Source organism: [Clostridium] celerecrescens 18A, assembly GCF_002797975.1.
Lineage (GTDB): Bacteria > Bacillota > Clostridia > Lachnospirales > Lachnospiraceae > Lacrimispora > Lacrimispora celerecrescens.
The window spans coordinates 2,710,561-2,768,231 of record NZ_PGET01000001.1; the positions used below are offsets into that span (position 1 = coordinate 2,710,561).

Consider the following 57,671-nt stretch of genomic DNA (forward strand, 5'->3'; position numbering starts at 1 on the left):
ACCGTTACATTACCCGTCAGGCCCTGCATTCCTTCCGGTTGGATTTCCTTCACCCAATCAAAAAGGAGCCTCTTTCTTTTGAGGCGCCACTTCCTGATGACATGAAGTTTCTTGGGATCACATCCACCGAAGGCCTTTGGGATAATGATTTTTAAGAATCCCCCCGGCCAGCTTGGCAAACCCGATGGAATATCCGTCGGTATTAACAAGCACCCAGCCTTTTTTATTGTCAAGTGAAAGGGAAGTCTCTCCTGCCAGAGTCTCTCCCTTTAAATACTTTATAATTTCCTCTCCGTCAGCCGGCAGGTCGATGAAGCGGTTTACTTCTTCCTTTTTAAGGAAAAGAGCAAAGCCATGAGAAGGCTCAAACCGGTTCTTTTTCACAGTTCCCAGGTGAAGCCCCGGACGAATGATTTTCATGCCTTTAAAATCAACCATTTCCGGTGGGATCAGATACAGCTGGTCCCCAAAGAGAATATATTCCTTTCGATGAAGCAATGGGGCAGAGTTTACCAGAAGGTCTTTTAAAAACATTTCAACTTCTTTTATCACGGATTTGTCGCTGCAGTACTCCGGCATGGTCTGCCTTTTTTCAGAAGTCTCATCTTCCCGCTTTTTTAATACGGCCAGGTAATGGCCTTCCCCTTCTGACTTATCAGGCCAGATGCGGAAGGTCTTTTCTAATTCTGCCATACCGGATTCGCTCCATGACCGACGGCCCGGATAAAGCCCGGGATGTGTTCCTGCATCTGCGATGGAAAAGCCGGTATGAGTAAAAAGAAAACGTTCAATGACCTGTTCATTTTCCTCCGGAGAAAAGGTGCAGGTGGAATAAACGATGGTTCCCCCGGGCTTTAACATGACCGCTGCATTGGAAAGGATCTCTTCCTGACGGTCCGCGCAGGCTCTTACATGCCCGGGCGTCCATTCCAGTCTGGCTGCCTCATCCTTGCGGAACATCCCTTCTCCGGAACAGGGTGCATCCACCACAATCCTGTCAAAAAAGCCGGGAAACCGAAGAGACAGGCTCCCGGAATCTTCGTTTGATACAACCGCGTTTCCGATTCCCAGACGTTCTACGTTTTGGGAAAGAATTCTTGCCCTGGCAGGATGGATCTCGTTGCTTAGAAGGAAGCCTTTTCCCTGCATCCGCCCTGCAATATGAGTGGTTTTTCCTCCTGGCGCTGCGCATAGGTCAAGGATCTTTTCCCCTGGCTTTGGATCTAACAGTTCCACAACGGCCATGGCGCTTGGCTCCTGGATATAATATAGACCTGCCTCATGGTATGGATGCTTTCCCGGCCGCTCGGCTGCCTGGTAGTAATACCCTTCTGCTGCCCATGGAATCTTTTCCAGATGAAATGGGCTGATCTCAATAAATTTCTCTCTGGAAATCTTTAAGGGATTTACCCTTAAGCCCTGTACCCGTTCCTTATCATAGCTTTCAATAAAAGAATCATACTCCGCTCCTAAAAGCTGTTTCATTTTTTCCCTGAACTCATCCGGTAATTGAATCATTATTTTTCCTCTGAAATTAAATTTTATATAAAAATAACACTTGTCTATTATTATTTTCCGAAGTAAGTGCCAAACTAGGAAGAGACGAATGACCGGAGGTGCCTTATGTCCCTATTAACCATTACTGCTTACTTCATTATACCCATATATACTATTCTGTTTGCCTGGGGAACCAACTGGTTCACATTAAATTTTTCCGTATTAGGAAATTTATCCTCCAGAAAAAATCTGTTTCTCCTATGGGGTATTATCATAGGAACGTACTTTTATTACATTTTAAAGCGGATCATAAGCGGACTTCCCAGAAACAGAAAAGAAACCGTAATGAGCATCACTGCTCTTTTGCTTCTGGTTCTGGCAGTCATCACGCCTTATCTGCCGGATTCACAGCCTCTTCATGCGGTCTTCCATGTTATTTTATCCTTTTTAGCATCAATTTCTCTTCTTATCTGCCTGTATATGATCGTCTGGAAGCTTTACTGCATGAATCAGGAGGTTTACCGGCCCTATTGGCATTGCTTACTGGTGATTACGGTATTGTCCGCCTTTTTATTTTTCCTGACTGGAATCGTAAGCACAGTGCTGGAAATATTTTTCATCCTGTCCTGTACCTATCTGCTTCAACGGCTTTACCGCAGAGTCCAGGCCCCAAAAAACAGATGGAGATACGATCGTCTGTGATAAAATATGATAAAAAAGGAAAGTGCCCGGAAGAAAGAAATTTTCTTACGGGCACTTCCATTTTTCCTGGTGCCATGCCAGCGTTGTTAAAAATAACTGAATGAATTATAAAACAAAAACCCCTGCTTTGTCAATAAAAAACATCCTCTGCCATGAAGCCGGTGATGGTTAAGGCCGGATCACCAGACGGGCTCCTGCCATTTTTTCTGCTATTTCATACATATTGGTTACTGAGCCAACCTTCAGCTTGTCTGATAATTCATAATAATTTAAGCAGGTTCCGCAGGTAAGGATTTCCACTCCCTGTGCCTCTAAGTTCTTTAAATCCTCCAGGGACTGGGAGCCTTCCACGGATAACCTGGCTCCTCCATTGTAGAGCAGGACCGTTTCAGGAAGATCTTCCAGCTGGGTAAGGGCATAAACAAATCCCTTCATCAGAATGCGCCCAAGCTCTTCATTGCCTCCTCCCATCTGATCCGATGAAAGAACCGCAACAAGACCTTTTTTTCTGGCATCTGGAATACATTCTTCCTCTTTTACTGATTCTTCTGTTTCATCGGATTCTCTGTCTACATGGAACAGGATTTCAAATTCCCCTTCCGCTTTTTTCTCTGAAACCGGAGAAACACCCTCATAATTCCCCAGCTTTATTACATTCTGAACTGCAATTTCATTGTCTACAAGAACTTTTAATAACCCCTTTTCCATACCCTTTAATGCCTCTTTTGCCTTAATAACCGGCTGTGGGCATGTAAGGCCTCTGGCATCAACGATTTTCTCCATATTACCGTTCTCCTTTGCTTCTATTTTCTCTTTCCAGTTCTTCCATCACAATAATCATGGACCTTAAAAGCCGTCTGTTATTTTTTGACAGCATTGCCGCCATCTGCACCATCTCAATGATTTCATAATCATCCTGGCCCGATTCCCCGCGCTTTGCATCTTCCTCCAACAGGGAAAAGAAATCCGACATTTTAAGTCCAAACGCCCTGCAGATCCTGCCGAGTTTCGGCAGGCTGATATTAGCTCTTCTACCAAATAAACTGGACAATGTAGACTGAGCGATCCCGCTTTCTTTTGATAACCTGTACATAGACCACTCTTTGCTTCTGTTGATTTCCTCGATTTTCTTAAGTACCGCCTCGTTGTCCATACAGCTATCCCTCACTTCCATAGATACAATTATAGTAGTATATAGTATGCAGCTTTGATAGATTGCAATACTCGCTTTATATGCTTCTATTATTTGTAGTGTCTATGATCTGCAAGGTTTCAAAATCACAATTCCTTATAAAATCACAATTCCTTATAAATCTTAAAACCGGGACCAGTCCTATGGACCGCCCCGGCTTTTCCTCTGTTTATTCTTCGTCTTCGCCTACAAGCTCATCATATTCCGCTTCGTCCAGTAATTCGTCAAAGGCTTCCGCAACGATCTCATATTCATCGTCATCTTCAATATTTTCAAGATTTGGCTGCCCATCCTCCTTCTCAGAATAACGGTACAGATAAACTTCTCCTTCTTCCTCTTCTGGGCCATTCATAGGAAGCAGCGCTATATAATCTCTTTCGCCTGCTGTGAAAATGGTAAGTACTACACATTCCAGCTCTGATCCGTCATCCAGTGTCAGTGTAACTGTCATTTCCTCCTGCGGTTCCATATCATCCCGCTCTAAATTAGGATCCTGTGCCATTCTGATACCTCTCTTTTTTCTTAATCTAGTTGTACGGCGCATCTGTCGCCTGCTTCCACTCTATCAAACTATCCGGCAAAAATCAAGGGATTTTACCGTTAATATTCAATTCCCTGCCTTGCTGAAATACCTCTGTCGTATGGATGCTTCACCTTTCTTATTTCCGACACATAATCCGCCATTTCCACAAGCTTTTCTGAGGGTTCTCTTCCTGTGAGAACCACTTCAAGTCCCTCCGGACGTGCAGAAAGAAATTCCAAAACCCGCGTTTCCTCTACAAGGCCAAAATTACATACAGCCATGATTTCATCAAGGACCAGCAGATCAAAATTTTCCTTAACCGCCTTCTTTAAGGTCATTTCCAATAGCTGGTAATAATAAATTCCTGCTTCCTTTTTCTGTTCAGGGGACATTCTAGAAAAAAAGCCAAAGCTTCGCTCACAGGGTGTTACCGTAATACGGTCAAGCCCGCATAATGCTTTAACTTCACCGGAATGATCGGTTTTTAGGAAACGGGTAATGAGCACCCGTTTCCCGCTGCCGCAGGCACGCACAGCCAGTCCTATGGCAGCCGTTGTTTTTCCCTTCCCATCCCCGCAGTATATGTGTACACAAGATTTCATATCTCTATCTCCTTTCCTTAATATTGCCCATTTTTTCAGGGCATAGAGGTATACCCGCAGGGTGTTTCCTTAATATTGCCCATTTTTTCAGGGCATAGAGGTATACCCGCAGGGTGTTTCCTTTTTTGCTGCCCCGGTCATTCCCGTTCCAGATATTCCCGGACAAAACGGGAAACTTCCTGCTTTTTACTGTATCTTTCCCGCACATAATTGACGTGAAGCCGTTCCTTAGACCTTGTCATGGCAACGTAAAACATCCGCCGCTCCTCTTCCAAATCAGCGGGGAGCACCGCCTTCTGGTGAGGCGTCACGCCTTCGTTGGCGTCCAGAATGTAGACGATCCGGTATTCCAGGCCCTTGGAGCTATGCATGGTCATAAGGGCAACTCCCTGGGAATTTCCTTCCCTTAACTGAGCCTGAGTTTTTAATTCCTCTCCATATTCCTTCATATGTCGGAACCATTCCTCTGCAGTGGGATAACCGGCTGCACTCTCCTGAAGCTGATCCAAAACCTCCAAAAGCTCCTCCGGCTTCATCCTCCGGTACTGGGCGTATTCCCGAATGTAATCGTCATATCCCACCGCTTTCCGGATATAGTTTACAGAAGCCACCGGCGCCATATTCCTTATCATCTTTAAGTCGTATTCCAGCTGTTCGACCCGTTCCACCATCCAGCTCCTGTCCTGATAAAAGGATTTTACCGATTCCCAGTTTACCGGATTATTTTCCACCGCATCCCGGCTGATATAGCGATTCGGCCGGTTGACGATCTGGAGCACATTGGTCCTGGACAGATCACCGGACGCTGCCTGGATATAGGAAATTATATTTTTTGCAATCCAATGATCGTATAGGTTGGGGACGGAATCCTTCATGGAGAAGGGGATGTTATATTCCATGAACTTTTCGATTAAGAGTCTGGGGCCCAGATTCGTCCGGTAAAGGACTGCAATCTCCTGCCAGGCAAATCCGGCTTTTGCATAAGCCATGATTTCCTGAACAATCTCTAAGGTTTCCTCCTGTGGATCCTGCCATACTCTTGTAACAACCGGCTTTCCATGTCCTTTTTTTGTTATGATCTTTTTGGGGAAACGCATCTCATTATGAGCGATCAGCTTTCCGGCAGACTCCACGATTTCTCTGGTACTTCGGAAATTGATATTTAAAAGAACCTTTTTTGCTCCTAGGTAATCCTTTTCAAAGCCCAGCATAATTTCCGGTTTTGCTCCCCGGAAACGATAGATAGACTGGTCATCATCCCCTACAATAAACAGGTTGTTTTCCGGCGCGGCCAGCATCCGGACAATTTCATATTGCACCCGGTTAATATCCTGAAACTCATCCACCAGAATATACTGGTACTTTTTCTGCCATGCCTCCAGGATGTCCTTCCTCTGGACAAATAATTCATAGCACATCACCATCATATCGTCAAAATCAATGAGATTGGCCTTACGAAGCCGGTCCTCATATGTGAGATAAAGCTGTTTGAATATTTCCTCAGAGCAGTTTTTGGAATAATAATGATCCAAGTCAATCATCTCGCCTTTTACAGAGCTGATTTCCGACAGGATAGAAGTCACAAATTCCGCCTCATCCTCCACCTCTACCTGGTTCTTATCCATAGCTTCCTTTATGTACTGGATCTTCTGCTCCTCCCTTACAATGCTTCGGGCATCGTACCGGTAGGCAAACTTTAAGATCCGGAAAAATATGGCATGAAAGGTTCCAAAGCTGATTGCAGACGGCCTGCCGTCCACAAGGCTTTCAAAACGTTCCTTCATCTCCCTGGCAGCTGCTTTGGTAAAGGTGATGACCAGGATATTTGACGGATCCACACCGTATGTCTCAATTAAATGGCATATCCGGTGGGTGATGGTAAAGGTCTTTCCTGAACCTGGCCCTGCAAGGACCAGCATGGGACCTTTGTGGTGAAGGATTGCCTCCTTCTGGGCTCCCTCATATGTGACCTGTTCCTTCATGTTTTCCTCCGTTTTAGGAATCATGCCTAAAGCAGGATTCCAGTCATCATTTTAGCGGGTAGTAAGTCAAAACAAAAGCAGAGGCCCGGTCACATCCGGAGCCTCTGCTTCTGCAATTATCATTTAACACGCTCCATTGCTTAAAAGCTGGATTCCCTTTCTTATTCTCATAAGGGTCTCCTCTTTTCCAAGGACCTCCATAATCTCGGTAGCGCCTGCGGGAGTCATCTGCTTTCCTGAAACTGCGGTGCGGATGGGCCACATAACAAAACCGGTTTTATACCCTTTTTCGGAAACATACTTTGAAAGCGTTTCATACAGCGCATCATTGCTGTAATCCTCCTGAGCTTCCAGAATTGGAAGCACATCCTGCAATAAGTCAAGGGAGGTTTCGCTGCCTGTCTTCATCTTCTTATTGGTATACATGGCCGTATCGTATTCCGGTAAAGTCTCAAAGAAATCAATATGTTCTGCAATATCCGGAAAAACTTCAATTCTTGTTTTAACCATGGCTGCGATTTTCTTTAAGTCTAAATCCTTCTTAACAACTGCCTTCAGATAAGGCTCTGCCAGCTGATAGAACCGCTCAAAGTCCATGGATTTCATATATTCACTGTTCATCCACCGCAGCTTGGTCATATCAAAAACTGCCGGGGATTTGCTGATATTACGGAAGTCAAATTCCTTTATCAGATCATCCAGGGAGAAAATCTCCTGATTGCCTACCGGGGACCAGCCCAGAAGAGCAACGTAATTCACAACAGCTTCAGATATGAAGCCCTGCATGATCAGATCCTCATAAGAGGAATGACCGCTTCTTTTACTCAGCTTCTTGTGCTCCTCGTTGGTAATCAGCGGACAGTGCACATATACCGGAACGTCCCAGCCAAAAGCGGCATAAAGACGGTTATACTTTGGGGAAGAGGACAAATATTCGTTTCCTCTCACTACATGGGTAATTCCCATGAGATGATCATCTACTACGTTTGCAAAATTATATGTCGGATATCCGTCGGATTTGATTAGTACCATATCATCTAACTCCGAGTTGTCCACGGAAATGTCTCCGTATATCTCATCATGGAAGGAAGTCGTTCCATCCGTAGGATTGTTCTGGCGGATGACATAAGGCATTCCCGCAGCCAGATTGGCTTCAACCTCTTCTTTGGAAAGATGGAGGCAGTGCTTATCATAAGTCATGATCTCCTGGCCATCCACGGTCTTTTTAAGGGAATCAAGCCTCACCTGAGTACAGAAGCAGTAATAAGCTTCCCCTTTTTCCACAAGCTTTTTCGCATATTCTAAATAAATACCGGAGGCCTGGCGCTCACTCTGTACATAGGGGCCTACGCCGCCATCCTTATCCGGACCTTCGTCATGGATAAGCCCGGTCTCTCTTAAGGTTCTATAAATGATCTCGACAGCACCTTCCACATAACGTTCCTGATCTGTATCTTCAATGCGGAGAAGGAAATCGCCGCCCTCATGTTTAGCAATCAGATAAGCATACAATGCAGTTCTTAAATTTCCTACGTGCATACGGCCCGTAGGACTCGGTGCGTATCTTGTTCTTATTTTACTCATTGTGAACACACTCCTATATCTTCTTTCTCGTTTGGGCCGGTTAAAGGGAGTCACGCCAAAGCCACGTAGTCCATTATATAACGAACCACTGGAAAAAACAATGATTTCGCGTAATTTTCCAAAGCAATTATAATCCCAGAAGCTTGCAGGCCAGCCGGAAATATATGATCAGGCTGACCGCATCCACGATTGTGGTAATGAGGGGAGCCGCCATAATTGCCGGATCCATATGAAACACCTTGGCTGCGATGGGAAGAATTCCGCCGATGGTCTTTGCCACAATAACTGTGATCAAAAGGCTGAGCATCACAGTCAGACAAAGCATCTGCTGCCCGGGATAAAGGAGGATCAGGCGGATATAATTCACAACCCCCAGGATAAGTCCCACAAGGATAGCTACCTTAAACTCTTTTAAAAATACCCGGAAAAAATCTTTTGTTTCAATCTCTCCCACTGCCATTCCTCTTATTATCATGGTACTGCTCTGGCTTCCTGCATTGCCGCCTGTATCCGTAAGCATGGGAATAAAGGTCACGAGCAGAGGAATCACTGCAAAGGCCGATTCATATCTTGCCAGGATCCCGCCGGTCACCATGCTGCTGATCATCAGTACAAGAAGCCACATGATCCTGTTTTTCGCCAGCTGGAACACGCTGGTTTTTAAATATGGTTTTTCACTGGGAATCATGGCGGCCATCTTTTCAAAGTCCTCCGTGGCTTCCTGCTCCATAACATCCACAACATCATCGACGGTAACGATTCCCACCAGGCGGTCTTCATGATCCACTACAGGAAGGCTTAAAAGACCGTATTTCCGAAAGCTGTCCGCCACGGCCTCCTGGTCTTCTGTCGTGACCGCCTTTATGACATGGGTATCCATGATATCACCGATGGCGACCTCATAGGGATTCATCAAAAGATCCTTGACCGTTACCACACCCTCCAGTCTTCTCGTGGCATCCATCACATAGCAGGTGTAAATAGTTTCTTTATCCACTCCATGCGCTCTGATATAGTCAAAGGCCTGCGCCACGGTCATGGTCTTTTTAAGCCCCACATATTCAGCCGTCATAATGCTTCCTGCGCTGTTTTCCGGATAGTTTAAAAACTGGTTGATCAGCTTTCTGGTATCAGGAGTCGCATTTCGCAGAACCCTTTTTACCACGCTGGCCGGCAGCTCCTCCAGCATGTCCACCGCATCATCCACAAATAGGTCTTCTACAATTGTTCCCAATTCGTGATCAGTCATGCTGTTTATAATGTGTTCCTGCTTCTCCACCTCCAGGCATGCGAACACATCACTTGCCATCCCCTTGGGAAGCATCCGGAACACCACCACTGTCTTTTCTGAATCCAATGCTTCAATGAAAGCTGCAATATCTACTTCATTGTATTCCATCAGCACATCCTTCAGTTTTCTGAACTGACGGCTGTCAGCCAGCTCCATCAGTTCTTCCACATTGTAATTCTCCTGCATCTCACTCTTCCTCCATATGAACCTGTTTTTTCCGTCGCGGCTATATGGAAGCAAAACAAATACTGCCATGCAGGCAGTTTCCTGCAACGCAAAATAGCCAGAATTACAGGGCTGCCTGTAATTCATGGCTATCATAAACGCAAAGAATTGTACTCTTTTAACGGCAGTGAATCCAGAGCAGACCCGAAGTACAGGATTCTGCCCTCACTGCCATACGCCTATGATCATTGTCTGCTTCCATCGTCTGACTCCGACCTTCCACTCTGGTTCACTTCCTTTCCTGAATGACTTTCTTAATTAAGGATAACAGCTGCCATGATAAAAAGCAAGCCCTATCCTGTACTTCTCTCTTATTCCATACCCGGCCCTACTGCCTGTGCACCGGAATCAGGGCCTCCCGGACCAAAGCCGGGAGCATAATCCTCGTCTGAATCCATATCCCCCGGAAATACCGGCGGAATCGTTTCCTTCGGCTTGGTGACTCCCGGACCGATCTCCTGGGGCTTCCCGGAAGAATCCTCCTGCTTTGGTAAGTATGCAGCGTGATTTGCCGCCTCATCAAGCTGAGCCTTTAACCCATCATAAGATTCAGTTCCAGCCAGCTGGTCCAAAAGACTGTAGGCAGCACTTATGGTTTCATCCGTTGAGCTGTCCCTGTGACTCAGGGCAGATAATTCCCCGATCAGGGACTGAAGGGCAGAAACTGTCTGCTCCACCGCCTGCCTGGCTTCCTGGGAAGCCTCTAATTCTCTCTGGGCCTGGGCCTCCTGCTTTTTACGCTCTTCCTCTTCCTTCCATTTACTTCCATTGGCTTTGGCTGCTGATTCTGCAACAGAAGAAAACAGATCCTTCCTTCCTGTTTCAGCGTCAGTTTTTTCTCCTGTGGAATCCACATTCCTAAGGGAAACGGTTGCCGGCATATCCCAATCCAGAACCGGAAGTCCATCGTTTATCCTGGACATAAATTCCTGCCAAATCTTTCCCGAATAGGTTTTACCGTAAACTCCGGGCATGGCCTTTGGAGTGTCATATCCTACCCACACAGCTGTTGTGTAATGCTTTGTATACCCGCAAAACCAGGTGTCCTTATTGCTGTTGGTGGTTCCGGTCTTTCCCGCGGCCGGAACTCCAAGCCCCAGGCCATTACCTGTTCCGTAAGGCTTATCCAGCGTCCCCTTTAATACATCGGTGATCATGTAAGCGGTATCTTCCGTAAATATCCTTTCATCCGCCTGGTTTCCATTGTATATCTCGCCGTCATACTGACTTTCTAAGCTGACGATGCATGTTTTATTGCTGTACAGCCCTTGGTTCGCCAAAACGGAGTATCCCCTTGCCATATCCACCACTCTGGCACCTTCCGTAAAGCCTCCGATGCTCATGCTGCTGTTTCCGTTATCCAGATAGCTTATTCCTGCAAAATGCATCTTTCCCAGATAGCTTATGCCTTTGTCAACGCCGATGTCTCCCAGCACCTGCCAGGCCACCGTATTAAGACTTCGGTTCAATGCCTCTCTCACGGAAATATTGCCAAAATATTTTCCTCCGCTGTTTTTAGGCCCTTTATCAAACAGATGGTCATTTACCAGTCTGGAGGGATAATAATATCCGGTTTCAAAGGCAGGAGCATAATCGATCAGAGGTTTTATGGTAGACCCTGGCTGGCGCTTGCTTAAGAATCCCCGGTTGTACTCATCCTCCGTACCCCGGCCACCCACAATGGCCACCACATATCCGGTCTGGTTGTCAATGCATACCGCTGCCCCCTGTAAGGCTAATTTTCCATTCTCCTGCAGATCCGTAAAACCTTTCAGCCGGTTGTCAATAATCTCCTGCAAGGAGTTTTGGATAGGTGTCTCTAAGCTGGTATGTATTTCAAAGCCTCCGTTCCGGATCATATCGCTCTTTGCCTGATAAAGTTCCTGGTACTGTTCTCTGTAAGAATCAAAAGAGGCCTGGTTATTAAAAACATACTGGAATACAAAATCATCGTTCTTCATTAATTCCAAAGCAGCGCAGTGTATGGCATAGCTTGTCAGATAATTTTCCTTTGTTCCCGGCTCATAGATCTTAGCAACGGTCAATGGCTGAGCCTTGGCGTTTTCCTTTTCCTCTTCCGTAATAAACTTACAGAGAGCCATATTATCAATGATCTGGTTCCTCTTCCACGTTGCGTTTTCCGGATGGGCCACCGGATCATACCTTGACGGATTATTGCTGATTCCCGCTAAGGTAGCCGCCTCCCACACGGTTAAATCCTTTGCTTCTTTATCGAAATAATAGCGGCTGGCCTCAGATACGCCGTAACACCGGTTGGCAAAGAAATTGGTGTTGCAGTAAAACTCCAGGATGTCCGACTTGGAATACTTATCCTCCATACGGGGCGCTGCAAAAAATTCGGTCAGCTTTCTCTGGATCGTCTTCTCCTGGGTCAGATAGGTATTCTTAATCACCTGCTGGGTAATGGTGCTTCCTCCCTGGGTGGCTTTCCCTTTATTTTTTAAGTATACGACACCTGCACGCATTAACCCCTTGTAGTCGATTCCATGATGCTTATAAAATCTTCTGTCTTCCTGGGCTACATAGGCATTCTGAAGGTTCTTGCTGATCCCTGAAATCGGGACATATTCATAGTGACCGGAATTGATGGTTCCGATCAAAGTTCCGGCGGAATCATAGATTCTCGTATCCGTTGGCTGGGAAAAATCAGTCTTGACCGTCTTGCTTATAATGGCATCCGCTTTTTCTTTGCAGGCCATAATCTCATTCTGATATTTTAAGAATACAATGCCGCCGGCAAGGCATCCCAAAACCATAACTCCCAGAAATACGAAAAGAATGACTTTAATGGGCCGAAAGAATATGGACCAGTGACTTTTGCGTTTCTTTTTATGTTTCGCCATATTATTGTGCCTCCTTTTCATCAATATCTGTATGCTGTTTGCAAGCTTAATGCTGAAAGATGTCTTTCTTTCAACCTCTGTATATGACAAAAACGGGAAGCCTCTTTATTAAGACTTCCCGTTTGTTTTCAGAGCTGATGACGGGACTCGGACCCGTGACCTCCTCACTACCAATGAGGTGCGCTACCACCTGTGCCACATCAGCATCTTTTTTCGTTCATCGCTGAACCTCGTATATCATAGCATGGAGAAATCTGTTTGTCAACGCTTATTTTAATTTTTTACTAAAATACATAAATTATCAAAAAGCTAAAATAATTACCATAAAATCCATTCTTATATCAGGATCCAAAAACCAGGAAGAGAGCAGGAAACGGGCTCACTGTTTCCTATTCTCTTCCCCTATTTTTTATAGTATGCCATCAAAGCTTTCCCGAAGGGTATCACACGAATTTTGCAACTGTTTCATCTCTTCATCCGTTAATGACAGGGAAATAATTCTCTGAATCCCGTTTTTATTGATGATACAGGGAACTCCTGCGTATACCTCAGATTGCCCGTATTCTCCCCTCAGCATAGCAGATACCGTAAAAACGCTGTTTTCATCCCCCAGGATCGCCCTGGTGATTCTGGTGAGTGCCATGCCGATTCCATAATAGGTGGCCTGCTTGGCCTCAATGATCCGGTAAGCTGCTCCCCGGACCTCATCTTCGATCCGTTCCAGCTCACTCTTGCATACCATGCCCTCCTCTTCGCAAAGGGATAGGATGGGCTTTGTGGCGATCATGGCCTGGCTCCAGGGCACAAACTCACTGTCTCCGTGCTCTCCCATGACATAGGCATGGACATTTCTTGGATCCACCCGCAAGGAATCCCCTAACAGATACCGGAGCCTGGCCGTATCCAGAGTCGTGCCGCTTCCAAGCACCCGCTTGGGATTAAAGCCTGACAACGAATAGGTAATTCTCGTCATAATATCCACAGGATTGGTAGCCACAAGGAAAACCCCGTTAAAGCCTGATTCCGTTACCGGCTGCACAATGGACTGGAATACGGCCGCATTGCGCTTTAGCAAATCAAGCCTTGTCTCCCCGGATTTCTGGGCTACTCCTGCGCAGATCACAACAATGTCCGCATCCGAGCAGTCTTTGTATTCTCCTGCATAAATCTTCATATGGGATGCGGAAAAAGCAAGTCCATGGTTTAAGTCCATCGCCTCGCCCTCCGCTCTTTTCCGGTTGATGTCAATCAAAACAAGTTCATCGCAAACTCCCTGGTTCAAAAGGGAATAGGCATAACTCATTCCCACCATGCCTGTACCGACTAATACAATCTTTCTTTTATCTGTTCTCATGATCCTGCTACTCTCCTCTCATTGTTAAGGATAGTGTATCTGCCTGAAATGTAAACTATGCACTCTTACAGTCCCCGATCGATTTTTTTTGCCATCAATTCGCTGTTTCCGCTGTAAATGATGGCGTTTTCCCTGGTGATCTTTCCTTCCTTATATAAATTTAAAATACTGGAATCCATGGAAATCATACCTTCTCCCTGGCCGGTGGCGATCACAGAATCAATCTGATGGGTTTTGGATTCGCGGATCATATTCCGGATGGCATTATTAAAGAACATGATTTCAAATGCCGGATAGACACTTCCATCCACAGCAGGGATCAGCTGCTGGGAGACCACGGCCTGAACTACCATGGAAAGCTGCATCCGGATCTGCTGCTGCTGGTTTGGCGGGAAGTTATCAATGATGCGGTCAATGGTATTGGCCGCTCCCACCGTATGAAGGGTTGAAATCACCAGATGACCGGTTTCCGCAGCTGTCATGGCGATCCGTATGGTTTCATAATCCCTCATCTCACCTACAAGGATCACATCGGGAGCCTGGCGCAGAGCTGCACGAAGGCCGGTCACATAGCTGTCCGTGTCTGTGGTTACCTCCCTCTGAGTCACCACGCTCTTCTTATGGCGGTGCAGATATTCAAGCGGATCTTCCAGAGTGATCACATGGGAGTTGCGGGTATTATTGATCTTGTCAATGATACAGGCCAGGGTGGTAGTCTTACCGCTTCCCGCCGGCCCTGTGACCAGGACAAATCCCTTGGTCATCCTGGCAACATCCATTACAACCTCAGGAATATGAAGCGTTCTGTAATCAGGCAGTTCAAAGGTCACCACCCGGATCACCGCTGCAAGGGAACCCCTCTGACGGAATATGCTGGAGCGAAACCTGGAAACCCCGGGAAGGGCAAAGGAAAAATCATCATCCCCATGCTCCCGCACCTTCTCCATGGTTCTGTCTCCCGCTAACTCATATAATTCGGTGATCAATACCTCCATTTGAGCCGAAGATAGCTTTTCTTCATTCTGATTTATGATCCTGCTTCCTATTTTATATGAAAACGGCATGCCTGGTACCAGAAAAATATCCGATGCTTTCTGCGCCACAGCAGCACTTAACAAATCTATTACTTTCATCTCCCAGTCTCCTGTTTCTTAAGTCTCCCCGCCTGTCCACACCGGCATGGAATGATCAATTTCATAATCCTCTGTCTGAATTACCTTCCACTTTGATATCTGGATAGCTTCTTCCCCTTCCCGGGGGAAAACCAGTTCTATAGAAAGGGCCTGGGACCGTTCCATAGGGATATATACAGTCACGGTTCCCTTATCCGGCTCATAGGCATCACCAAACTCCCGGGACAAAAGCTGTTTCCGTTCCTGGGGATCCTGGCTCTTTTCCCATACTTTCGCTGCCTTATTTAAAACCATCTGATAAAATGCCTCTCCTTCTCCGTCAGCCCGGTAGTACTCTGTCACAGCAGAAGCATTGCGTTCTGCCAGATTCAGCTCACTTTTGGCGGTACTAAGAGAAAGCATCCCAAAAGTTATCAGGCACATGACAATAAATATGAGTATAAGGGAAGGACTGCCTATATTGGCCTTGTATCCATTCTCCTGCTTTGCCATGGTTCCACCTCCGTCATTGTTGCGTCTCATGTCTGGTCACCGTAAGGGTATAAACTTGTTTCCCATTTTTGCTTACGGTCACTTCCGCATGTCCCGGCCCGGCAATGTCTGCCCTTACATCATAAACAGCCTTCTCTTTTTCACAAGAATTGCCGGACTTATCAAAGCCCATAGCATAGCCGTCAAGGCCGTCCTCCTGCCCATAAGACCGAAACCTAATTTCAAGGCCCTCCGGGCCCTCCGCTTTCCAGACCTCTGCTACGCTTTGTGCGATCAGCACGCCCTGATTTAAATCCGCTGCCTCCCGGCTTATAAGATCCGCTTTTACAAATGTTTTAATGCAGATCCCTGCACAAAGGATAAAGAAAAAAACAACGGCGATCATCTCCATCATAAATACGCCTGAGGGGTGTTTTCTATTCATCATCTGCCCCTCCGCTTCTTAGGGAAAGCCAGAGGCTGTCTCCGCCTTCCATCTCCGTTTTTATATGCAAAAGCCTGCCAGCCATTTCCATGGAAACCGGGCTGCATTCCAGAATCTCATTCCCGTCTCCTACTCCCAGGCCGCTTTCTTCGTCTGTAAACAGCTCCCACAGCCTGCCATCCTGATAATAAATGAGGGTCACATAAACAGATTCCTGTATCTCCTGTTGCAGCTTAAGGACAGGGATTCCTGCCATCTCTGTCAAAGTAACCCTGCCGGCTTCATCCCCCTGTCTCACTTTGTTGGCTATGTAGCTTAAGGCTACATCCTTTTGGTAGGTATTCTCTGCTCTGACATTAATATTCTCATAGACTTTGCCTCCGATAAGCACCGAGAATAAAGCGCAGAGCACAAATACTAGAAACAGCAGTATGGTAAACAGAGCATTGGCCATCTGGCCTCTATGGTATTCTTTTCCGCTCACTGGCCCACCTCCCGGTTATCATTCATGGGGATTGACCGTAATATCCGGCATGAAGTTTGAAGCAAAGCCGCTGTAAAACACATCATACCGGTTTCTGTCAATCTGTATTCCATAATTTTCTTCCAGATATTCCACGTTTGGCGGATATCTTCCCTCAATGGCATAGCACTGCACCGAAGCCCTGCGTATGGCATCCCGAAGGGTATCAGCTCCCTTTGCATCGGTTTTCCTCGAGAACATGAGAACCCCTGAAACAAAAAGGACAACTGCACAAGCAAAGGCCAGAAAATAGAACAACTGACCTATGACCTCTCTGGGAGATTGTTTCCATTTCATCATCAAGACGCCCCCTATCCAATCGCCGATAAGACACTGACAAGAGGAAGCATGACAGATAAAAGCACCAGTCCCACTGCAACGGCAAGCACTGCCACCACCGTAGGTTCAAACCGGCTGACCATATGTTCCATGGCAGTATCCGCTTCGTCTTCATAGCTTTTGGAGATTTCCTCCATGACCCGGTCCAGCTGTCCGCTTCTGGTTCCTACTTTTATCATCTGCGCATAGAAGCCATTAAACAGCCCGGTATTCTTCATTGCGGAATAATAATCGGTTCCGGCCTCAAGCTCTTTCGCACACTGTCTGATCTTTTCTTCCACTTTCTGATTCTCAACCAGCTGCTCTGCCAGCTCCATCCCCTTTTCCAGTTCCAATCCACTGTGAAGAGTCAGTGCCAGGACCGCAGTAAAACGCCGGTTGGATATTGCAAGAGCCATGCGGCTCCTTTTTTTTAACCACTGGATCAGCCGTTCCGCGACCAGTAGTTTTTTTCCTTTCCTGCCAAGAAGCCATACCAGGGCGGCTGCAAGGGCCAGAAGAATCCCAAGAGCCAGGGCAGCTGCACAGAATACGCTTCCAAGCCTTGTTGCAGCAAGAGAAACCGGCGACATCTCTGCCCCCAGCTGTTGGTATACATGTTCAAATATGGGCATAACCCTGGTGAATAAAACCAGAAGAACCACCAGAAGCATGAAAATCATGATGATAGGATAAGTAACTGCATTCCTGATGTTTTTCATAAGGATATGCTCTTTTTCATAATATCCGGCCAAGGACTCCATGATCTGGTCTAAGGTCCCTGTCTCCTCCCCCAGCTTTGCCATCCGGATCACATAGGCTGGATAAAGGCCTGTATTCTCCAGTACTTTTGAGAAAGGATCCCCTAGCTCAGCCTCTTCTGCCATTTGCTTAAGAATTTGTTTCTCTTCCTCCCATACAGAATCCTCCGCCATAACAGACAATCCCTCGTCAAGAGGGATTGCAGCATGGAGAAGAATTGATATTTGAAGGCAGAAAGCGGAAAGTTCCCTTGCGGAATATCGCTTTTTCGCTTTCATTTTCATCTGTCGTTTCTCCTTTAAATGAAGTTCTTTAGTATGTATATTTCGCCTTATAATTGGAGCTGTTTGTGATATATTGCTGTATGGACGGATCACTGCCGCCGGAGGATGCAAACGTCGGGTCCATAAGCTTCCAGTCATATCCGTCAAAATAGATGATATTATCCACCCAGCCCTGACCTTCTATATAAACATTGACCCAGGCATGATACAGGCTGCCTGTATAACCCACCACTAGCTTTGTGGGGATATTCTGGGAACGCAGCATGGCAGTCATAACTGCTGCATAGTCAAAACAGATTCCCTTTTTCTGAGACAGCACCTGATCCACATCAGGCAGATAGCCGGACTGAACAGAGCTTGCCAGCGCCGTATCATAGGTAAAATTCTTTACTACAAAATTATAAACATTGGTCACTACGCCAATGGCATCAGGTGCAGGAGCTGCAAGCTCCTCACCCTTTTTCACCACCGCACTTCCGGTGGAAAAATTCACATATTGATTGGGGTAAAGGAACGGCTCAAACTGGTCATTAAGTGTTACATTGATATCGCTGCTGGATTTTATGGCGTACTGGTTCCCCTGTACCTGCTCTAAGATCCGGAGCGTATATTTTCCGTTTCCTTCTGTCAGAGGAAATACCTCATAGGCAGATCTGGCATTCAGATCATAGGAATAGGTCTCTCCTCCGCTTTTTAATACCTGGACTTTTATCTTGGATGAATTACCGCTATACTGGACCATCACATAGCCATGACTGGCGTTGGATGCATCAACCAGCACAGTACCGTTTCCATAGGTAACCGTTCCCGGAGCCTGAGGGATTTTCACCTTGCTCCCGGAAGGCTTTGAATAAAGAGGAACCGCTTCATCCCCAATGTTTACTACGGTCTTCCACTCAATGCTTTCTTCTGTGCTGCTGTCCGCCGCAGCAATATTACCGGCTGAAATAAATCCGCTGAAAGTAAACAGGATCGCAGCACAGGCGGCCGCCATAGCCGTACCATTCTTTTTTATGATCATCACCCCCCCCATTTATTATCCCAAACGCTGTCTTACGATCTCATAAGCAAGCACGCCTGCTGCTACAGAAGCATTGAGAGAATCAATATCCCCCTTCATAGGTATGGAGGCCACCATGTCGCATGTTTCTTTGACCAATTTTCCCACACCGCTTCCTTCACTGCCGATTACAAGGCCGATCGGTCCCTTTAAATCAAGCCGGTACATCAATTCTCCATCCATATCGGCACAGACAAACCACATCCCCTTTTTCTTTAAGTCTTCCATGGTAGCTGTGAGATTGGTAACCTTAGCCACAGGCGTATAATTAAGCGCTCCTGCCGAAGTTTTTGCAACCGTTGCTGTAAGACCAACGGCCCGGCGCTTGGGTATGATAACCCCATGGGCCCCTGCTAAATTTGCCGTACGGATGATCGCCCCCAGATTGTGAGGGTCTTCAATCCCATCTAACAGAAAGAGGAAGGGAGGTTCTCCCTTTTCTTCCGCTGCCTTTAGTATATCTTCCACCTCTGCGTATTCATAAGCCGCAGCATGAGCAATAACACCCTGGTGATGTCCTTCCTCGGACATCTGGTCCAGGCGCTCTCTTTCTACAAAATTAATGATGGTATCTTTCTTTTTCGCTTCCCTGATAATGGACTGGATGGGGCCATCCTGGACTCCTTTTTGTACATACAGCTTATCAATGGTTTTTCCGGAGCGGAATGCTTCTAATACCGCATTCCTTCCCTCTATGGTAAATTCCTCTATCATTCCAGTTCTCCTATTCGTTCAAGTCCTCTGCTTACCAGGGTGACCAGACGGTTTAAATTTCCATTTAAATACAGATAACCGCACAGGGCCTCAAATCCGGTTGCAGTCCTGTAATCAGCAACAGTTGCGTGCTTTGCAGTTGTCACAGCCTTGGCATTGCGTCCCCGTTTGTATGTTGCCACCTCTTCCGGAGTTAAGTCCTCATCTTCAAGAAGCCGGCGGATGATCTCTGCCTGCGCTCCTGCGTTCACCAGCCTTGCACTCTTCTTATGCATATTATTCACCTGAGTGCTTCCATGGTTCATCACCTTAGTACGTACGATCAGTTCATAAACTGCATCTCCGATATATGCCAATGCCAGCGGGGAATAGGTTTTCACATCTACTTCTTTTAGTTTTAACGTATCCTTAAAAAAGTCAGAAAACGCTGCCAATGATGTTATATTCTCTTCCATTTCACACCTTCCCTGGTGTCCTCCAGAACAATTCCCTTTTCTAAAAGCTTTCCGCGAATCTCATCGGCAAGGGCAAAATTCTTGTCTTTTCTGGCCTGCTGCCTGCCTGCGATCATGGCTTCGATTTCGTCATCCAGGATCTCTTCTTCCTTTTCCGTAATGAGTCCAAGAACATCGCACAGTCTTACAATGGTTTCCTTTAAATAAGTCACATATTCCTTCGAGCTGTTTTCATCTGTGTTGGAATTGCTTAATTTTACCAGTTCAAATATAGCAGAAATGGCATCTGCCGTATTAAAGTCATCATCCATGGCTGCCTCATATTTGGAAACCAGTTCCTGTACGGCATTTTTATCCTCATGATCAAGAAGTTTTTCTGTCTTTGCAGAAGCTTCCAGATCCTTTAATTTACCAACTGCAGTTAAAATTCTCTCCAATCCGTTCTTTGATGACTCCATCAATTCGGCGCTGAAATTAATAGGACTTCTGTAATGGGCACTCAGCATGAAAAAGCGCAGCACCTGTAAATCGTATTTATCACTGATTTCCCTGACAGTGAAAAAATTGCCCAGAGACTTGGACATCTTTTTATTTTCAATATTTAAGAATCCATTGTGCATCCAGTATTTCGCAAATTCTTTCCCATTCGCTGCCTCACTCTGAGCGATCTCGTTCTCATGATGAGGGAAGATCAAGTCTTCTCCGCCTGCATGGATATCGATCTGATCTCCAAGATATTTCCTGGACATTACGGAGCACTCAATATGCCAGCCAGGCCGCCCTTCGCACCATGGGGATTCCCAGAAAGGTTCTCCTTCCTTTTTCGGCTTCCAGAGCACGAAATCGGTGGGATCCTCTTTTCCGTCTTCACCGGTCACCTTGATCTCACGGAAACCGGACTGCAGATCATCCAGATTCTTATGGGACAGCTTTCCATATTCCTCAAAGGAACTGGTACGGAAATAAACCGTTCCGTCTTTTGCCGCATAGGCATGACCGGAGGCAACAAGCTTTTGGATCATCTCCAGCATACCGCATATTTCCTCTGTCGCCAGCGGGCTTCTGGTTGCCGGCTTTACATTCAGCCCTTCCATATCCTTTTTGCATTCCTCAATATAACGCTTGGAAATGGTGTCTGCATCCACGCCCTCTTCAATTGCTTTTTTAATGATCTTATCATCTATATCGGTAAAGTTTGAAACAAAGTTAACCTCATAGCCCTTATATTCAAAATATCTCCGGACCGTATCAAATACGATGATGGGTCTTGCATTTCCAATGTGAATGTAATTGTAAACGGTTGGCCCGCACACATACATCCGAACCTTTCCAGGCTCCAGGGATACGAATTCTTCCTTTTGTCTGGATAATGTATTATAAATTTTCATAATCTCTTCCTTTCCTCTTTATTGCTTACGCCTTTTGGGCATATAGGTATATCTGCAGGGTGTTTCTTCCCGCAATCCTTTTCTTATCTCCCGCAGCCTCCGCAGCAGCCCTTACAATCAGCAGACATGATCCTGTCGTCATAACAGTAATCGTCCATGGAAGTTAACAGAGCTATGGCCTGTGAGGATATCCCCTCTCCCATTCCGGTAAAGCCAAGTCCTTCCTCTGTAGTAGCTTTTACATTAACCTTTCCTTCGGTAAGCTTCAAAGCTTCCCCAATGTTTTGTGCCATGGAGCGCCGATAAGGAAGTAGCTTTGGATTTTGTGCAATGACAGTGGCGTCAATGTTCTCGATCACATATCCCTGCTCCTCCAAAAGTGCGCCTACGTGCTTTAAAAGTTCAATGCTGGATACTCCTTTATACTTAGGATCCGTATCCGGGAAATGTTCTCCGATATCTCCCAGCGCTGCCGCACCTAAAAGAGCATCTATCACTGCATGGACCAGCACATCTGCATCAGAATGGCCCAAAAGTCCCTTTTCATAAGGAATCTTTACGCCGCCCAGGATCAAATCTCTTCCTTCTGCTAATTTATGCACATCATATCCCTGTCCAATCCTCATAATTCTCCCTTTCCTCTTTCTTGCCCAAGCTTTTTGGGCATAATGGTATACCCGCAGGGTGTTTCCTCTTTCTTGCCCAAGCTTTTTGGGCATAATAGTATACCCGCAGGGTGTTTCTTCTATAATATATACATTTCTATACAATCATACGCAATTTCTTGCCAATACATTGAAGCTGCACATCGTTTTGGCAAAAACAGCTTTCTCCATCTACATGAACTGCCATTGGATGATCCATATGGATCATAACTTCCTCACAGGTATAAAACCTGATGCCCCTGTGTAAGGACTTTCTTCCCATAAGGGAACGTATCAGTACAGGGACCAGTTTCCTTTTATTCCGGCTGTTCATAACACAAACCGATAACTGCCCGTCTTCAAAATTAGCATCCGGTGCAAATTTAAATCCTCCGCCCTCGTAAGGGTGGATATGGACGGATATAAAGTAAGTGTGGCTAAACTCAATCTTCTGGACTCCGTTAAGAAGAATATACCCTTTTGAAGGCTTAGCAAGAATCAGCTGCTTAATTCCAACGAGAATGTAGATTAGCTTCCCAATAAAAAGCTTACGGAACAGTCCCTTTGACTTTGAATAGAGGATGTTATGACAAACGGCCGCATCCATTCCAATCCCCGCACTGACCATAAAGCGGCGGTGGGATATTTCCCCATCGCCATAGGACAAAACTCCGTAATCCATGAGCTTATAATATTTTGGATGCAATATTTTCTTCAGGCAACGGACCGGATTCTTAGGAAGTTTTAAGCTTCTTGCCAGATCATTACCGGATCCGGCCGGAATATACCCAAACGTAACAGAACCGCAGAAGGAAAGCCCATCAAGGATTTCATTTACAGTTCCGTCTCCGCCTACTCCTATGATAACGCTTGATTCCCTGCAGCCTTCTGTCAGTTCCCTGGCAAATCTCTTGGCATCCCCAGGCTTCTCCGTAAGAAACGCCTGATATTCCACATGTCCGGCTTTTAACACTCTTTCTAATTTTTTCCAAACGTTTCTTCCCCGTCCGCAGCGTGAGTTCGGGTTTACAATAAAATAGTACATGGAATCCCTCCACCTTTTACTATTTGTAAGTATACCATAAAACAGAAAAAATGAATATAAGAAAATAAAAAAGGAATCCGCACCTGTCGAAATATAAAAAACCCTGTAATTTTTCAATCACAGGGTTCTAACAGTAGCGGAAGGGAGATTCGAACTCTCGACACCACGGGTATGAACCGTGTGCTCTGGCCAACTGAGCTATTCCGCCATATTCAATTAACTGGATAAGCGTTTCCACTTATCAATGGGACCTACAGGGCTCGAACCTGTGACCCTCTGCTTGTAAGGCAGATGCTCTCCCAGCTGAGCTAAGATCCCAGTACTTTCCTTGGTCAGGAGCACATTATTTCCTCTTGTTCCCGACTGCTTCATTAGTATAATATTAATTGTATTAATTGTCAACACTTTTTTGTCAATTTTTTTCATTTTTTCCTATCTCTTTAAGAAACCTCGATTTTACAGGAGTTTCTGCCATTTTAATATCCTGATGAATCGAGGGAATATGACTGTTTGTTCCTTTGATCGGTAAAACGAAGGGTGAAAGTTGTCAATTCTCAGTCTTTGTTTCCATGAAGGATGTCAAACATCTCTTTATAATAGGATTTATAAATACTTCCTTTTCTCCATATGAATGTAAAGTCATGAGTCAGCTGAAAATCTTCCAATTCAATTCTTTTTAAAATTCCCCTGTCTAATTCCTCCTTAACTGCAGCTTCATAAAGAAAAGTGATTCCCTGCCCTTTTGCCACCATTTTCTTCATAGCACCAATGTTGCTGATTTCCATTAAACTCGGAAAATCGTGGAGCAATAAATTCTTTCCTTCCAGGTAACGCTCAAAGACATACCTGGTTCCGGAGCCAGGTTCCCGGATAAATAGCCTTTCCTCAAGAAGATCCTCCACTTTTACGATCTTCCGGCAAAACTTATATTCCGGCGCGCAGACAGCAGCAAAGGGCTCCGAATTAAAAACCAGAAAATCATATTCTTTCTTCTGGAAAAAGCCCTCCACCAAAGCGAATTCAATCTCCCCGTCATTCAATTTCCTAAGCAGCTCCCTGGTATCCCCAACTACCATCTGAACCGCTGTCCCTGGATAAACATGGAGAAATCTCGTCAGCGCTTCCGGCATCACGTACTCTCCTATGGTCATGGTAGCGCCAAACACCAGCCTACCGCCTTTACCTGATTGCTGTACCATGATCTTCTTTAAATGAACTTCATCATCCTTCATGGTAATGGCTGCAGATAAAAAGACTTTTCCCGCCTCCGTCAGATTCACCTTTTTTCCATTGTATTCAAACAATCTGACCCCATATTTGTTCTCTAAGTAATGGATATGATGGGATACCGCAGGCTGGGTGATATGAAGTTCACTGGCAGCCTTTGTAAAATTCATATAACGGCAAACCGCAAGAAAAGTATCAATCCGAAAATCCAGCATAAGTTATCTTCTCCTTTCGATTGCTTTATTAACCATAACACATTTTTATGATTTAATAAATATAAATAATTTTATTTTATTGTTATTTTCAAATATAATAAAACCAAATCAAAAAGGAGGATCTTACTCATGAAAAAATACGCCTCAGGCGTTCTACTCTGCCTTATTATATCTGCTCCCGCATGGTTTTTAGGAAAAATCTTTCCAGTCATCGGCGGCCCTGTGTTTGCTATCCTAATCGGCATGGCAATGGCCCCCTTTATAAAAGGAAAGGATTTTTTACGGCCGGGAGTAGCTTATACTTCTAAAAAAGTCCTGCAATACGCTGTGATTCTCCTGGGTTTCTCCATGAACCTGGCCACAGTTCTTCAAAAGGGAAAGGAAGCCCTTCCCATCATCCTTGCAACCATCTCCACTTCTCTGGTGATTGCATTTTTACTTTCCCGGGCACTCAAGCTTCCCGGCAAAACTTCCATATTAATTGGCGTGGGCTCATCCATCTGCGGAGGCTCCGCCATTGCCGCAACTGCTCCTGTTATTGATGCCGATGACGATGAGATCGCTCAGTCCATTTCCGTTATCTTTTTTTTCAACATCATTGCCGCCCTGCTCTTTCCGGCATTAGGCTCCGCTTTAGGGCTTTCTAATGAAGGCTTTGGCCTGTTTGCAGGAACCGCCATTAATGATACCTCTTCCGTAACGGCCGCCGCATCAGCCTGGGATGGCATGCACGGCAGCAACACCCTGGAAGCAGCCACCATAGTAAAGCTGACCAGAACTCTGGCCATCATTCCCATTACACTGTTTTTAGCATGTTACAAGACTGGAAAAGAAAAGAAGGCTTCCGAACGCTCCATCTCCATCCAGAAAGTGTTTCCGTCCTTTGTGCTCTTTTTCCTGTTTGCTTCTATCATTACTACAGTTTTTCCTATACCTGCAGGCGTTACCGGTTCATTAAAAGACTTAAGCAAGCTTTTTATTATTATGGCTATGGGAGCCATCGGGACTAATACGGACCTGGTCAAGCTGATACGAACAGGGAAAAAACCTCTTTTATTAGGTTTTTGCTGCTGGCTTGGAATTTCTGCGGTAAGTCTGGTCCTTCAAGTGGTCCTTGGAATCTGGTAAAGCCAAGATCACTTTTAATGGAAATAAAACGGCCAGTAAACATGGATCCCTTGGATCTCGTTTTCCTGGCCGTCTTCATTTAGTCTTCTTTTTTCAAATACACGGTCTTATTATTGTTTTTATTCTCCCGGACCTCTAGTTGTCCAATGCTGTTGACAAATTTCGAGAAGGTGGAATACCCGTAATCCTTTACCTTGAAATCAGCAAACTTCCGGTGTATGCCATTTCCCAAAGCTGCCAGCTCCATACCGTTCTTTCCGCTTCCCTTTACCAGTCCCACTGCAAAATCATCCAGTTCCTGCTTTTTGGTGCGGTTATCCTTCATCCGAACAGTTACCACATTATTGGATTTTCTAAGCTCAAAGCCGCCCATTTCCTCCAAAAATTTGGACAGGGAACTGTAGCCGTAGTTTCTTACATCAAAATCAGAGTATTTTTTCACAAGGCGGTTGCCGATCTCTCCCAGACCCGTTGCCTTATTTTTATCTTCATTTTCTAAAAGAATCGAAGTGATATCCTGTTCGATCACCTCTTTTCCTATGGCGCCTCCTCCAGTACCATCCTCTTCCTGATCAAGGAGGACCTCAAGATTGGTGAAAACCGTGCAGGCCGCCCGGAAAGATTTAGGAGTCTTATCCTCTCCCATTCCGATGACTTCCTTGCCGGACTCCCGAAGTCTGCTGGCTAAGCGGGTGAAATCGCTGTCACTGGATACGATGCAGAATCCATCTACATTATCCGTGTAGAGCAAGTCCATGGCATCAATAATAAGGGCTGAATCGGTTGCATTCTTTCCTACGGTATTGGAGAATTGCTGGATTGGGGTGATCGAATTCTCCAAAAGCTCCATTTTCCATTTTCCCATCTGGGAGCTCGTCCAATCCCCGTAGATCCTTTTGTAGGTAATAACACCGTAGCGGGTCATTTCATCCAGAATACTTGTAATATACTTTGCGGAGATATTATCCGAATCAATCAATACTGCAAATTTCTTGTCACTCAACACTCTGCTCTCCCGTCTTTTTAATTTTCTTTTTTTCTGTCAATTCGATTCTGCTTTTCCATTATATTTCATTTTTCCAATTATTACAATATCATTACAGTGGTTAAAATGGGAGAATTTTTGTAACGTATTTTATTTTGTTTCAACCATAATAAGAAAGAAAGCTCAATGAATCAATGAAACACCTTTGCCTAGAAATAATGGGCAGGAAAGCAGAAAGGAGTGTTAGTATGAATTCATGTGAATGCGGCACAACAAAAGCCAATCTCGCTACGCCAACAAAAACAGTTCAACTGGGTATTGCTACGATTCCCATGCAGCCCTGGGAACAACCTTATGATCCTCAGACAGCATTAAAACATGGAACTATTTTTCCATCCCTCAATCTTCCTTTTTATGTAACGGGAGGTGAACAGTAATGGCAGATCAAAAAGCTCTTTTAAAGCAGATCACAGAAGTAAGCTTTACTGTTAATGATTTAACATTGTATCTGGATACTCATCCAGTGGATGAAAATGCATTAACAGCCTTTAAACAGGCCATGGAACAAAGAAAACAGCTTTTAAAAACCTATGCGGAAAACTTTGAACCTCTTACCATAAACTGTGTCTGCCCTGATACCAACAACAAAACAGAAACTAATACAAAATATGCGGGTCAAAAGCATTTTACCTGGGTAGACGGCCCATTGCCTTGGGAAGGAGGTAACTTATAATGTGGAATTATGAAAAAAGATTGCAGTTCCCTGTAAACATCAAAGAAACATGCCCGAAAACAGCATCTCTCATCATCAGCCAGTTTGGCGGACCTGATGGAGAGTTGGCAGCTTCCATGCGTTATCTTTCCCAAAGATATTCCATGCCATGTAAGGAGGTCGGAGGGCTTTTAACAGATATTGGTACGGAAGAGCTTGGGCATCTGGAGATGATCTGCTCTATCATTTATCAGCTGACGAAAAATCTGACTGTAGAACAGGCTAAGACTGCAGGGTTTGATGCTTACTATATTGACCATACAACAGCCCTCTGGCCCACCGCTGCGGCCGGAGTACCTTTTAATGCCTGTGAATTTCAGTCCAAGGGAGATGCTATAACCGACTTGATCGAAGACCTGGCAGCCGAGCAAAAAGCAAGGACAACCTATGACAACCTTATCAGGATCATACCGAATCCTGATGTAAGAGAACCGTTAAAATTCCTTCGGGAAAGGGAAGTCGTGCATTTCCAGCGGTTTGGTGAAGCTCTTGAAAATATTAAATCCACATTAAATCCTAAAAACTTTTATTATTATAACCCGGAATTTGACAAACAATTTGTTAAATCCTCAATGCAATAAGAAAAAAATGCTGGAACAGGCGTTCTTCCTGTCCCAGCATTTTTTATTTATTTTTAATTTCAGCGATATCAATCAGAGTCAGTTCTTTGGCTTTATTCTCCATACTGGTCACTAAGGCCGCTGCCGTATCTAAGGAAGTTAAAACTGTTACACCGGTCTCAATGGCATTTCTTCGGATTACAAATCCGTCCCTGCTTCTGTCCGCTCCCTGAGTCGGCGTATCAATGACCAGATCGATCTCATGGCCCAGGATTAAGTCCAGAAGGTTTGGTGATTCCTGCTCCAGCTTGCGAACCATAAGAGCTTTTATCCCATGACTGTTAAGCACTCTGGCCGTTCCTGATGTGGAAAATATCTTATATCCCTGCGCCTGGAACCTTCTGGCAATGTCAATGATCTCTTCCTTATCGGAATCCTTCACGGTTATGATCATGTTTTTATGCCTTGGAAGCTTGATTCCTGCTCCTGCAAACGCCTTGTAAAGAGCCTCATTAAAGGTCTTTGCAATCCCTAAACACTCTCCGGTGGATTTCATCTCCGGTCCAAGGCTTACATCGGCACCCCGAATCTTTTCAAAGGAGAATACCGGCATTTTTACGGCGATATAATCTGCTTCCGGCGAAAGCCCGGGTTCATATCCCAGTTCCCTGATGGAATGCCCGCAGATGACCTGGGTCGCCAAGGGGACAATGGGAATTCCGGTCACCTTGCTGATATAAGGCACGGTACGGGAAGACCGGGGATTTACCTCAATGACATATACCTCCTCCCCGCTTACAATGAACTGAATGTTGATCATTCCCTTAACGTGCAGGGCTTTAGAAAGCCTTCTTGTATATTCCACCAGCTTTTCCTTTACTGTTTCACTTATGCTCTGAGCCGGATATATGGAAATGCTGTCGCCGGAGTGCACGCCGGCTCTTTCTATATGCTCCATGATTCCAGGAATGAGAATATTCTCACCGTCGCAAACCGCATCCACTTCGATTTCCTTGCCTGGGATATATTTATCTACCAGAATAGGGTGATCCTGTGCGATCTGGTTGATGATCCCGATAAATTCATCAATATCCTGGTCAGAGATGGCAATCTGCATACCCTGGCCGCCCAGCACATAGGAAGGCCTTACCAACACCGGATATCCAAGCTCTCCTGCTGCCCTCTTGGCTTCTTCCGCCGTGAATACCGTCTGGCCCGCAGGTCTTGGAATCCCGCAATCCTCCAAAATCTTATCAAACAGCTCCCGGTCCTCTGCTGCATCCACATCCTCTGCAGATGTTCCCAGAATGGGGATTCCCATTTTAATCAGGGCCTCCGTCAGCTTAATGGCTGTCTGGCCGCCGAACTGGACCACCGCTCCGTCAGGCTTTTCCATGTCAACGATGCTCTCCACATCCTCCGGAGTAAGGGGTTCAAAATACAGCTTATCTGCAATATCAAAATCAGTGCTCACGGTCTCCGGATTATTATTGACTATGATCGTCTCATAGCCTTCCCTTCGGAAGCTCCATGTGCAGTGAACCGAACAGAAGTCAAACTCAATTCCCTGGCCGATGCGGATGGGACCGGAGCCAAGAACCAGCACCTTCTTTTTTCCTGTTGTTTTTACCGCCTCATTCTCACTTCCAAAGCAGGAGTAATAGTAAGGAGTTTCAGCTGCAAATTCAGCGGCGCAGGTATCCACCATCTTAAACGCGGCTGTAATGCCGTTATCTTTTCTCATACGGCGGATTTCTTCCAAAGGAGTCCCTGCCAGTCTGGAAATGACTGAATCCGGAAACTCAATCCGCTTTGCTTCCTTTAGCAGCTCCAGAGTAAGAGGCCCATTCTTAAGGGCTTCTTCCATTTCCACAAGAATTGCCAGCTTATCAATGAACCACACATCAACTTTTGTAATATCATGGATCTGCTCATAGGAAAAGCCTCTTCTTAACGCTTCGGCAATGACCCAGATCCTACGGTCATCCACAAGGTAAAGAGTCTCCGTCAGTTCTTCATCTGTAAGCCCAGTAAAATCATAGGACATCAGGCTGTCCACATGCTGTTCCAGTGAACGGATCGCCTTCATAAGGCCGCCCTCAAAGTTGGTGCAAATGCTCATGACCTCACCGGTTGCCTTCATCTGGGTTCCCAGGTTCCTCTTGGCGCTTAAGAATTTATCAAAAGGAAGGCGGGGCATCTTAACCACACAGTAATCCAACATCGGCTCAAAGCTGGCGTAGGTTTTCTTTGTCACCGCATTCTGTATCTCATCCAGGGTATAACCCATTGCGATCTTGGCCGCAACTTTTGCAATGGGATAACCGGTTGCCTTGGAGGCCAGAGCCGAGGAACGGCTGACCCTGGGATTTACCTCGATCACGCAATACTCAAAGCTTTCCGGGTGAAGGGCATACTGCACGTTGCAGCCTCCTGTGATTCCCAGCTCGCTGATGATCTTTAAGGCAGAGGTGCGTAACATCTGGTATTCCTTATCCCCCAGGGTCTGGGAAGGGGCCACCACAATGCTGTCTCCTGTATGAACGCCCACCGGATCGATGTTTTCCATATTACATACGGTGATCACATTGCCGGCACCGTCACGCATCACCTCGTATTCGATCTCCTTCCAGCCTGCGATGCAGCGTTCCACAAGAACCTGTCCCACGCGGGATAATCGGAGTCCATTCTCTAAAATCTCCCGGCACTGCTCTGGATTATCAGCAATTCCTCCTCCGGAGCCTCCCAGGGTATAGGCAGGACGAAGCACTACAGGATATCCGATCCTTTCAGCCACCTTAAGGCCGTCCTCCACATGTTCTACGATATCAGATGGCGCCACCGGTTCGCCGATTTTTTCCATGGTCTCTTTAAACAGCTCCCGGTCCTCCGCCTTCTTAATGGTAAGAGCCGTAGTTCCGATCAGACGCACCTTATGTTCTTTTAAAAAACCCTTATCTTCCAGCTCCATGGCAAGGTTTAAGCCGGCCTGTCCACCAAGAGTGGGAAGGACGCTGTCCGGCTTTTCTTTTAAGATGAGCTGTTCCACCACCTCTACGGTCAGGGGCTCAATGTAAACTTTATCCGCAATATCCTTATCCGTCATGATGGTTGCCGGGTTAGAGTTTAGCAGGACTACTTCGACCCCTTCTTCTTTCAGGGAACGGCAGGCCTGGGTTCCGGCATAATCAAACTCAGCTGCCTGGCCGATGATAATAGGCCCGGAGCCAAGAACGAGCACTTTTTTAATATCCTGATTCTTCGGCATTATTTTCCCACCTCCATCATTTTAATAAACCGGTCGAATAAGTAGCTGGAATCCTGGGGACCCGGACAGGCCTCCGGGTGGTACTGCACGGTAAATATGTTTTTGTTCGTATATTTCAGTCCCTCATTGGTCCCGTCATTAACATTGACAAAGGCAGGAACTGCCACTGATGGATCAATGGTATCCACATCGACTACATAGCCGTGATTCTGAGAGGAGATATACACCCGTCCGGTTTCTAAATCCTTTACTGGATGATTGCCGCCCCTGTGGCCGTATTTCAGCTTATGGGTATCCGCACCTGTGGCAAGGGCCATAAGCTGATGTCCCAGGCAGATGGCAAAAATCGGCACATTGGATTCGTATAATTTCTTAATTTCTTCAATAATCTCCACACATTCCTTAGGATCCCCAGGCCCGTTGGACAACATGATTCCGTCAGGGCGGCCGGAAAGGATCTCTTCTGCTTTCGCCGCTGCAGGGTAAACGATTACCTCACAACCTCTCTCCTGTAGGGAGCGGGCAATATTTTTCTTAGCTCCAAGGTCCAGAAGGGCTACCTTTTTCCCTTCGCCGGGAAGAACATATTTCTCCCTGCAGGTAGCTTTCTCCACCACACCAGTCACAGAATATGTTTTCATACGCAAAATGACTTCGTCAAGATCAAAACTTTCATTCGTAGTGATCATGCCGTTCATGGTTCCTTTTTCTCTTAGAATTTTTGTAAGGGCTCTCGTATCGATACCACTGATACCTGGAATGTTGTGTTCATTTAAGAAATGCTGAAGGGTATCCCCGCTTCTAAAGTTGCTGGGAATTCTAGATAATTCTCTGACAATGTAGCCATCCGGCCAAGGTTTTAATGATTCCATGTCTTCATGACAAATACCATAATTACCAATCAGGGGATAAGTCATAACAACCGCCTGCCCCGCATAGGAGGGGTCGGTTAGGACTTCTAAATAACCTGTCATGGAAGTATTGAATACGATCTCACTGATTACTTCCCGGGTTGAACCGATGCTCGATCCTGTAAACACAGTACCGTCTTCCAGTATTAAAAAAGCTTTCATACGCAAAGTCCTGTCCTTTCTTAATGCTATGGTTGTTGAGCCTTTCTGAATGTTACCGTTCAATCATCCATTCCTCATTTGGCGTGCAGAATATATTCCAGAAGGCAAATATGTATGCCGCCAAATGTGCAAGTCTGAACAGTAATGCCCAAATTGAATAGATTATACATGATACCGCGACATTTTTCAACTGTTTTCTTCTTATAAATTTTTCTTATATTTTCTTATAAATACTGCATATTTAATTATTCTTGCTTAAAACCTTGCATAATAATACAAAGTACATGGTTAATCTTTCAAAAGTATACTTTCAGGACAATCCGCACAGACTAAGGCTGAGGTGATAAATCATGATTGATAACAGCGAACTGCCCATTGGCTTTACCATGGAGTTAGCGCAGCACTCGGATATTCTGACCCGGTTTGCCGGTCTTTCGGAAAAAGAGAGAGACAGGATCGTAGACGGAGCCAGAAACGTTGATAGCCGGGATGAAATGCGAAACTATGTGGAGTCCATGTTTCAAGAAACAAAATCATCCTTTTTCTAAAAGCTTCCCGCAGGATTAAAATTTATCTTAACCTGCGGGTGCTTTTGTAATTATTCCTTTTACCCCTTAATATATTTAATAATAATCAATTCATTAAGGGGCATTCTATGAAAAAATACATAACAGCCGTAGCCCAGGAAACCAATGCTAACGGCGACCAGGAAGCCACATATACCGGTATTCTTCAGGTAAACGTAGTTTCCCAGGAAAACAACTTTCCCGTCCGGGATGCGGAGGTTTCCATCGCCTACAAAGGAGATCCTGAAAGTACAGTGGAACAGCTTACCACCAATTCTTCCGGCCAGACGGAACAGGTCAGCCTGGCGGCTCCTCCCCTTGACTTAAGCTTATCTCCCGGCCTTGCCCAACCTTACTCGGAATACGTCGTTAATATCCGGGCCCAGGGATTTGAGCCCGTCGCCATCTCCGGCACGGAAATCCTTCCGGACACCACAGCCATACAACCGGTACGCATGATTCCGATCCAGGATGCAGTATCTCCGGACGTTCCTATTGTTATTCCGGACCACACCTTATATGGAGAATATCCCCCGAAAATTGCGGAATCTGAAGTAAAAACAGTGGCAGAGACCGGAGAAATCGTTTTAAGCCGTGTGGTAATCCCCCAGACAATCGTAGTCCACGACGGAGTCCCCACCGATCCGACGGCTACCAATTATTACGTCCCATACCTTGACTATATTAAAAACGTGGCTTCCAGCGAAATCTATGCAACCTGGCCCCGGTCTACGATTACCGCCAATGTCCTTGCTATCATGAGCTTTACTTTAAACCGGGTATATACGGAATGGTATAGGAACCAGGGGTATGATTTCACCATTACATCTTCCACAGCCTTTGACCATAAATGGATCCATGGACGAAATATTTATGAAAGCATTTCACAGGTCGTTGACGAAATCTTTAACAATTACTTATCCCGCCCCGGCATCAGGCAGCCCATACTTACTCAGTACTGTGACGGCAACAGAGTCCAATGCCCTAACTGGATGACTCAGTGGGGGAGTTTAAGGCTTGGAGAACAAGGCTACACCGCTATTGAAATATTGCGGCACTATTATGGAAGCAATATGTATATCAACACCGCCGAACAGGTATCCGGAATCCCCTCCTCCTTCCCTGGTTACAACTTAACCATCGGCGCCAGCGGAGATAAGGTCCGCCAGGTCCAGGAGCAGCTTGATACAATCGCTTCCGTCTATACTGCGATCCCACGTATCACGGCCGACGGAATCTATGGCCAGGCAACCGCAAACGCCGTCCGGCAGTTCCAGTCCATCTTCGGGCTTCCGGTAACCGGTATCATCGACTTTGCAACATGGTACAGAATCTCTCACATTTATGTAGGAATTACCCGAATTGCAGAATACTCTTAAAAACCAGGTCATAGAGCCCTAAGATATATCCGCACTTTTATCAGGCAAGCATATAAAAAAGGAGGAAGCCATTCCTCCTTTTTCTATTCTCTCTATCCTTCGCCCCCCAGCATCTCAGCTGCCACATATCCCAGTAACGCAAGAGCGATTCCTCCAAGCAGCTCATACAGCTTCACCATTTCCCACGGCATATCCCATAAGATAACAAATGGAGAGGAAAACACCAGGCCTATGATAACCCGGTACATCTGACGTTTATGGCGGGTAAGAAGACGTTCCACCACTTTTGCAAATAGAAAAACACCTATCAAAAGACCTGCTGCGTAAGGTGCAAGCACTCTTCCATTGAACAAAAGGCTTTGGACATCAAAGGATGAGAGAGCTCTTATGCAGGCATTGTTTGTTTGCAGTATAGGTTCATAAAAACCCAGCATCATCATAATCATGGAGCCGCTCACTCCCGGAACCACCATGGTGGCCGCAGCAACCAGGCCCACCAGAAACAGCGTAAATACCCAGAACTTTTCGGAAGAAAGATAAGCCGCACCGGAAGCCATATTCATTCCCTCCCCGCTGCTGCTGGAGGTAATGGTTGATTCAGCGATAAAGGTAATGAGAATGACCACGCCGCAGGTAAGGGCAGCCGTTACTATCCCTTTCCTTATGTCTGCCCGGTCTTTTGAAAATGATTTTTGAAACAAGGTAGGGAGCCCGCCCCCAATCAATCCCAAAAATGCCATTTTGGTCTGGAGCGGATATGTATGGAAAAGATATTCAAATGCCAGAGACAGAAAAACAATGCCGGCCATCGCTCCCACCCCATAGGGAAGGAGAATCCGCAGACTTTTTAAAGGCTCCCGAAACAGCTGCGTTACCGCATGAATGATCTTATCATACACTCCCATGGTAATTGCTAACATTCCCCCGCTGATTCCGGGAAGTATGTTCGCCACACCAATGATAACACCTTTTAGAAGTTCACTGATATACTCCAAGCAATTCCTCCTGAATTTATAGATATGGTATATCCTATGCCTTTTTAACCGCTTCTAATACATTTTTCCCCTGGTTCCGGCCATTACCTGACAATACATGAAACGGATGACAAAAAGCCGCAAGGGCATTGCCTGCTCCCTGCGGCCAGATTTCAAAACACAGCCGGTCTTTTTACCATGAACGTATTATATCCGTTCCGCCTGAGCGTATGCTCCATGCGCACCGCATTATCAATATTGCGGAATGCCCCCACACGAACCTTATAAAGTCCATCTTCATAAACAACAAATGCCGGGAACCCCTGAGCCTTTAAAGTATTAACCTGATCTTCGGCCAAAGTGTGAACCCGGAATGCGCCTGTCTGCACCTGATAATATTCGGGGCATGTCGCTGCCTGTTCGTATACAGAATTCAGAGTGCCTTCTGCAATCCCCTGGGCAATCATCTGAAAATTCTGATCAAACAGACTATTATCCTCTTCGTTGTCAATAAATCCTGCTTCCACCAGAACCGATGGCAGTTTTGTCCGTCTGAGTACTACCAGCCCCGGACGTTCCACCGTGCCTAAGTTGGTAAATCCCGTCTTATTTAAGGCTTCACCTATGTTTCTTGCCAGCTTGCCCGACACCCCTTTATCTTCAAATACAAGAACCTCTATTCCGGAACCGGTACCTGGAACCGGCATGGCATTTCGGTGAATGGAAACGAGAAAATCAGCTTCCGCATCGTTGGCCATCACAGCCTTTTCAAGGGGCGTATTGTAGGTATCGTCAGTTCTCGTATACCTGACATCCATTCCGTTGTCTGCAAGAATTCTTCCCACAGCCATCGCAAGCCTTAAGTTATCATCTTTTTCCTGCCGTCCGTCAAAGGTCGCACCTGGATCTGTGCCGCCGTGACCGGCATCTATTACTACGATCATTCTCTCAGCCAAAAGAAAAACTCCCTTCACATACTTCTATTATATAAAGTATGTAGGGGCAGCCTTCTCGGTACCATTTTTTTGTACCACATTTATTCTTTTTCTCCTATTTCCGCCATTACATCCATGTCTCTTGGCCCTACCGGAGTGGAAAATACAATCTGTGTGCTGGTCTTTCCATATTTTTGAAGCTGTCCGATAAAAATATCCAGCTCCATGGTGCTTGGAAAGGCCACCTTGACCAGCATGGAGTATTCACCTGTGACGCAGTTGCACTCCAGCACATTGGGAATGGACTCCATATCTCCATAAAACCGGATTTTATCCGCCGAAGTAACATCAAGACTTATAAATGCGGTGATATGATATCCCAGCTTCCTTGAATCCACCGCCGCATGATATCCGGTGATGATTTTATCCCGTTCCAGCTTTTCAATTCTGGCAGAAACTGCAGGAGAAGACAGAAAGGCAATTTCCGCTATATTTTTTAAGGATGCCCTGGCATTGTTTTGCAGGGTCTTCACTATTTTTTTATCGATATCGTCCATTACTTCCTCCCAAAAATAAGAAAAGCGCCAGTGCCACCAGGGCACTGAACGCTATTGTTCTTCATAAATTCATCATAACTAATCATCAAAAACTTGTCAATGTTTATTTTTTAAGGATGGCATTTCTTTCATCCGGCCAATGGCTTCTATGGTATTCTCATAGGTTCCAAATGCGGTCAGACGGAAATATCCTTCGCCGCTTGGCCCGAACCCGCTTCCAGGAGTTCCCACCACACCGGCTTCCTCAAGAAGTCTGTCAAAAAATTCCCAGGAGGTCACTCCCGCCGGTACCTTTAACCAGATGTAAGGCGCATTGACACCGCCGTAAACTTCACACCCGGCTTCCTTTAATCCTGAGTAAATGGCTTTCGCATTTCTCATGTAATAAGCCACCTGTTCCTTTAACTGGGCTTTTCCCTCAGCCGAATAAACCGCTGCCCCTGCCTTCTGAACGATGTAAGGGGCTCCGTTAAATTTGGTTCCATGGCGCCTGGCCCACAGGGAATGAAGGGAAACCCCTCCCCTTTCCAGAGCCTTGGGAATGACGGTAAATCCCAGACGAACCCCGGTAAAGCCTGCATTTTTGGAAAAAGAACGAAATTCAATGGCACAGGTCTTCGCGCCTTCAATCTCATAGATGGAATGGGGGACATCATCCTGGGCGATATAGGCTTCATAAGCTGCATCATAAAGGATCACCGCACCATTTTCATTGGCGTAATCCACCCAGACCTTTAACTGGTCCCTTGTCAGAGTCGTACCGGTCGGATTGCCCGGAACGCATAAGTAAATGAGATCCGGTGTCTCTTTTGGCAGTTCAGGTACAAAATGGTTCTCAGCCGTACAGGGCATATAAATCACATTGCTCCATTTACCAGCCTCAGCCTCATATTCTCCTGTTCTTCCTGCCATTGCATTAGAATCCAAATAAACCGGATAAACCGGGTCACAAACTGCGATTCTGCAGCTTTCATCAAAGATCTCCTGGATATTTCCACAATCACTCTTGGCCCCGTCCGAGATAAAGATCTCATCAGAGGATATCTCACAGCCTCTTACGGTGTAATCTTCCTCTGCAATGGTTTCCCTTAAAAAACCATAGCCCAGATCCGGAGCATAACCGTGAAAGGTCTCCTTATGTCCCATCTCATCCACTGCTTCATGAAGAGCATTTATAATAGCAGGCGCAATGGGCTGGGTCACATCTCCGATCCCCAGCCGGATGATCTTCTTATCGGGATTCGCCTTGGTAAAGGCATTTACCTTTTTTGCAATGGTGGAAAATAGGTAGCTTCCCGGTAATTTTAAGTAATTTTCATTGATTTTTACCATTGGTTCCTCCAGTTATCCTAAAGATTTGTTATGTCAAACTCTCCCTCAAATACTTCTACCGCCGGACCGGTCATGAACACATGGCCGCTTCCGTCCCTATCCCAGTGGATGGTCAGATTGCCTCCTTTTAATTCCACCTCAACCGTATGGGAAGTGCGGCCGCTTAAAGCAGAAGCAACCGCGCTGGCAGCGGCTCCCGTTCCGCAGGCATAAGTTTCCCCGCTGCCTCTCTCCCATACCCGCATCCGAATGTAATCACGGCTCACCACCTCAATAAATTCGGAATTCGTGCGTTCCGGAAAACGCTCATGGTTTTCAAAGACAGGCCCCATGGCCAAAAGATCCAGACCGTCAATGTCAGACATATAGTAAACGGCATGGGGATTGCCCATGGAAATGCCGATAAACTCGTAGTCCTTTCCTTCCATGCGAATCAGCTCCGGCACCTGGCTGGTGATCTCCGGTACTCCCAAGTCTACCGTAATCTGAACAGCCCTGCCATGTTCTGTTTTAACCTTTAAGTGTTTGATCCCTGCCCCGGTTTCCACATCGAATTCCGTCTTTTCCACCAGATGATGATCGTAAACATATTTCCCAACACAACGGATTCCATTGCCGCACATCTGGCTTTCCGAACCGTCGGAGTTAAACATCCGCATACGGCAGTCCGCCGTTTCTGACGGGCAAATGAGAATCAGCCCATCCGATCCGATCCCAAAATGGCGGTCGCTGACTTTTCTTGCAAGCTCCGCCGGATCTTCCACGGATTCTTCAAAACAATTAATATAAACGTAATCGTTTCCAATTCCCTGCATTTTTGTAAATTTCATCTTTCTCTCCCATAGCTATCGATTGATCAGGCTCACGATCATCTGGGCGGTTTCCACCATATTGGTTCCGCTGTCCATGCTGCATTTCTGGATGTAACGGTGTGCATCAGTTTCGGACATATGGTTTCGTTCCATCAAAAGCTCCTTTGCCTGCCTGATTATTTCTTTTTCTTCCATGCTACGCTCTTTGGGCTGGCTTTTTAATTTCTTCCGCCTTCTGGTAAGGGATTCTACCATCATTTCCAGAGTGCCTACTAAGTCCTGTACCTTTAAGGGCTGACCCAGGCAGACCACGCCCTCAGGCACTCTGCCACTCCACTGGCTCGGCGACACAAGAAGGAGCATCCCCATGCCTCCCGGAAGGCATTCATATATCTCATGAAATACCATATCAGCAAACCTGCAGCCGCATACTACGATTCCGCTGCCCAGCTCATCAGCACTGTTTACCGCCTGGGCGCCGGAGGTGCAGACCGCCGCCACCGCAAAGCCATTTCTCACAAGAATATTTTTAATATTTTTTGCATCCTCTTCTCTGGAAAATGCCACTATCACATTGGTCAAACACTCTCACCTCCAGATAACCGTATCAGAAAACAGGAATCATCAGTACTTATACAGGTATTCTTCCACTTCCCAATCCGTCACCTGTACCCGGAATAAGTGCCATTCAGTTTCCTTGGCTTCCAGGTATTTGGTGTAGATATGTTCGCCCAGCACTTCTTTCATAAAATCGTCTTTCCGGAAGGCCTCGATGGCCTCTCCAAGGGTCTCCGGCAGATGTTCAATGCCTTTTTCCAGAATTTCCTCTGGATGCATGGTAAATATATTACGGTCAACGCTCTGCGGCGGAGTCATATCTTTTTCGATCCCGTCAAGACCGGCAGCCAGACAGGCGGCCAGAGCCAGATAGGGGTTAACGGCAGTATCCGGGCAGCGAAGCTCAATCCTGGTGCCCGCCCCTCTGGAAGAAGGGATTCGGATCAGGGGACTCCTGTTTGCCTTTGCCGACCATGCAATATAAACCGGAGCATCGTATCCGGGAACCAGACGCTTGTAGGAGTTGACCAGGGGATTGGTGAGTATGGTCATACCCTTCATATGATAAAGGATTCCGGCTATAAACTGGTAAGCAGCCCTGCTTAAGCCCAGCTCATCTGTCTCATCCTCAAACATATTTCTGCCATTTAAATCAGACAGGGACATATTGATGTGCATTCCAGAGCCATTGACCCCTGCTTTGGGCTTTGGCATAAAGGTTGCGTGAAGTCCGTGGCGCTTGGCTATGGTCTTTACCGCCATCTTAAAGGTCATAATATTATCCGCAGTCACCATTCCCTCTGCATATTGAAAATCAATTTCATGCTGTCCCGGTGCAATTTCATGATGGGATGCTTCGATCATGAACCCCATCTCCTCCAACGTCAGCACCATATCCCGGCGGACATTCTCAGCTAAGTCAATGGGAGCTACGTCAAAGTAGCTTGCGGTTTCATGGGTATCTGTTGTGGGGCGTCCCTCTTCATCCATATGAAAAAGGAAGAATTCACATTCCGGACCTGCATGAAATTCATATCCCATGTCCCTGGCTTTTTTTAATACCTTTTTCAGCACAAATCTGGGATCTCCTTCAAAGGGCGTCCTGTCCGGACAATACACATCGCACATCAGTCGGGCAACCTTCCCCTGCTGGGGACGCCATGGAAGAATCTCAAAGGTATCAAGATCCGGATAAAGATACATGTCGGATTCTTCCATTCTTACAAAGCCTTCAATGGAAGAGCCATCGAACATGCAGCGGTTCTCCAAAGCCTTCCCAAGCATGCTTCTGGTAATTGCAACGTTCTTCAGCATACCGAAAATATCAGTGAACTGAAGCCGGATAAATTCCACATCTTCTTCCTCTACAATCCGGAATATATCTTCTTTGCTGTACTTGTTCATAATGCTTTCTCCCTTCTAAAAACCATAAGAAACCGTTTTCCTGTAATGGAAAAAGGGTAGGCAAATACAGTCTCACATCAATGGACCATCTTTGCACCACCCCGTCATATGTGTAAAATATAACAGCTAGAAAAAAATTTGTCAATATTTTTTATTGATTACTTTTATATGCTAAAGCCCGGATGGCATTTAATATGGCAAGCACCGAGACGCCTACGTCTCCAAATACGGCTGCCCACATAGACGCTATTCCGGCCGCCGATAATATCAGAATGAGTACTTTCACTCCAATGGCGAAAATAATATTCTGCCTTACAATTCCTGCGGTTTTTCTTGAAATCGCAATGGCGTCTATAAGCTTTGACGGTTCATCCGTCATAATCACCACATCTGCAGCTTCCACTGCCGCGTCAGAGCCGATTCCACCCATGGCGATCCCAACATCTGCACGGGCAAGGACCGGAGCGTCATTGATGCCGTCACCTACAAAGGCCAGGTTATGTCCTTCCGGTTTTCCCCGCAGCAATTCCTCTACCTTTCCTACCTTATCACCGGGAAGCAGTCCGCCGTGAACCTCATCAAGTCCCAGCTTTTCCCCAACTGCCTGACCAACTTCCGGCTTATCTCCAGTCAGCATTACCAGCTTCCTGACTCCGGCTGCTTTTAATCCTTTTAAGGCTATGGGCACATCTTTCCGGATGGTGTCAGATATGGTAATGGAACCAAGATAGCGCCCTCCATCTGCCACATAAAGGGACGTCCCTGTCACAGGCCCCTGGTCAGTGATCTCAATTCCCTTCTGCTCCATAAGCCTTGCATTGCCGATATAAAGCTCCTTTATTCTTTCTCCGTCTTTAAGCTCTGCCTTAATGCCATATCCTGCAATCTCTTCCACACAGCCGATTAATGCCTCATCTACAGACTTTCCGTAAGCCTCCTTTACTGATAAAGCGATGGGGTGGTTGGAATGAAACTCCCCATAAGCCGCCAGCCTTAAAAGCTCTTCTTTTGTACCTTCTACAGGATCCACATCTGTGACCTGGAATTTTCCTGTAGTAAGGGTTCCTGTTTTATCAAAGACAACCGTATCTAAAGAAGCCATGGCTTCCAGATAATTGCTTCCCTTCATGAGAATCCCATGCCTGGACGCTGCTCCAAGTCCTCCAAAAAAGCTAAGAGGCACGGAAATCACCAGGGCGCAGGGACAGGAGACAACAAGAAAGCTGCAGGCACGGTAAATCCAGGTCCCCCATTCTCCGCCAAAAAACAAAGGCGGAATCACTGCCAGAATAAGCGCCAGGCTCACCACAACCGGTGTATAAACTTTTGCAAATCTTGTAATAAAGTTCTCAGCTTTTGCTTTTCTAAAACTGGCATTTTCTACCAGCTCCAAAATCTTTGCTACTGTAGAGTCATCAAAAAGCTTTGTTACCTGGACTTCCAGTACACCGTTTAAATTGATGGAACCGCTTAATATGACATCGTTTTCCTTCACTTCCACCGGCATGGATTCTCCGGTCAGGGCCTTGGTATCCAGCCCTCCGGTCCCTTTTACGACGATGCCGTCAAGAGGGACTTTTTCTCCCGGCTTTATTACGATACTGTCTCCAACGGAAACTTCATAAGGGTCTACCTTTTCTTCCTTCCCATCCTTAATAAGGTTTGCATATTCCGGATTAATATCCATAAGATCGGTGATGGATTTTCTGGACTTATTTACCGCGTAGTCATTAAAAAGTTCACCTACCTGGTAAAACAGCATAACTCCTACTGCTTCTTCCAGAGCACCGATGCCGATGGCTCCGAAGGTTGCCACTGACATAAGAAAGTTTTCATCAAAAAACTGGCCGTTCATAATATTCCGTGCTGCTCTTAAAGGTATGTCATAACCTGCTGCCAGATAGGAGATCAAAAAGAATATCCAGTCCCAGGCAACCTTTCCTTCCACAAACATCCCTGCTGCAAAAAACAGGGCGCTGGCTAAAAGCCTTATTGCCATTCGTTTCTGTTTCTTTGTCATAGCTGCTCCTTTGTTCTTACCGAAGTACCTTAAATTCTGCTTCTGGTTCAATCTTGTTTGATATCTTTCTGGCTGCTTCTACGATTTCATCCGACTTACTGTCTTCTATTTCCATGGTCATCCTTTGAGTCATAAAGCTTAAAGATGCACTCTCCACACCAGCCAGTTTTTTAACCTCTTCTTCAATCTTAGCCGCACAGTTGGCGCAGCATAAGCCTTCCAGTTTAATAATCTTTTTCATAACCATTCTCTCCTTTTATGTTTTTTTATTAGCGTCTTCATTACTCATTGATATGCTCCATCCCCTGAGCCAGAATTGACTCGATGTGGCCGTCGGCCAGAGAATAAAATACGGTCTTACCTTCTCTGCGGAACTTCACCAGGCGCATCTGCTTCAACACCCGAAGCTGATGGGAAATGGCTGACTGGCCCATCTTTAAAAGATTTGCAATATCGCACACACACATCTCCGACTGGCTGAGTACATAGAGTATTTTTATTCTGGTAGCATCACCAAATACTTTGAAGAAATCCGCCAGATCAAGAAGCTCCTGATCCTGGGGCATGACCTTTAGCACCTGATTCACGACATTTTCATGAACACAGATAAAATCGCATTGGTCGATCTCACAATCCCGAATGTTCTTTTTGTTATCCTGCTCCATTTGGTACCTCCTTAATCCTAATATTATTATATGAATAATTGTTCATATGTTTATATTATCATTTTTTCAAAATTTGTCAAGAGTTTTTTCCTCCTCACTTGACAGCCTATATCGGCGGTGGTAGACTAAAGGTCCTTTTCCAATCTAATTTCACATCTGACATTCAGGAAAAGAGAATATTGATACCACGGTAGAGTCCCCGGAAAAAGTAAATTACGGATTCCGGAGAGCAGCGTTTCCATTGGTTACCCCAATGGCGCTCACCGCTTGGAAAGATATTAGGATCCTCTGACTGGTCATGACAAGCTTCTTTATAAAAAAAGAGCTGCCCGCTGCCGGAACGAACGGATTCACAAATATTACTACCAGGAGGAACTTATATGATTCAAGTGGAACACATGAACAAGACCTTTAAGGTCGCAAGAAGAAGTGCCGGCTTTTCAGAAGCAGTGAAGGCCCTTTTTCACAGAGAGATGGAACTCATTAAAGCTCTTAACGATATTTCCTTTACCATAGGCGACGGAGAAATGGTAGGCTATATCGGACCGAATGGAGCAGGTAAAAGCTCCACCATCAAAATTCTCAGCGGAATACTGACACCGGATAACGGCACCTGCATGATCAATGGCCGTATCCCATGGAAGGAACGTAAGGAACATGTAAAGGACATTGGCGTTGTATTCGGCCAGCGCAGCCAGCTTTGGTGGGATGTCCCCATACTTGATTCCTTTGAACTGCTCCGCGACATCTACGAAATCCCTACACACCAATACCAGGAAACCCTTGACGAGCTGACCGGGCTTTTATCTTTAGGCGAGCTTTTGCGCACTCCGGCCAGACAACTGTCATTGGGTCAGCGGATGCGCTGTGAAATCGCAGCGTCTCTTCTTCACAGACCTAAAATTCTGTTTCTGGATGAACCCACCATTGGTCTGGATGCAGTATCCAAGCTTGCGGTCCGGGACTTCATCCGAAAGCAGAACAAAGAACACAAGACAACAGTCCTTCTTACAACCCATGATATGCAGGACATCGATGCTCTGGCAGACAGGGTCCTCTTAATTGGAAGAGGACGGCTGCTTTTGGATGGCACCCTTTCTGATTTAAAGTCCCACCGTCCCACAGAGGAGGCTGCACTGGATGAGATCATTGCCGCCCTTTACCGGGATTACAGGATATAGGAGGAAGAAATCATGAAAAAATACTGGTCCTTTTTCCGCATCCGTTTTATCCACGGGCTTCAATACCGGGCAGCGGCCCTTTCCGGCATGGTTACCCAGTTCGTATGGGGAACCATGGAGATTCTCTTATTCCGGGCCTTTTATGAGGCTGCTCCGGAAAGCTTTCCCATGGACTTTCAGGCTCTTTCCACCTACATATGGCTTCAGCAGGCCTTTCTGGCCCTTTACATGACCTGGTTCTGGGAGTCAGAGCTTTTTAATTCCATTACCACCGGAAACGTAGCCTACGAATTATGCCGTCCGATCCGCCTTTACCATATGTGGTTTGTTAGGAGTCTGGCTGTCCGCCTTTCCAAAGCAGTTCTGCGGTGCATGCCCATCCTGCTGTTTGCCTGGCTGCTGCCGGCTCCTTACGGACTTACACTACCCGGAAGCCTCCATACATGGTTTTTTACCCTTTTGTCTATGACCCTGGGGCTTCTTTTTGTAGTCGCCTTTGGCATGGTGGTATATATGTCCGTTTTTTACACCATTTCCTCCCAGGGAATCAAACTGATTGTCACCTCCCTTTCCGAGTTTTTAAGCGGTGCGGTCATCCCTCTTCCATTCCTGCCGGACGGGATCAGGGAATTTGTAAACTTTTTGCCTTTTGCATCGGCCCAGAATGTCCCTTTCCGGATTTTCGGCGGCGACTTGAAGGGCCATGATATGTATATCAGTCTTCTTGGACAGGTATGCTGGCTGGCGGTGTTCCTGGTTATCGGACGAGTCATGGAGCGAAATGCCTTAAAGCGTGTTGTGTTCCAGGGCGGTTGAAAGGAGGAAACATGAATTCAATACAATTATATAAAAAGTATCTTATCATACACTTAAAGGGCATGATGCAGCATAAAGTTTCTTTCCTCTTAACCACCATCGGGCAGTTTTTAATTTCCTTTAACATATTTCTTGGAGTCCTCTTTATGATGGACCGGTTTAAAGAAGTAAAGGGGTTTTCTTACGGAGAGGTCCTGCTCTGTTTTTCCATTACGCTTATGGCCTTTACCATAGCAGAGACCATCTTTAGAAGCCTGGACACGTTTGAAACCATCATCGGAAACGGAGAATTTGACCGCATCCTCCTCCGGCCAAGGGGCAGCCTGTTTCTTGTCTTGTGCAGTAAGATAGAGCTGACCAGAATCGGCCGGCTTTTGCAGGCTGTCGTTATGCTTATCTACGGCCTGTATTCCAGTTCTGTCATCTGGACCCCTGTCCGCGTTATGACCGTCGTCCTTATGATCATAGGCGGGGTGGCGGTGTTCGCAGCCATTTATCTGATGTTTGCCTCCATATGTTTTTTTACCCTGGAGGGCCTGGAATTTATGAATATATTCACGGACGGAGCCAGAGAATACGGGAAATATCCCATCGGCATCTATGGGAAAACCCTTTTGACCATCTGTACTTACCTGGTTCCCTTTGCCCTGTTTCAGTATTATCCCTTTTTATATCTCACAGGTAAGACCTCTGAATCATGGTACAGCTTCCTTCCTCTGGCTGCCTGTCTCTTTTTGGTACCAGCCGGCCTTTTATGGAATTTTGGACTGTCCCATTACCAATCGACCGGTTCTTAAGCCGAAACAAAAAGACCGGGGAGCAAACGGAATCTTAAGATTCCGCCTGCTCCCCGGTCTTTCTTTATGGTTTAGTGCCCATCTTTCCCATGATGGCTGCAGCATGCATCCGGGTTATAAACCAAGCTTCCTTCCAATAAGGCTTCCGCCGCAGGATCAGCAGCACCGGTTACTCCGGGATACAACTGGATCCCAGCTTTACCTAAAGAGGTTCTTGCTCCCTCTCCGATTCCTCCGCAGATTACGGCATCAGCGCCAAGCCCTTTTAAGAAGTCTGCCAATGCACCTTGTCCGTTTCCTTCTATATCAACCACTTCTGTGGATGCTATTTTTTTCTCTTCTATCTGGTAAACCTTAAACTGCTTCGTTTTTCCAAAATGCTGGAATATTTCTCCGTTGTCATAAGTTACAGCAATCTTCATTAATATGACCTCCATCCTTAAGTTCCTTTGTTTTGCGCCCCATTTTTACTAATGACCCGGTCATATACCAAAAAAGTCACAGTCAGAGACACGGCTACGCTGATAAAATCTGAAACTGGTTCCGTATAAAATATCTTGTCGATTCCAAACCAGATTGGAATCAGTGCAGCTCCGCCTAAAAATATCACCTTACGGAACATGGAAAGGGAAATTGCGACTTTTGCGACTCCCATCCCCACAAATCCGTCAACAACTGCATACTGCAGGGCAAGAGGTATGATTCCCATGGTATAAATCTTAATTGCCCATACGGTCAGTTCCACGTAAGCCTCATTCTTCGTAAAGATGAGGACGAAATACTTAGGAACCGTATGAGCAAGGATAAACATTATAGTAGTAAAACCAAGGGCCAGACCTGAAATATGAAGGCTAGCCTTCTTAATCCGGTCAGGCCTTCCTGCACCGTAATTATAGCCTAAGATGGTCTGGGTTCCGCCGGTAATTCCCCCAAGAGGCATAGTAACCATTAACATAAAGCTCTGCACTATGGTCATGCAGGTAAGGAGCATGTCTCCCTGGCCCTCTCCGCCAAAACGCTGGATCATCATATTTAGGGATATGATCAAAATATTATCAAAAGCGATAATAAGGAATGGGCTTAGGCCAAGCACCAGAACACGCTTCATAACCTGCCAGTCGTAATTGCGAAAGGTGATCCGGATCGGGGGCTTGTTTCCAAACAGAAACCTTAGCACATAGATGCAGGAAGCCATCTGAGACAATACCGTGGCGATTGCAGCTCCCCTTACTTCCAGACCAAACGCAAACATAAAGACCGGGTCCAGAATGATATTGCATACGGCTCCCAAAAGGACCGACTTCATACCGACCTTTGCAAAGCCCTGACAAATGATGAACTGGTTCATTCCTGTAGACAAAAGGGCAAAAATAGTGCCAAGCAAGTATATGGTAATGTAATCATTGGCATAAAAAAAGGTGGCCTCACTGGCCCCAAACCACATCAAAAGCCTCCCCTTTACCATAAAGGAAAGAACGGTGATTGCTACTGATAAAATCGTTAAAAGTAAAAAACAGTTTGCAAGGATCTGGCTGGCTGCCCGATGGTTTTTCTCTCCCATACGGATACTCATTAAGGGGGAGCCGCCTACTCCTACTAAAAATGCAACAGAAGAAATCATGGTCACAATTGGGCCGCAGATTCCTACTCCTGCCAAAGCAATCTCGCCTATTCCGGCGATGTTTCCTATGTACATCCGGTCTACAATGCTGTAAAAAACACTAACAAACTGGGCCAGCATGGAGGGAATCGCCAGTCTCCATACCAGTCCTTTTATTTGATCCGTATCTAAATTATTTTCTGTCTTCACGTCAAAACTCCATTAATCCGGTCACTGAACCATGGCTCCGTCAGAGCCAAAGGTATAGGTAACTCCGTCTATATCCATAGTCGTATCATGAATCATGATACCATTGGAATCAAGATAATACCAGGTGCCTCCCACCTGGATCCAACCAGTCTGCTTTATATAATTTTTAGTATAATACTGGTTTCCGTCAATATTCTTCCAGCCTTCTGAAGGAATCAGTGCACTGTAATCCGCAAAGGAAAACTCAATGGTCACATCACCATCGATTCCCTCCACTCTTCCCTGGTCCGTACACTGCCAAATGGTACGGTTCTTATAATTGTTGATGGAACCGTATCTTGCATACCAGACATCATACGGGATCTGGTTTATATCAATGTAATTGGTAAGCCATTTGTTATTGGCATAAACCACCGGCCGGTATCCTGCGTCTGAAATGGTTTTACAGAATGCATTGATATTATCCGTAATCTGCTGCTTTGATAAATGATTGTCAAGCAGGTACTGGGATTCCACATCGTATGCAATCGGATAGGAAATCTGGTAATCCTTCACCATCCGGAGTACATACCTGGCTTCCTCTACAGCAGTCTGGGTATCAAGAGCCTGGGTATAGAAAAACACGCCGGTCTTAAGCCCGCCAGACGCTGCTCCTGCCATATTTATGGAATAATAAGGATCCATGTCATTTAGATAACCGATCCGCACCATAGCAAAGGAAATCCCATCCTGAGCCACTTTCTTCCAATCGATTCCGCCGGTTAAGCCATTCTGGCGGTTCTGGTACTTTGATACGGTAATTCCTTTTTCCAGCGCACCTGCGATGGGAATACCAGAGGCATCCACATATTGTCCGTTTTCCAGCTTCCATGCCTCCGCAGAAAATCCTTCCTTTGGCACAGCCGTGGCTTTTAAAGTCATAAGTCCGGCAACAAGACATAAGGCTATTCTTATCTTCGTATTCTTATTCATCATTTCCTCTTTCCTGTTCATGCTTTTCTGGCATACCGTATGCCCACAGGGTGATTTAATCCGGTCCCCTGCGAAACGCATTCATATCATGGATCAATGTTTTCACGCTGTTAATAATAGAATCAAAGGCTCCGAATTCATATAGATTTAAAAACAGCATACCAATGGGCACCGCTAAAATCATACCGGCAATCCCACTGATCTTAAATCCCAAATATAAAAACAGCAGCGTCATGAGGGGGTCAAGTCCCATGGTGTCCCCTACGATTTTTGGCTGTATGACCTGTCTTAATACCAGGGTCAGAACATAGATGACCACCAGGCCAACACCAAAGGGATACTCACCTGCAACAAGACGGACCAATGCCCATGGAATCAGGATGGTACCGGTTCCTAATATCGGAAGAAAGTCAAGGAGCGCTATAATAACTGCAAGAAGCAGCGCATATTTTACTCCCAATACCAGAAATCCCGCCGCCAAAACTGCAGCAATGATAAACATGATTTTAAACTGAGCTAGAAAATAACCGCTAACCAAACGCTTTGCATCTTTTTTAAGATACTGGTAATATTTCGTCCCTCCCTCCGGCATATACCGGCGAAGCACTTCCATAATCCTATCCCGGTCCACAATAAACAGATAGGATGAAAAAATCGTTACTATGGTATAAACTAAGGCTGCCGGGATGCTCTTTACCACATTTCCCGCCACCGTCACCGTAGGAGAAGCGATCTTCTGAACCATCACATTTAAATATTCGCCCATATGGGTAAAAAACTGGTTCACAGAATCTTGAATGTTCTGAGGCAAAAACTGCAAAAGCCTATCAGCCTGTAAAAGCAGCTTCTGGGTCTCGATCCAGGCTGATTCATAATATTTGGGAATATCTCTTGCAAATCCGGACGCTTCATATACCAGCTTAGAGATCAGGAAATAAAGCACCGTGATAATAAGGGCCAGCACTGCAACTACGATGAGTACAGAACTGTGTTTCCTGACAATCTTCAAATGTTTCTCCAGGAAGCGAACCAGAGGATTTGCAATGACCGCAATGATCCAGCCAATGACAAAGGGAAGGAAGAAATTTAAAATCCTCGGTCCCCATACGCAAATCAAGTATACAAATAAAATCGGTATAACAATATTGAGAATCAGTCTGCAATACTTACTAACTTTTTCCATTTTAATCACCCATTATATGATACTACCTAAAAGACTTCCTGGCAATCGAAAAAAATCTAAAGAAATTCTTTTAAAAAAGCGTACAGTGCCTCCATCTCTTCCTCTGTTCCTATGGAAATACGCAAGTGATTGTCAAGCCTTGGCTGATTAAAATACCTGACATAAATATCGTTTTCCCGGAGAGCCTTGTAGATCTCCTCTGCCCTGCGTTCTTTATGAGAGGCAAAGATGAAGTTAGCCATGGAATCCGGGAAAGTAAATCCAAGTTCCCCAAGCCTTTTCTTGGCCTGTTCCCTTGTGTATATGATCTTATCCAGGGTTTCCTTAAAATATTTATCATCTTCAAGGGCTTTTGCTCCCAAAACCAGGGAAGGAATATTCATGGTATAGGAATTGAAGGAATACTTCACATCATTTAACGCACGGATCAGATCCGGATGTCCGTAAGCACAACCGATTCTCATTCCAGCCATGGAATGGGATTTGCTGAAGGTCTGCACCACCAGGAGGTTTTCATATTTTTCAATCAGCTTTATGGCGCTTTCTCCGCCGAAATCAATGTAGGCTTCGTCCACAATCACCACTGACTCCTGGTTATGGGCTATGATATCCTCTACTTCGGAAAGGGGCATAAGAAGACCAGTGGGCGCGTTGGGATTCGGGAATATGATTCCCCCATTTTCCCTGTAATAATCTTCCTTCTGGATACAAAATTCCTCATCAAGAGCAGGTGTTTCATACGGAATCCGGAATAAATCCGCCCAAACCTTATAAAAGGAATAGCTCACATCAGGAAACAGGAGAGGTTTCCCGGAATTGAAAAAGGTCATGAAAGCTACAGCGATCACATCATCAGAACCTACACCTACGAAAATCCGGTCCTCTTCTATCTCATATGCATTTGAAAGGGCTTTAATAAGAACTGTGGCAGCCGGATCCGGATATTTGCGGAGCAGGTCACAATCCATCTGGGCCAAAGCCTGCTTAACACCGGGAGACGGCGGATAGGGATTTTCATTGGTATTTAACTTAATTAACTTCTCTCCTTTTGGCTGCTCCCCAGGTACATAAGGGGCAATTCTTCGGATGTTGGCTTCCCATGGCTTCATTATGCTTCCTCCCTTTTTCCTGTAAGACCATACTCCTCTGCTATCTTCTTAAATGCAGGCAGAGAGCGTTCAATCTGCTCATAGGATACGCAATAAGCGATCCTTACATAGCCCGGACATGCAAAGGAAGATCCAGGCACCAGAAGTACCCGGTGCTCTTTGCAGGACTGGCAGAATTCCTTATCATCAACAGGAGATTTTACAAATAGGTAAAAAGCTCCTTCCGGTTTGATGCAGTCAAACCCATATTCCTTTAAACGGTGATAGAGAAGCTCCCTGTTCCTGTTATAGGCTTCCAGATTTACCTGGCTATCCACACAGCGGACGATCACCCGCTGCATAAGGGAAGGTGCATTGACACAGCCCAGCACACGGTTGGCAACTGCAGCAGCAGCTATGACCTTAGGGGAATCCTCCACTTCATCAGGAATTACCAGATATCCGATCCGTTCCCCAGGCAGGGATAATGATTTACTATAGGAATAGCAGACAATGGTATTATGATAAAACGGTGTGACATAAGGAACCTCCACACAGTCATAAGCCAGTTCCCGGTAAGGTTCATCAGAGATCAGCACAATCTGGGTACCAAGCTCTGTCTCCTTTTTCTTAAGGATGCCTGCGATCTCCCGGAGAGTTACCGCAGAATAAACCACACCCGTAGGATTATTGGGAGTATTGATGATCACTGCCTTTGTCTTAGAAGTGATCCGACGTTCAAACTCCTTTAAATCAGGTTGAAAGCTGGACTTATCCGGTGGTATCGTCACAAGCACGCCGTCATAATTCCGGACATAAGAACCGTATTCCATAAAATACGGTGCAAACACCACCACTTCATCGCCGGGATCCAATATGGTTTTTAATATGACGTTCATGCCGCTGGCCGCTCCAACGGTCATAAGGATATTCTCCAGACGAAAACGAGTCCCAAACCGCCTGTTTAAGGACTGAGCAACTGCATCTCTCGCATCCTCAAATCCTGCATTGCTCATGTATCCATGGATGAAAGTGGTTTCCTCTTCCCTGATAATATCAAGAATGGCCTGGTTTACCGCCGGAGGAGCCGGCACATTGGGATTACCCAGGCTGAAATCATAGACATTCTCCCTGCCGTATACGGCAGCCATCTTCTTTCCTTCTTCAAACATGGCACGGATGGCGGAATTGTTTTCTACAAGGGGTCTCATCTTGTCTGCTATCATAATCTTATTCCTTTCCCTGAAGTGATTTTATCTTCTCTCTTGCGCTCATTGTATCACAAGTGCTGGAAGCGGTCTATTCCAATTTCACACTTTCTCTATCTGAAAGCTTACTGGACTGTACCAGAGCCAATCTTGCCTTATCACAGCAATTTTCAAAATTCTTCTCCTGCGCCTCGATCACGGCGAAGGCGGTATTGATCCAAAACAGAGGATCTTTCTCATTTCCCTTAAGTTCCCGGGTTAAAGCATTCGCTACCCGCTTAAGCTTATGTTCCATATCACTGCTCCGGATATTTTTGCATAGTACCATTGCTTCATATACACCATTCAGGCAGATGATATCATCTTCTCTGAAAAAGCGCTTTAAGATGTCCACGTAAGGTGCAAAAATCGGTTTTTCTGCCTTACAGCCTTTTCTGCTTATATCTTCCGGTCCCAGGATCTCAAACAAAACCAGAGCAGAGGGCTGGAAGCGGCGGCGCATCACATAAGTCTCCATCATGGAAACGGCGGCATGACGGTCAGGCAGCCTCTCAAAAGAAAGGTCTCTCCCGGAAAGCCTCAGCACATCTCCCAATATTTTCTGGGAATCCTCAAGCATCTGGCGCTGCTCCATCTGCTCAGTCGCATCCCTTACCGCCCCATAGTATAGACGGTGTTCATCCTGTTCCCTTAAAAAGAATACCCGAAGGTGCACCCACATCAGTTCCCCGCTTAGGCGGTACTGCCGGAAAATACCTTCCCCTCCCCGGATCGGGTTGCTGTATGCGTTCTCAAATATATTCAAAACCCAGTCTCTGTCATCTTTATAAGTCCGGTTTAAGAGAAACCACCTGCGGTCTTCCATATCCCCCGGATTATCGCCTGTGATGCGGTAATATTCCTGATTTACCCGGAGCACCTCGCACCGGTCCTCATACACTTCATACAGGGCGATTGCTCCAAGCATGTTATTTAACATCGCCTCACTGGTAATGTTCTCATTAAATAAGTCCTCCAGTTTCAGCTGCCCCAACTGGCGGGCCTGGATCCCCCCGTAATCCACGTGATCCTCCTGCATCAGGAGCTGCTCCGCTTCTTCCACGGGAAGCGGCTTATAATAATAATATCCCTGCCCGTAAATACAGCCGATATTTCTTAAAAAGTCTACCTGATCCTTTGTTTCGACCCCTTCCGCAATGATCTTCATCTGCATGACCCTTGCCATTCTCACAATGGTCTCTAAAATTCCCATTCCTCGGCTCTGGCTGTTCTCATTCATATCCAGGAATTTGGTGTCGATCTTAATGACATCAACATTGACATCCTTTAGCATGTTAAGTGAGGAGTAACCGCTTCCAAAATCATCCATAAACACCGGAAAGCCTGCCCTGCGCAGGTCCTCCAGTACCCTTTGCATCTTATCATCATCCTCTGCATAGGCACTTTCCGTAATCTCGATTTCCAAGTATCTTGGATCGATGTCGTATCTGTCCACCAATTCCTTGAATTTCTCCACAACATCTATGGCATAAATATCCATGCGGGACATATTGACGGAAATGGGTATCAGCTTTTTCCCGGCCTTCCCCCAGCTGTTTAACTGTCTGCATACCATCTCCCAGATATAAATATCCAGATAAGTGATAAATCCATTCTGCTCCAAAAGCGGTATAAACTTTCCGGGAGAGATCAGCCCACGTAAAGGATGCTTCCACCTTACCAGAGATTCCAGACCGATGATCTTACCTGTAAGCATATTGCACTGAGGCTGAACGTAAAATATAAACTCCTTCTTTTCCAGGGCGCTCTGAATTTCCGAGAGAAGGATCTGATCATTTTCCATCTTCTGTTTCATGCCAGGGTCATACCAGCCGATTCTCTTGGCATAATTGCCCTTTACGGAGTTCAGTGCGATCGCTGCCCTGTCGTACATCATACTGACTGAAAGGCTGCGGTCCTCGATCCGGTAGACACCAAATGCCGGAAGAAACCCTGCATTTCCTCCATATTGTCTGGCATAGTAATTGATCTCACCTTCCAGGTTTTTTAAAATGGAGATATCTTCCGGAAGGATGACGACAAAGTCGTCGCCTCCCATATACCCTGCAATGGAGCCATACAGCAGTTCCAGGGACTTCAAATATTTTCCGATCTTTATCAGGAAGCGGTCCCCTTCCTCTTCCCCATACCATTCGTTAAAAAGCTTAAAATGCTCAATGTCAATGGCCACCATAAAATATCTTGTTCCGGATTGAGCTTTTAAAAGCTGATCCGCTTTCTCAAAAAAAGGACCATATCGGAAAAGCCCTGTCATGGAATCCGTTTCTTCCCGCTTTTCCTTAAGCTTTTTCTTTTCTTCCTCTTCTTGTTTCTTTCTTATATCAACATCCTGGGCATAACTCATGATAATAGGATCCGCACATTCCCCGCACCGGAACAAAACAGCGATGACACTGGTCCAGCAATAATTTCCGCCCACCAGCAGCCTGCGGAATTCACCCTTAATGATCTTACCATTGGCATGCAGGCGGTCCAGCAGAGTATGCCCATCCCAGAATTCCAGGAACCTCTCCCTGTCTTCCGGATGAATCATAAAATCCGCCACCTCCATACACATGGCATCTAACTGTCCTTCCAGTTTTGGAATCCTGAACTTATCTTTCTGGTGAAACAGGATCCTATAGGAATTTGCCGCCAGATTCAATTCAAAAAGCTCATCATAAACAGTGTTGTCCGTCAGATGATAAAAAAGATTCTTATTCTTTTCAGCCACCGGCCGGAACATGATGAGCTTGCATCCGTCGTGTCCCGGCCAGTCAATTGTGCCAGAGGATACATCCATCCAAAGCTCTGAGGCGGAATTATATAATATCGCATGCCCGGATTTTCCCCCTGTGCCAGGACAGTCCTTACAGGGTTCCAGTCCTTTCCCAACCCCTTGATAACAGTACATACCTTCTCTAAAATCCGGATAATATGATTTAGCCGCATCATTGAGATAAATGATTCTGTAATCCTGGTTAACTATGTAAATACCGGCTTCTTCATTTTCAGCCGACATAAGATTCATAAGCCCCCGCCTCTCCTGCATCACATTATCTGCGACCATATAAATTATTGTAATATTATAGTATGAAAACGCTATTTCCGTCAACCGGTTCAGCCCCAGATCATGAAACAGGAACATGAAAGAGGCACTACGATCCTCCGTTTATCCCAGACAGGGCAGTTCCCTCCTGCTCTGAGTTTACGGTGATCGTCGTGCCTGTTTTTTTACAAATCTATTTTATTTCATTACCGGAGTGCCCGAAGCTCCTCCGTCATTTCATGAGAAAGGGTGAATCTTCCTACGTAACCGACTTCCCCTGTCATCAACACGCTGCCATCCGTTTCAATCTCCACCTCAAGCACGCCTCCCGGCATGTGCACGTACATCTTGGGATCTGTAAGCCCCATGCGGTACGCCGCTCCAGCCGCCGCGCAGCCGCTGGTTCCCGATGCAAGGGTATATCCTGCTCCCCGTTCGTAAATCTCAATTTCAATATTAGTCCTGTCCACAACCTTCAAAAGCTCCGTATTAATCTTTTCCGGGAAATAATCGGCTGTTTCTGAATGCTTTCCGATCCTGCAGGCCAGTTCCTTTGATATGTCATTCAGCCAGATGACGCAGTGAGGATTGCCTATGGTCACACAGGTAACCCGGTAAGGGATGCTACCAAACATCATGGTTTCATTCAGTACCTCCCGCCTCGGCCCTGTCACAGGAATTTCATCGCTGTAAAAGCTTAGTTTTCCCATGGATACCTTTATTTTGGTCCCGGTCTCATTTAAGTACTGGATTGTCTGCTGCCCGCTTAATGTATTGACAATAAAGCGGTTTTTCTGCACGTATCCGGCATCCTTTAAGTATTTTCCAAAGATCCGGACTCCGTTGCCGCTTAACTCTGCTTCGCTTCCATCAGGGTTTAAAATCTTAAGCTCCAGCTTATCCTGACCCAGAATTGGACCTACCAAAAGCCCGTCAGATCCTACACCAAAATTCCTGTTGCAGATCAGCCGGACACTTTCCTCTGTCAGCTCCAATTCATTTTTATTGGGATCAAAGATCAGATAATCATTGCCCAGTCCATGGTATTTTTCCAATGTGATATTCATGATAAAACTCCTTTCCCGTGTCTTGCAATATCCTCACACAATTCATAATACGAAATTCCGGCAGCCTCAGCCTCCTGCGGAAGAAGACTGAAAGGCGTCATTCCCGGCAGCGTATTGGCCTCCAGACAGTATAGACTGCCATCTTCCTCCATGATAAAATCCACCCTGGAATAATAGCCAAGCCCCAGAGCGCGGTGGACCTTTAATGCCATAAAGCCTAAGGCCTCCTCCTCTTTCTCTGCCAGCCTTGCCGGGCAGATCTCTTCTGTCTTGCCTGCCTGATACTTATTTTCATAATCATAAAACCCTGACTTTGGTATGATCTCGATTGAGGGAAGGGCCCTTTCTCCCAGGATTCCTACAGAAAATTCCCTGCCGGTAATTTTTACTTCCGCCAGTATCCGGTCTTCATAGGCAAAAGCAGAATCAAGGGCCTGTTCCCATTGTTCCTCTTTATCCACCATGGTAATACCTACGCTGGACCCGCAGCCGCATGGCTTTACCACACATGGAAATGAAAACGGTTCTAAAGTCTCTCCTCTCGTATAAAGGCGCCAATCCGGGGTTGATATGCCTGAAGCTTTCATCAGGAGTTTTGCCATAGGCTTATCCATGGCTTTTAAACACCCTTCATAACCAGTCCCGGTATAGGAAATACCATAGGCATCAAAAACGGCTTGTATCTGTCCGTTTTCTCCCGCACCTCCATGCAGGGCCAGAAATACTACATCTGCCAGCCTGCAGATATCAATGACCCGGTTTCCTATATATCCTTCTCCCTTTCGCTCTTTCCTCAAACGGTCAAGCTCCGGAACCTTTCTTCCAATTTCCCAGGAAAGGTCTGTACCATCTTTCAGGCTTTTAAAGCAGACAGCTTCTCCGTCAGCAACTCCCAGATAAGAATCCAGCAGGTAAACCTCATGTCCGCTTTTTATCAGAGCGTTTGTGATCATCGCACCTGAAGATAATGAGA

At 45.9% G+C, this 57,671-nt stretch carries 56 protein-coding genes and 3 tRNA genes (2 of these 59 only partly in view); 11 read left to right on the top strand and 48 right to left on the bottom strand.

Features of this window, described 5'->3' with window-relative positions:
* On the top strand, window positions 1-155 hold the final stretch of the coding sequence (locus tag H171_RS12465) for an RluA family pseudouridine synthase (protein ID WP_100305447.1). It extends 769 nt beyond the left edge of the window; 155 of the gene's 924 nt are visible here — the last part of the coding sequence; its start codon lies beyond the left edge, outside the window; its stop codon occupies window positions 153-155.
* Here H171_RS12465 and H171_RS12470 read toward each other — a convergent pair.
* On the bottom strand, window positions 118-1,518 hold the full coding sequence (locus H171_RS12470) for an RsmB/NOP family class I SAM-dependent RNA methyltransferase (RefSeq protein ID WP_207655190.1): 1,401 nt from the start codon (window positions 1,516-1,518) through the stop codon (window positions 118-120). The genes H171_RS12465 and H171_RS12470 overlap by 38 nt on opposite strands.
* A gap of 105 nt (window positions 1,519-1,623) precedes the next feature.
* Between H171_RS12470 and H171_RS12475 the strand changes: the two genes are divergently transcribed.
* Complete coding sequence (locus H171_RS12475; RefSeq protein WP_100305448.1) at window positions 1,624-2,199, top strand: hypothetical protein; 576 nt, start codon at window positions 1,624-1,626, stop codon at window positions 2,197-2,199.
* A gap of 168 nt (window positions 2,200-2,367) precedes the next feature.
* On the opposite strand, the gene yedF is transcribed toward H171_RS12475, so the two are convergent.
* The 25 genes from yedF to H171_RS12600 all read right to left on the bottom strand — a co-directional run bounded on the left by yedF (window position 2,368) and on the right by H171_RS12600 (window position 24,500).
* The gene (yedF, locus tag H171_RS12480; protein ID WP_100305449.1) at window positions 2,368-2,982 is read right to left on the bottom strand and encodes a sulfurtransferase-like selenium metabolism protein YedF; all 615 of its coding nucleotides are present in this window, start codon (window positions 2,980-2,982) and stop codon (window positions 2,368-2,370) included.
* 1 nt (window position 2,983) lies between these two features.
* On the bottom strand, window positions 2,984-3,352 hold the full coding sequence (locus tag H171_RS12485) for a helix-turn-helix domain-containing protein (RefSeq protein WP_157803157.1): 369 nt from the start codon (window positions 3,350-3,352) through the stop codon (window positions 2,984-2,986).
* 208 nt (window positions 3,353-3,560) lie between these two features.
* Window positions 3,561-3,893 (bottom strand): DUF1292 domain-containing protein, encoded by a 333-nt coding sequence (locus H171_RS12490; RefSeq protein ID WP_054789827.1) that lies wholly within the window; start codon window positions 3,891-3,893, stop codon window positions 3,561-3,563.
* Window positions 3,894-3,991: 98 nt separating this feature from the next.
* Window positions 3,992-4,516, bottom strand: a complete 525-nt coding sequence (locus tag H171_RS12495) for a cob(I)yrinic acid a,c-diamide adenosyltransferase (protein ID WP_100305451.1) — start codon at window positions 4,514-4,516, stop codon at window positions 3,992-3,994.
* Window positions 4,517-4,653: 137 nt separating this feature from the next.
* Window positions 4,654-6,498 (bottom strand): ATP-dependent helicase, encoded by a 1,845-nt coding sequence (locus H171_RS12500; RefSeq protein ID WP_100305452.1) that lies wholly within the window; start codon window positions 6,496-6,498, stop codon window positions 4,654-4,656.
* Between the two features lie 123 nt (window positions 6,499-6,621).
* Window positions 6,622-8,082: a glutamate--tRNA ligase gene (gene gltX, locus H171_RS12505; protein ID WP_100305453.1), complete on the bottom strand. Its 1,461-nt coding sequence runs from the start codon at window positions 8,080-8,082 to the stop codon at window positions 6,622-6,624.
* A 127-nt stretch (window positions 8,083-8,209) separates the two neighbouring features.
* The gene (gene mgtE / locus H171_RS12510) at window positions 8,210-9,559 is read right to left on the bottom strand and encodes a magnesium transporter (protein ID WP_100307508.1); all 1,350 of its coding nucleotides are present in this window, start codon (window positions 9,557-9,559) and stop codon (window positions 8,210-8,212) included.
* A gap of 350 nt (window positions 9,560-9,909) precedes the next feature.
* On the bottom strand, window positions 9,910-12,462 hold the full coding sequence (locus tag H171_RS12515) for a transglycosylase domain-containing protein (RefSeq protein WP_100305454.1): 2,553 nt from the start codon (window positions 12,460-12,462) through the stop codon (window positions 9,910-9,912).
* 132 nt (window positions 12,463-12,594) lie between these two features.
* Window positions 12,595-12,667 (bottom strand) — tRNA-Thr (locus H171_RS12520).
* A 204-nt stretch (window positions 12,668-12,871) separates the two neighbouring features.
* Window positions 12,872-13,816, bottom strand: a complete 945-nt coding sequence (locus tag H171_RS12525) for an L-lactate dehydrogenase (RefSeq protein WP_100305455.1) — start codon at window positions 13,814-13,816, stop codon at window positions 12,872-12,874.
* 65 nt (window positions 13,817-13,881) lie between these two features.
* Window positions 13,882-14,949 carry a type IV pilus twitching motility protein PilT gene (locus tag H171_RS12530; protein ID WP_100305456.1) on the bottom strand — a complete coding sequence of 356 codons (1,068 nt, stop codon included), beginning with the start codon at window positions 14,947-14,949 and terminating at the stop codon, window positions 13,882-13,884.
* An 18-nt stretch (window positions 14,950-14,967) separates the two neighbouring features.
* On the bottom strand, window positions 14,968-15,471 hold the full coding sequence (locus H171_RS12535; RefSeq protein WP_242976949.1) for a short-chain dehydrogenase: 504 nt from the start codon (window positions 15,469-15,471) through the stop codon (window positions 14,968-14,970).
* A complete protein-coding gene (locus tag H171_RS12540) occupies window positions 15,455-15,868 on the bottom strand; it encodes a hypothetical protein (RefSeq protein ID WP_330404217.1) in 414 nt (137 codons plus the stop codon). The genes H171_RS12535 and H171_RS12540 overlap by 17 nt, the downstream gene beginning before the upstream one ends.
* Window positions 15,858-16,349 (bottom strand): DUF4860 domain-containing protein, encoded by a 492-nt coding sequence (locus H171_RS12545; RefSeq protein WP_330404219.1) that lies wholly within the window; start codon window positions 16,347-16,349, stop codon window positions 15,858-15,860. Before H171_RS12545 ends, H171_RS12540 begins: the two co-directional genes overlap by 11 nt.
* Before the next feature lie 18 nt (window positions 16,350-16,367).
* The gene (locus tag H171_RS12550) at window positions 16,368-16,685 is read right to left on the bottom strand and encodes a hypothetical protein (protein WP_408645665.1); all 318 of its coding nucleotides are present in this window, start codon (window positions 16,683-16,685) and stop codon (window positions 16,368-16,370) included.
* 14 nt (window positions 16,686-16,699) lie between these two features.
* The gene (locus tag H171_RS12555) at window positions 16,700-17,752 is read right to left on the bottom strand and encodes a type II secretion system F family protein (protein WP_100305460.1); all 1,053 of its coding nucleotides are present in this window, start codon (window positions 17,750-17,752) and stop codon (window positions 16,700-16,702) included.
* 28 nt (window positions 17,753-17,780) lie between these two features.
* Window positions 17,781-18,767 (bottom strand): transglutaminase-like domain-containing protein, encoded by a 987-nt coding sequence (locus tag H171_RS12560; protein WP_242977088.1) that lies wholly within the window; start codon window positions 18,765-18,767, stop codon window positions 17,781-17,783.
* Window positions 18,768-18,788: 21 nt separating this feature from the next.
* Window positions 18,789-19,526, bottom strand: a complete 738-nt coding sequence (gene rlmB, locus H171_RS12565) for a 23S rRNA (guanosine(2251)-2'-O)-methyltransferase RlmB (protein ID WP_100305461.1) — start codon at window positions 19,524-19,526, stop codon at window positions 18,789-18,791.
* The gene (locus H171_RS12570) at window positions 19,523-19,981 is read right to left on the bottom strand and encodes a Mini-ribonuclease 3 (protein WP_100305462.1); all 459 of its coding nucleotides are present in this window, start codon (window positions 19,979-19,981) and stop codon (window positions 19,523-19,525) included. Before H171_RS12570 ends, rlmB begins: the two co-directional genes overlap by 4 nt.
* Window positions 19,966-21,369: a cysteine--tRNA ligase gene (gene cysS / locus H171_RS12575; RefSeq protein ID WP_100305463.1), complete on the bottom strand. Its 1,404-nt coding sequence runs from the start codon at window positions 21,367-21,369 to the stop codon at window positions 19,966-19,968. The genes H171_RS12570 and cysS overlap by 16 nt, the downstream gene beginning before the upstream one ends.
* Before the next feature lie 83 nt (window positions 21,370-21,452).
* The gene (gene ispF / locus H171_RS12580) at window positions 21,453-21,995 is read right to left on the bottom strand and encodes a 2-C-methyl-D-erythritol 2,4-cyclodiphosphate synthase (protein ID WP_100307511.1); all 543 of its coding nucleotides are present in this window, start codon (window positions 21,993-21,995) and stop codon (window positions 21,453-21,455) included.
* 136 nt (window positions 21,996-22,131) lie between these two features.
* Complete coding sequence (locus H171_RS12585; RefSeq protein ID WP_100305464.1) at window positions 22,132-23,058, bottom strand: diacylglycerol/lipid kinase family protein; 927 nt, start codon at window positions 23,056-23,058, stop codon at window positions 22,132-22,134.
* A gap of 134 nt (window positions 23,059-23,192) precedes the next feature.
* Window positions 23,193-23,266: transfer RNA gene (locus tag H171_RS12590), tRNA-Met, on the bottom strand.
* A 37-nt stretch (window positions 23,267-23,303) separates the two neighbouring features.
* Window positions 23,304-23,376, bottom strand: a tRNA-Val gene (locus H171_RS12595).
* Window positions 23,377-23,612: 236 nt separating this feature from the next.
* Window positions 23,613-24,500: a LysR family transcriptional regulator gene (locus tag H171_RS12600; protein ID WP_100305465.1), complete on the bottom strand. Its 888-nt coding sequence runs from the start codon at window positions 24,498-24,500 to the stop codon at window positions 23,613-23,615.
* 120 nt (window positions 24,501-24,620) lie between these two features.
* Here H171_RS12600 and H171_RS12605 point away from each other — a divergent pair, with 120 nt between their 5' ends.
* Window positions 24,621-25,628 carry a YeiH family protein gene (locus tag H171_RS12605; RefSeq protein ID WP_100305466.1) on the top strand — a complete coding sequence of 336 codons (1,008 nt, stop codon included), beginning with the start codon at window positions 24,621-24,623 and terminating at the stop codon, window positions 25,626-25,628.
* Between the two features lie 79 nt (window positions 25,629-25,707).
* Here the strand turns inward: H171_RS12605 and H171_RS12610 are convergent, their stop codons facing one another.
* Complete coding sequence (locus tag H171_RS12610; protein ID WP_100305467.1) at window positions 25,708-26,631, bottom strand: NYN domain-containing protein; 924 nt, start codon at window positions 26,629-26,631, stop codon at window positions 25,708-25,710.
* A 230-nt stretch (window positions 26,632-26,861) separates the two neighbouring features.
* Between H171_RS12610 and H171_RS12615 the strand changes: the two genes are divergently transcribed.
* The 3 genes from H171_RS12615 to H171_RS12625 are packed head-to-tail and all read left to right on the top strand — an operon-like array spanning window position 26,862 to window position 27,966.
* Window positions 26,862-27,050 carry a spore coat associated protein CotJA gene (locus tag H171_RS12615; protein ID WP_025232081.1) on the top strand — a complete coding sequence of 63 codons (189 nt, stop codon included), beginning with the start codon at window positions 26,862-26,864 and terminating at the stop codon, window positions 27,048-27,050.
* The gene (locus tag H171_RS12620; protein ID WP_089992655.1) at window positions 27,050-27,346 is read left to right on the top strand and encodes a spore coat protein CotJB; all 297 of its coding nucleotides are present in this window, start codon (window positions 27,050-27,052) and stop codon (window positions 27,344-27,346) included. The genes H171_RS12615 and H171_RS12620 overlap by 1 nt, the downstream gene beginning before the upstream one ends.
* Window positions 27,346-27,966 carry a manganese catalase family protein gene (locus tag H171_RS12625; protein WP_100305468.1) on the top strand — a complete coding sequence of 207 codons (621 nt, stop codon included), beginning with the start codon at window positions 27,346-27,348 and terminating at the stop codon, window positions 27,964-27,966. Before H171_RS12620 ends, H171_RS12625 begins: the two co-directional genes overlap by 1 nt.
* Before the next feature lie 43 nt (window positions 27,967-28,009).
* Here H171_RS12625 and carB read toward each other — a convergent pair whose 3' ends face one another.
* Both carB and H171_RS12635 read right to left on the bottom strand, forming a co-directional pair.
* A complete protein-coding gene (gene carB / locus H171_RS12630; RefSeq protein WP_100305469.1) occupies window positions 28,010-31,213 on the bottom strand; it encodes a carbamoyl-phosphate synthase large subunit in 3,204 nt (1,067 codons plus the stop codon).
* Complete coding sequence (locus tag H171_RS12635) at window positions 31,213-32,286, bottom strand: carbamoyl phosphate synthase small subunit (RefSeq protein ID WP_100307512.1); 1,074 nt, start codon at window positions 32,284-32,286, stop codon at window positions 31,213-31,215. The genes carB and H171_RS12635 overlap by 1 nt, the downstream gene beginning before the upstream one ends.
* A gap of 350 nt (window positions 32,287-32,636) precedes the next feature.
* Here H171_RS12635 and H171_RS12640 point away from each other — a divergent pair, with 350 nt between their 5' ends.
* Together H171_RS12640 and H171_RS12645 are read left to right on the top strand one after the other, a co-directional pair.
* On the top strand, window positions 32,637-32,834 hold the full coding sequence (locus H171_RS12640) for a hypothetical protein (RefSeq protein WP_038278888.1): 198 nt from the start codon (window positions 32,637-32,639) through the stop codon (window positions 32,832-32,834).
* Between the two features lie 107 nt (window positions 32,835-32,941).
* Window positions 32,942-34,231, top strand: a complete 1,290-nt coding sequence (locus H171_RS12645; protein WP_100305470.1) for a peptidoglycan-binding protein — start codon at window positions 32,942-32,944, stop codon at window positions 34,229-34,231.
* Window positions 34,232-34,323: 92 nt separating this feature from the next.
* On the opposite strand, the gene H171_RS12650 is transcribed toward H171_RS12645, so the two are convergent.
* The 10 genes from H171_RS12650 to H171_RS12695 form a co-directional block, all read right to left on the bottom strand.
* Window positions 34,324-35,226, bottom strand: a complete 903-nt coding sequence (locus tag H171_RS12650) for a DUF368 domain-containing protein (protein ID WP_100305471.1) — start codon at window positions 35,224-35,226, stop codon at window positions 34,324-34,326.
* 152 nt (window positions 35,227-35,378) lie between these two features.
* Complete coding sequence (locus tag H171_RS12655) at window positions 35,379-36,149, bottom strand: N-acetylmuramoyl-L-alanine amidase (protein WP_100307513.1); 771 nt, start codon at window positions 36,147-36,149, stop codon at window positions 35,379-35,381.
* A gap of 92 nt (window positions 36,150-36,241) precedes the next feature.
* Window positions 36,242-36,697 (bottom strand): Lrp/AsnC family transcriptional regulator, encoded by a 456-nt coding sequence (locus tag H171_RS12660; protein ID WP_100305472.1) that lies wholly within the window; start codon window positions 36,695-36,697, stop codon window positions 36,242-36,244.
* A gap of 96 nt (window positions 36,698-36,793) precedes the next feature.
* Window positions 36,794-38,029 (bottom strand): LL-diaminopimelate aminotransferase, encoded by a 1,236-nt coding sequence (locus H171_RS12665; RefSeq protein WP_100305473.1) that lies wholly within the window; start codon window positions 38,027-38,029, stop codon window positions 36,794-36,796.
* Window positions 38,030-38,046: 17 nt separating this feature from the next.
* Window positions 38,047-38,859 (bottom strand): diaminopimelate epimerase, encoded by an 813-nt coding sequence (gene dapF / locus H171_RS12670; protein WP_100305474.1) that lies wholly within the window; start codon window positions 38,857-38,859, stop codon window positions 38,047-38,049.
* Window positions 38,860-38,874: 15 nt separating this feature from the next.
* Entirely contained in the window at window positions 38,875-39,423 is a 549-nt protein-coding gene (locus H171_RS12675) for an ANTAR domain-containing response regulator (RefSeq protein ID WP_100305475.1), read from the bottom strand.
* Window positions 39,424-39,465: 42 nt separating this feature from the next.
* Window positions 39,466-40,803: a type I glutamate--ammonia ligase gene (gene glnA / locus H171_RS12680; protein ID WP_100305476.1), complete on the bottom strand. Its 1,338-nt coding sequence runs from the start codon at window positions 40,801-40,803 to the stop codon at window positions 39,466-39,468.
* A gap of 151 nt (window positions 40,804-40,954) precedes the next feature.
* Window positions 40,955-42,823, bottom strand: coding sequence for a heavy metal translocating P-type ATPase (locus H171_RS12685; RefSeq protein ID WP_100305477.1), 1,869 nt, complete (start codon window positions 42,821-42,823; stop codon window positions 40,955-40,957).
* Between the two features lie 16 nt (window positions 42,824-42,839).
* Window positions 42,840-43,064, bottom strand: a complete 225-nt coding sequence (locus tag H171_RS12690; protein WP_100305478.1) for a cation transporter — start codon at window positions 43,062-43,064, stop codon at window positions 42,840-42,842.
* A gap of 40 nt (window positions 43,065-43,104) precedes the next feature.
* Window positions 43,105-43,488: an ArsR/SmtB family transcription factor gene (locus H171_RS12695; RefSeq protein ID WP_029701568.1), complete on the bottom strand. Its 384-nt coding sequence runs from the start codon at window positions 43,486-43,488 to the stop codon at window positions 43,105-43,107.
* 380 nt (window positions 43,489-43,868) lie between these two features.
* On the opposite strand from H171_RS12695, the gene H171_RS12700 reads away from it, so the two are divergent.
* The 3 genes from H171_RS12700 to H171_RS12710 are packed head-to-tail and all read left to right on the top strand — an operon-like array spanning window position 43,869 to window position 46,282.
* Window positions 43,869-44,669 carry an ABC transporter ATP-binding protein gene (locus H171_RS12700; RefSeq protein ID WP_100305479.1) on the top strand — a complete coding sequence of 267 codons (801 nt, stop codon included), beginning with the start codon at window positions 43,869-43,871 and terminating at the stop codon, window positions 44,667-44,669.
* Window positions 44,670-44,681: 12 nt separating this feature from the next.
* Window positions 44,682-45,485 carry an ABC transporter permease gene (locus H171_RS12705; protein ID WP_100305480.1) on the top strand — a complete coding sequence of 268 codons (804 nt, stop codon included), beginning with the start codon at window positions 44,682-44,684 and terminating at the stop codon, window positions 45,483-45,485.
* Between the two features lie 11 nt (window positions 45,486-45,496).
* The gene (locus tag H171_RS12710; protein WP_100305481.1) at window positions 45,497-46,282 is read left to right on the top strand and encodes an ABC transporter permease; all 786 of its coding nucleotides are present in this window, start codon (window positions 45,497-45,499) and stop codon (window positions 46,280-46,282) included.
* A gap of 71 nt (window positions 46,283-46,353) precedes the next feature.
* Here the strand turns inward: H171_RS12710 and H171_RS12715 are convergent, their stop codons facing one another.
* From H171_RS12715 to H171_RS12755, 9 genes are all read right to left on the bottom strand, one after another.
* Window positions 46,354-46,704 carry a NifB/NifX family molybdenum-iron cluster-binding protein gene (locus H171_RS12715; RefSeq protein WP_100305482.1) on the bottom strand — a complete coding sequence of 117 codons (351 nt, stop codon included), beginning with the start codon at window positions 46,702-46,704 and terminating at the stop codon, window positions 46,354-46,356.
* A 17-nt stretch (window positions 46,705-46,721) separates the two neighbouring features.
* Window positions 46,722-48,092 (bottom strand): MATE family efflux transporter, encoded by a 1,371-nt coding sequence (locus H171_RS12720; protein WP_100305483.1) that lies wholly within the window; start codon window positions 48,090-48,092, stop codon window positions 46,722-46,724.
* Between the two features lie 21 nt (window positions 48,093-48,113).
* Complete coding sequence (locus H171_RS12725) at window positions 48,114-49,064, bottom strand: glycoside hydrolase family 25 protein (RefSeq protein ID WP_100305484.1); 951 nt, start codon at window positions 49,062-49,064, stop codon at window positions 48,114-48,116.
* Between the two features lie 55 nt (window positions 49,065-49,119).
* Window positions 49,120-50,247, bottom strand: coding sequence for a sporulation integral membrane protein YtvI (gene ytvI, locus H171_RS12730; protein WP_100305485.1), 1,128 nt, complete (start codon window positions 50,245-50,247; stop codon window positions 49,120-49,122).
* 56 nt (window positions 50,248-50,303) lie between these two features.
* Window positions 50,304-51,356, bottom strand: a complete 1,053-nt coding sequence (gene hisC / locus H171_RS12735) for a histidinol-phosphate transaminase (RefSeq protein ID WP_100305486.1) — start codon at window positions 51,354-51,356, stop codon at window positions 50,304-50,306.
* Window positions 51,356-52,561 (bottom strand): pyridoxal phosphate-dependent aminotransferase, encoded by a 1,206-nt coding sequence (locus H171_RS12740; RefSeq protein WP_100305487.1) that lies wholly within the window; start codon window positions 52,559-52,561, stop codon window positions 51,356-51,358. The genes hisC and H171_RS12740 overlap by 1 nt, the downstream gene beginning before the upstream one ends.
* A 73-nt stretch (window positions 52,562-52,634) precedes the next feature.
* Window positions 52,635-55,613 carry an EAL domain-containing protein gene (locus H171_RS12745; protein WP_100307514.1) on the bottom strand — a complete coding sequence of 993 codons (2,979 nt, stop codon included), beginning with the start codon at window positions 55,611-55,613 and terminating at the stop codon, window positions 52,635-52,637.
* A 224-nt stretch (window positions 55,614-55,837) separates the two neighbouring features.
* Window positions 55,838-56,698: a diaminopimelate epimerase gene (dapF, locus tag H171_RS12750; protein ID WP_100305488.1), complete on the bottom strand. Its 861-nt coding sequence runs from the start codon at window positions 56,696-56,698 to the stop codon at window positions 55,838-55,840.
* On the bottom strand, window positions 56,695-57,671 hold the 3' portion of the coding sequence (locus H171_RS12755) for a D-alanine--D-alanine ligase family protein (protein ID WP_100305489.1). It continues 46 nt past the right edge of the window; 977 of the gene's 1,023 nt are visible here — the last part of the coding sequence; its start codon lies off the right edge, out of view; it ends in the stop codon at window positions 56,695-56,697. The genes dapF (H171_RS12750) and H171_RS12755 overlap by 4 nt, the downstream gene beginning before the upstream one ends.

Coding starts and splice junctions, on each gene's coding strand:
- hisC (WP_100305486.1), bottom strand. CDS start 51,356: ATGAAGCCATGGGAAGCCAACATCCGAAGAATTGCCCCTTATGTACCT.
- H171_RS12500 (WP_100305452.1), bottom strand. CDS start 6,498: ATGAAGGAACAGGTCACATATGAGGGAGCCCAGAAGGAGGCAATCCTT.
- H171_RS12725 (WP_100305484.1), bottom strand. CDS start 49,064: ATGAATAAGAATACGAAGATAAGAATAGCCTTATGTCTTGTTGCCGGA.
- H171_RS12535 (WP_242976949.1), bottom strand. CDS start 15,471: ATGAGACGCAACAATGACGGAGGTGGAACCATGGCAAAGCAGGAGAAT.
- mgtE (WP_100307508.1), bottom strand. CDS start 9,559: ATGCAGGAGAATTACAATGTGGAAGAACTGATGGAGCTGGCTGACAGC.
- H171_RS12620 (WP_089992655.1), top strand. CDS start 27,050: ATGGCAGATCAAAAAGCTCTTTTAAAGCAGATCACAGAAGTAAGCTTT.
- rlmB (WP_100305461.1), bottom strand. CDS start 19,526: ATGATAGAGGAATTTACCATAGAGGGAAGGAATGCGGTATTAGAAGCA.
- H171_RS12485 (WP_157803157.1), bottom strand. CDS start 3,352: ATGGACAACGAGGCGGTACTTAAGAAAATCGAGGAAATCAACAGAAGC.
- H171_RS12475 (WP_100305448.1), top strand. CDS start 1,624: ATGTCCCTATTAACCATTACTGCTTACTTCATTATACCCATATATACT.
- carB (WP_100305469.1), bottom strand. CDS start 31,213: ATGCCGAAGAATCAGGATATTAAAAAAGTGCTCGTTCTTGGCTCCGGG.
- H171_RS12645 (WP_100305470.1), top strand. CDS start 32,942: ATGAAAAAATACATAACAGCCGTAGCCCAGGAAACCAATGCTAACGGC.
- H171_RS12515 (WP_100305454.1), bottom strand. CDS start 12,462: ATGGCGAAACATAAAAAGAAACGCAAAAGTCACTGGTCCATATTCTTT.
- H171_RS12540 (WP_330404217.1), bottom strand. CDS start 15,868: ATGATGAATAGAAAACACCCCTCAGGCGTATTTATGATGGAGATGATC.
- glnA (WP_100305476.1), bottom strand. CDS start 40,803: ATGAACAAGTACAGCAAAGAAGATATATTCCGGATTGTAGAGGAAGAA.
- H171_RS12660 (WP_100305472.1), bottom strand. CDS start 36,697: ATGGACGATATCGATAAAAAAATAGTGAAGACCCTGCAAAACAATGCC.
- H171_RS12710 (WP_100305481.1), top strand. CDS start 45,497: ATGAATTCAATACAATTATATAAAAAGTATCTTATCATACACTTAAAG.
- H171_RS12635 (WP_100307512.1), bottom strand. CDS start 32,286: ATGAAAGCTTTTTTAATACTGGAAGACGGTACTGTGTTTACAGGATCG.
- ytvI (WP_100305485.1), bottom strand. CDS start 50,247: ATGGAAAAAGTTAGTAAGTATTGCAGACTGATTCTCAATATTGTTATA.
- H171_RS12655 (WP_100307513.1), bottom strand. CDS start 36,149: ATGATCGTAGTAATAGATGCCGGTCACGGCGGCACAGATCCAGGTGCG.
- H171_RS12555 (WP_100305460.1), bottom strand. CDS start 17,752: ATGAAAATGAAAGCGAAAAAGCGATATTCCGCAAGGGAACTTTCCGCT.
- H171_RS12600 (WP_100305465.1), bottom strand. CDS start 24,500: ATGCTGGATTTTCGGATTGATACTTTTCTTGCGGTTTGCCGTTATATG.
- H171_RS12495 (WP_100305451.1), bottom strand. CDS start 4,516: ATGAAATCTTGTGTACACATATACTGCGGGGATGGGAAGGGAAAAACA.
- H171_RS12695 (WP_029701568.1), bottom strand. CDS start 43,488: ATGGAGCAGGATAACAAAAAGAACATTCGGGATTGTGAGATCGACCAA.
- H171_RS12490 (WP_054789827.1), bottom strand. CDS start 3,893: ATGGCACAGGATCCTAATTTAGAGCGGGATGATATGGAACCGCAGGAG.
- H171_RS12625 (WP_100305468.1), top strand. CDS start 27,346: ATGTGGAATTATGAAAAAAGATTGCAGTTCCCTGTAAACATCAAAGAA.
- H171_RS12685 (WP_100305477.1), bottom strand. CDS start 42,823: ATGACAAAGAAACAGAAACGAATGGCAATAAGGCTTTTAGCCAGCGCC.
- H171_RS12745 (WP_100307514.1), bottom strand. CDS start 55,613: ATGAATCTTATGTCGGCTGAAAATGAAGAAGCCGGTATTTACATAGTT.
- cysS (WP_100305463.1), bottom strand. CDS start 21,369: ATGAAAATTTATAATACATTATCCAGACAAAAGGAAGAATTCGTATCC.
- H171_RS12585 (WP_100305464.1), bottom strand. CDS start 23,058: ATGTACTATTTTATTGTAAACCCGAACTCACGCTGCGGACGGGGAAGA.
- gltX (WP_100305453.1), bottom strand. CDS start 8,082: ATGAGTAAAATAAGAACAAGATACGCACCGAGTCCTACGGGCCGTATG.
- H171_RS12470 (WP_207655190.1), bottom strand. CDS start 1,518: ATGATTCAATTACCGGATGAGTTCAGGGAAAAAATGAAACAGCTTTTA.
- H171_RS12640 (WP_038278888.1), top strand. CDS start 32,637: ATGATTGATAACAGCGAACTGCCCATTGGCTTTACCATGGAGTTAGCG.
- H171_RS12550 (WP_408645665.1), bottom strand. CDS start 16,685: ATGAAATGGAAACAATCTCCCAGAGAGGTCATAGGTCAGTTGTTCTAT.
- H171_RS12665 (WP_100305473.1), bottom strand. CDS start 38,029: ATGGTAAAAATCAATGAAAATTACTTAAAATTACCGGGAAGCTACCTA.
- H171_RS12525 (WP_100305455.1), bottom strand. CDS start 13,816: ATGAGAACAGATAAAAGAAAGATTGTATTAGTCGGTACAGGCATGGTG.
- H171_RS12615 (WP_025232081.1), top strand. CDS start 26,862: ATGAATTCATGTGAATGCGGCACAACAAAAGCCAATCTCGCTACGCCA.
- H171_RS12705 (WP_100305480.1), top strand. CDS start 44,682: ATGAAAAAATACTGGTCCTTTTTCCGCATCCGTTTTATCCACGGGCTT.
- dapF (WP_100305488.1), bottom strand. CDS start 56,698: ATGAATATCACATTGGAAAAATACCATGGACTGGGCAATGATTATCTG.
- H171_RS12740 (WP_100305487.1), bottom strand. CDS start 52,561: ATGATAGCAGACAAGATGAGACCCCTTGTAGAAAACAATTCCGCCATC.
- H171_RS12690 (WP_100305478.1), bottom strand. CDS start 43,064: ATGAAAAAGATTATTAAACTGGAAGGCTTATGCTGCGCCAACTGTGCG.
- ispF (WP_100307511.1), bottom strand. CDS start 21,995: ATGAGGATTGGACAGGGATATGATGTGCATAAATTAGCAGAAGGAAGA.
- H171_RS12530 (WP_100305456.1), bottom strand. CDS start 14,949: ATGAAAGTAATAGATTTGTTAAGTGCTGCTGTGGCGCAGAAAGCATCG.
- H171_RS12700 (WP_100305479.1), top strand. CDS start 43,869: ATGATTCAAGTGGAACACATGAACAAGACCTTTAAGGTCGCAAGAAGA.
- H171_RS12715 (WP_100305482.1), bottom strand. CDS start 46,704: ATGAAGATTGCTGTAACTTATGACAACGGAGAAATATTCCAGCATTTT.
- yedF (WP_100305449.1), bottom strand. CDS start 2,982: ATGGAGAAAATCGTTGATGCCAGAGGCCTTACATGCCCACAGCCGGTT.
- H171_RS12570 (WP_100305462.1), bottom strand. CDS start 19,981: ATGGAAGAGAATATAACATCATTGGCAGCGTTTTCTGACTTTTTTAAG.
- dapF (WP_100305474.1), bottom strand. CDS start 38,859: ATGAAATTTACAAAAATGCAGGGAATTGGAAACGATTACGTTTATATT.